Raw genomic sequence first — 57,399 nt, 5'->3', positions numbered from 1 at the left:
CCCCCTTGGTCGCCGCCACGTTCGAGATCAGCAGCGTTGCGGTGAAGAGCGCGACGATTGTCGGGTAATAACCCCGGCTGACGTGCGCAAATTTGGTTTCGTGGGTCGATTCGTCTTGCTGATCCTGAGCTGTCACGTCCGTCATCCAAGCACCACAAGGCGCTCGGATGCGAGTTGGCGACCGTCCAGTTGCGCAGAACACACCGAAGGCCCTGCGGTTTCACGTGGAACCGCAGGGCCTTCGGTGATGCAAACGAACTGATCAGGCAGCTACATGGCCGCCGGTCAGCACGCGGTATGCGTAGGTACTGGCGATCAGCGCGACGGGCGCCGTCACGAGAAGACCGATTCCGCACAGCAGTGCGCCGATGATGTTGATACCGATCAGAGCGAGCGCCAGCAGGATCAACGTTCCGACGTTCGACGAGGTCAACGCGTAGCTCGATTTGATGCCCGAAATCGCATCCTGATTCTTGTCCACGATGAAGGTCAGCGTGTAGTAGAGCAGGAACGCCGCGATGATGCCGGGAATGATGCACAGAACCAAACCGACATAGGTGGCGACGGCGACAAGGAAACCGCCGAGAACAACTGCACCGATGTTCGTGAATTGGAAGAAGGTGCCGAAAGCCGGCTTGATTCCGTCCAATTCGCTCAACGCTCCACGAAGGAATGCGGCTTGGATGATGTAGCCGACGATTGCGGTGACCAATCCACCCACGATCGACAGCGCGCTGAATTCGGTATTGGTGTAGTCGAAGCCGTTGAAAGCACCCTGGATGAGTCCGGCGATCAGAAAAGCGATGATCGAGATCCCGATCCAGACCAGTGCGTTGTCTTTGAACTTGTTCCAGCCGTAGGAAATTGCCGCACCCACAGAAAGCTGGGGGGCGCCGAAGCCTGCGCCGTAGTCATTCGGGGGCGGAGGCGGGAAGTTGCCACCACCGGGAGGAGGCGGGTACCCACCGGGAGGCGGGTAGTTTCCGCCGGGAGGGGGATAGCTTCCACCCTGCGGGGGTGGAGGGAAGTTGCCCTGTGGGGGCGGCGGGTAGCCGCCGGGCGGGGGATAACTTCCACCCTGCGGAGGACCCGCCGGTGGAGGATAACTCCCCGGAGGGGGTGTTCCCTGCTGGCCGTACGGATCCTGGGGTGGGAATTGCTTCCCGTCTTCTGGGTTCTGGTTCGGGTCTTGCCCACCGGTTGTCATATATGTCTACCTAACCCTTGACTACCTGAGTCCCACCAGCGAGCTCGTCATGCTTGCCCTGCTTGGTGGGGCTGTTGTTGATGGTGACCGCGATGACGATGTACGCAACGAGCGAGAGAAGTCCTCCGATGATCGGAATGATCGACAAGAGGTTGAATGCGTTGCGAATTGCGGACTGCTGCGGAGTGGGAAGGCCCGCGCCTCCCGGGGCCTTCACCGACAGCCCAAGGAGCTTCTTGCCTGGGGTCCAACCTTGTGTGACCTCGAACCCAACGAAATATGCGAATGTCAGAAGGGCAGTCAGCAGGCCTGTTATCCAGTATCCCGAGTCGACGAAGATGATCAGGAGCCCGACCACTAGGCCGAGAATGATGTAGTCGATAAGGCGAGCGCCGAATCGAATACCCAGTCCACCGGCTTCGGCGCCAGAGGGCAGTCGATTTCCTCCGCCGTACGCACCTTGGTCGTTGAACTGCGGAGGCGGCGGGAAGTTGCCGCCTTGCGGAGGCGGCGGGTATCCACCGGGCGGCGGGTAGTTGCCACCCTGAGGGGGCGGGAAGTTCCCGCCCTGTGGAGGAGGCGGGTAGCTACCGCCCTGCGGGGGGCCTGCGGGAGGTGGGTAACTTCCGGGAGGAGGTGTTCCCTGCTGGCCATATGGATCCTGGGGTGGGAATTGCTTCCCTCCTTCTGGATTCTGGTTGGGGTCGTACCCGCCGGTTGTCATGTGTTCCCCTCAGTCGTAAATATCGCGCTCGAGTGTGACAGTGGATATGACCCTACTGGGATCAAAGAGCGATGTGGATGACATCTGCTCACTTGGATTCGGAGGTCACCTGTGGTTTAGGCTGCGTTGTATGACGAGTTCTGGGGGCAACAACGACGATTCTTCGAGCGATTACCAGGCAAAACCTGGGTACGGAGAATTTCCGAGCCTGCCGCCCGAGGGGTACGGCGTGTCCCCGTCCGAAACGCAGTCTTCACCTGAAGTTCCCGGATATACCACTCCCAACGAGCAGTACCCGGGTTATCCGCCGCCGTCGTACAACCCAACCGGTAATACGCCTCAGCCGGATGGAATTGGTGAACCCAATCCATACCTGCCGCCGCAGAATTTCGGACCGCCGAATCAATATCAGCCGAATCAATATCAGCAACCCGGACAATACGGACAAGCTCAATACGGACAGCCCCAATACGGTCAACCGCCGAATGCGTACGGTCAACCGAACCAATTCGCTGGTGGATACATCCCGCCGATGCAGCCAGTCGGCACCAATGGTCTCGCAATTGCGTCGTTGGTGGTATCGCTTGCAGGCGGTTGCTTCTACAGTCTCGGCGGAATCATCGGAATCATTTTGGGAATTGTCGCGCTCAACCAGATCAAGCAGACAGGTCAAGAGGGACGCGGTCTTGCGATAGCCGGAATTGCGGTCGGAGCAACTTTCTTGGCCATTTTTGCCGTGATTCTCGTGGTCGCACTCATCGCGAGCGCATCGTCGTCGTACTGAAGTTTGGCGTCGTACTGAAGTGGCTGGCGCTCACACGGGAGTGACTATGGACGACGCAGGAAGCGGCTTCCCGAAGTAATAGCCCTGGCCCATGTCGCAGCCGGCCTGCAAGACGTTGGCTGCGTGTTCGGCAGTTTCGACGCCCTCGGCGATCGAATCAAGCCCGAGTTTCCGAGCGATGTCGGCGATTGACTCCATGACCATGAAGGCGCGGTCTCCAGCACGACCCGCTGCGCTGACGGCCCAGGTCAAGGATTGGTCGATCTTGAGAATGTCGAGCGGCAATTCCGACAACGCGGAGAAAGACGCGAAGCCCGCCCCGAAATCATCCAGCGCGATTCGAATTCCCTCGTTATGCAAGACGTGAAGGGTCTCGGCGGCATGCCGACCCACGACGCCGAGTTCGGTGACTTCCACGATGATTCTGCTCAGTGGGGTTTCTGAACTGTCCAGCGCTCCGAGGATCTCGTGAGCGGCGTGTGGGGTAGCGAGTTGGCGAGGTGAAAAGTTGACCGCGACCATCATGTGCTCAGGCCACGACGCTGTTTGGGCACAGATCATGTCCAGAGCCTGCAGCCCGATGGGAATGATGAGCCCAGAGGATTCGGCGGAGCGCATGAAATCTTGGGGTTCGATCAACCCTCGAAGCGGATGGCGCCACCGCAGAAGTGCTTCATAGCTGATAATTGCTGACGAGTTCAGATTGACCTGGGGTTGATACAACACCTCGAATTGATGGTCGTCGAGTGCCTCGCGAAGCTCGCGGACCATGCGTATTCCTTTTCGTCCTGAGTCGCCCGTGCCGCACGTGCGTGTCAGCGTGGATGCTGCAAGTGGGTACTGCGGTCGGATCCCAGGTTCAGATCCCGGGCGTAGTTTTGCAGGGACTACTCGCCCTGAATTTCCTTCGCCAGTCTTGACCGTACTTCACTAATCGAGAATTGCCAACGAATAGCTATTGCGGACGGCTTTGTCATATCGGACAATCGAGCTTTTGTCCCGACGAGGTGTCGATTGAAACTTCACTTACTTCGCCGGGAAAATCCACGGGGTTCGGGGGATCTTGCGAGAGTCGAATCGATCCGCCAATTGGGGTGGTGTGACAACTTCGCCGGGTTCAGCGAGACCGATGCTCGACGCGATCATTGTCAGGACCTGTTCGGCACTGCGTCCGGCCTCGAGTTGATCGGCCAGAGTCACTGCGCCGTCGCGCTTCGCGAGTCGTTTGCCTTCACTGTTCAACGCGAGAGGAACGTGGGCGTACGACGGCGGTTCGATGTCGAGCAGTTGAGCAAGGTGCGCCTGACGCGGCGCCGAGGTCAGGAGGTCGTCGCCGCGGACCACCTGATCGATGTTCTGTGCACCGTCGTCGACGACAACGGCGAGGTTGTAGGCGGGTACGCCGTCTCCGCGGAGCAGGACGACGTCGTCGACTTGCCCCGTCACCTCGCCGAACAGTTCGTCGTGCACGGTGAACGAATCGATGTCGGCCCGTAGCCTCAGCGCGGGGGATCGGCCGCTTGCCGATTTCTCGGCGCGTTCGGCCGCCGACAGGTTCCGGCAAGTGCCGGGATAGGCGCCATCGGGAGCATGGGGAGCGGACGGTGCCTGCAGGATCTCCTTGCGTGTGCAGAAGCAGGGATAGGTCAGGTGGCGCTCGCGTAGTAGCTCGATAGCGTTGTGGTACAAGGGAAGACGGTGCGATTGTAAGACGACTGGGCCGTCCCATGTGAGGCCGAGCCTGCGCAGATCGTCGAGTTGTCGCTCCATCGAGCCGGGTCGGACACGGTCGAGATCCTCGACGCGAATGAGGAAGTCGCGCCCGCTGGTGCGGGCGAACAGCCAGGCCAAGAGGGCGGTACGGAAGTTTCCCAGATGGAGATCGCCGGACGGGCTCGGCGCGAAGCGTCCTGCTCCTGCCACGTCAGCTGGCGAGCCCGACGGAGGCGAGCGGGTTCTCGGCGTCGTGCAGGGTGAGGCGGATCTGGGTTTCCAAAGCGTGATCGAGGTACTGCGGCGGATACATGGCGGGGCTTCCGAGTGCGTCGAGGGCCAATCCATTGACGGTTGAAAGTAGAAGTGCCGCTCTGGTTTCCGCTTCCGGAGTTCCGATCCCGATCAGAACTGTCGAGATGCCGGTGCGGATTGTGAACAGGGTTGTCCGGCGGATTTCGGAGAGTGACTCACTGGTTGCGGCGCGCACGGCAAACGCGGCGAGCACATGCGCCTCACGCGTGCGTTGCTCGTCGAGGGGCAGGAGTTGCGAGAGCGCCTGGAACAGGGCGGTATGCGGGTCCGCGTCGGCGGACGATTCGGCCAGTCTGGTCAACAATCGATCGACGAGTGTTCGCAGTGCGAATGCGAACATCTCGTCCTTGGTCGAGAAATGATGTTGCACTGCGCCGATCGAGACACCCGCCCGTTTTGCGACCTCGCGAACGCTGGCATTTTCCAGTCCGGATTCCGCGGCGACATCGAACAATGCCGCCGCAAGCAGGTCTGGACTCGTGGAGGATTTTCGGCGTTCCGGCATACCGCGACATTACATGTGTATGGAAGTAATGCCCACGTCAGGGGTACTTTTTCACGCCTTCCGGCCGAGGAAGGCAAGGAGTTTCGTCGCTTTGTCAGCGTTGTCCGGAACCTGTATTTCCGGGCCGCACACACCGCTCATGCGGATCGACTCGCCGAGGCCCGCGGCGATCTCCGACACCCACTCCACGTCCGTGTCACGCATCGTCGTATCGGTGCCGGTCGCGGCTGCGAGATCCCAACCGTGGATGACCAGATCGAAACACAAGAACCCCTCGACCGTGGCCCCGAGGTTGGTCCGGCCGAAGTGCCCGTCGTATTCGAGGGTGGACTTTGCCGGATCGTCCAGAATGGCCTGCATCGAATCTCGGACGGCCGCCCAGGCTGCCGACGGGTCGTCGTCGACCGACGGACCGGGTGCCAATTCCAGGCCGACTACCTTGACCATGTCTCGTTCGCTGTCGAGCACGTGTCTCACCACGTCGCGGGCGGTCCAGCCCTCGCAGGGGGAATCGTTGTCCCAGCGGTCGGCGGGTACGGCGTCGATCCGCGCCGTGAATCCGGCGGCCAGATCCCGATAACGCTGGGCGGGGGAGATCTCTGTTGAAGTCATGACAGCAATCCTTCTCCACCGCGGCGCGTCATGATTGATTATTTCGGACATTCACTCGATCTCCGGGGCTTCCGCCCAGATGTCCATCGGTACGACCCCGGCGCTCTTGCCTTCGTCATCGAGAAGTCGGCCCACCCTCTTCATCGATCGCAGCACCACTGACCTGTTCAGCACCACCAGGCCCGGTGCCTCTTGTGCGAGTTGTACTTCGGTAATGGGAGTTTCGCGAAGGGAGTGTGCGGCGATCGCGAGCAGTGTGTTGGCGCGTCCACCGGATATCCGCATGCACACTCGTGTTCCAGGCACTCGCTCCACCAGAGCACGAATCGTCGACCGGTCCGTGGGATCGACATATCCCCACACCCAGGTCACGAGGGGCCAGCCGGACAGCGGTAGAGACACGTCGCAGCGGAACACGATTTGGTTGCGCGACGTCAGTTCGGCAAGTCGCCGCCTGACCGTACTTTCGCTCAGGCCGGTACCGACCGTGAGCTCGGCAATCGAGGATCGACCGTCCTCGCCCAGCTTCAATATCAATTGGCGGTCGACCGCGTCGAAAGTCTTCCCGTGATGGCGCTGATCCGTCGGAGCATATTTGTAGCGCACAGGCCGGTCTGTCATCACCGCCCGCTGCGTGGCATCGAGTACCTGCAATTTCCAGTCGTCTCCGATCGCGAAGACCTCGGTGACGAGGTGTGCACGCGAACTGACGATCCCGGGCACCGACGCGAGTGAGCGAAGCAGGAAACGCGACAGGAAAGCCATGTCTCTGACCTCGACGAGAAGAGTCAAGTCGCCTGGGCCGCTTGTGTGTTCGACGCTCAGAACCTGCGGCCAGCGGGCAAGATGTTCCGCAATCGCCAAGGCGTTCGAAGTCGTACAGTCGACTTCCACGAAAGCCAGACACGATTCCGGACGGCCGTGGCCGGTTGCCCTCGCGGAGACCCAGGCGGTGCCGGAGTCCTGTAGCCGTTGCCAGCGGCGCGCGACGGTAACCGGATCAACTTTGAGCGCGTCACCAACCGTGCGCCACGACGCTCGCGGGTCGAGTTGCAGGCAATTGATCAGGGCGAGGTCGACGTCGTCGAGCACGGCGGAATCCTGCGTTTCTTCGATCATGTTGCAAGTATCATGCATCTTCATTGTGTCTGGGATCACTTCATTCATGCTCGAAGGGCAGAACGCGGTGGCAAGTGCCCACCGCGTTCGTGCTGTGAAAGGAGAACCCAGATGTCGTCCACCACGTTGTCCGCTGTTCCAACCGAGAGAAGTCTCGACTGGGTGCAGCGCCTCATCGGAATCGATACGACGAGTGCCGTGAGCAATCGACCGTTGATCGATCTCATCGCCGCGGAACTACGTCGCCACGGGGTCGAGCCGATACTCGTTTCCGACGACGAGGGTTCCAAGCTGAACTTGTTGGCAACATTCACGCCTCCTGACGGAAGCACTGCCGGTGGAGTGATGTTTTCCGGCCATACAGATGTAGTGCCGGTCGACGATCAAGACTGGAGCAGCCACCCTTTCACTCCCGAAATTCGCGACGGAAGTCTGTACGGACGCGGCACGTGCGACATGAAGTCGTTCATCGGGATCGTTGTCGCGGCGATCCCCGACATCGTTGCTCGGCCGCTGGCGAAGCCGATTCACTTTGCATTCTCCTACGACGAGGAAGTCGGCTGCATCGGTGCGGCCGGGTTGGTCGAGGAGGTTGTTTCCCGGAACCTGCGCCCTGATGTGTGCGTCGTCGGAGAGCCGTCGGAGATGCGGGTCATTCGCGCACACAAGTCGATGAACGTCATACGTGTTGATCTGCATGGTGTTTCGGCGCACTCGTCGCTTACTCCGCAAGGAGTCAACGCGATCGAATACGGCGCGGAGTTGATTCGATTCGTCAGAAGCGCGGCCGACGAGCTCCGTGCGTCCGGCCCGTACGACGACGCATTCGACGTGGCCTGGACGACGTGCTCGGTCAATCTCGTATCCGGCGGGATCGCAGTGAACACTGTCCCCGAGGATTGCTCCATCACTTTCGAATTCAGGAGCATCAGCTCAGCTGGCGCCGCAGATTTGCTCGAACGCTTTGCCGCCGAGGCGAATCGGATCGAAAACCTGATGCAGGAAGAAAACCCGTCAGCCTCCGTGGCGATGCACGTGTCGGCCTCGGTTCCTCCCCTGGAGACGGATGCGAATGCTTCGGCGGCCGCACTGGTCGAACAATGGGGTGGTCGACCCTCGGACGAAAAGGTCGCGTACGCCACCGAGGCCGGGATGTTCGCGAGTATCGGTGTCCCCACTGTTGTGTGTGGGCCGGGAAGCATCACTCAGGCGCATGCACCTGACGAGTACGTGACACTTGACCAATTGGCACAGTGCGAGCAGTTCGTTCGGAACGTCATCGCTCACGCCCGCGCCTGACCCACCCTCACCCCCTAAGGAAAACCATGTCCACGGCAACTACGCCAACCTCCGGAGCAGTCACCCCGGAACGCCTGGCCGCTGCTCGCAAGGCGGTGATCAGCAGTTCGCTCGGCGCTGCGCTCGAATGGTTCGACGTCATCGTCTACGCATCATTTGCAGTGGTCATCGCCCATAACTTCTTTCCCGGCGGCGACAACACTCTCGGCTTGATACTGACGTTCGCGACGTTCGCGATCTCATACGTCATCCGGCCGCTTGGCGGGATGGTTCTCGGAAGCTATGCCGACCGTCGCGGGCGCAAGAACGCCTTGACGTTGACGATGATGCTGATGATGATCGGCACGCTCATCATGGCCGTGGCGCCGACGACCTCGATGATCGGGCCGTGGGCCGGCGTCGTCATCCTGGTTTCGCGACTCATTCAAGGATTCTCCGCTGGCGGTGAATTTGGTACTGCTACAACCTTCCTCGTGGAAACTGCACCGCACAAGAAGGCGTTCTACTCTTCCTGGCAGGTTGCCAGCCAGGGTGCTTCGGTTTTCCTGGCATCGTTGTTCGGATACGTGCTCAATACCCATCTCTCGCATGAAGCGCTTTACTCGTGGGGCTGGCGCGTTCCGTTCTTCTTCGGCATCATCGTCGGGCCGGTCGGTCTCTACATCCGCGCCAAGCTCGATGAAACGGACGATTTCAAGACGAGCGTCCCGGAAAAGGCCCCGCTGAAGACGACGCTGACCAGGCATCTCGGCCGGGTGCTGACCGGCGCGGCAGTAGTCGGCGTCGCGACGATCTCGATCTACCTCATCTTGTACATGCCGACGTTTGCCGTGAAGAACCTCGGAGTATCCGCCTCTGCCGGCTACCTCGGCGGAATCGTCGCCGGACTGGTCACCTTGATCACCGTGCCGTTGATCGGTCATCTTGCAGACCGGGTCGGACCTGCGAGAGTTATGACCTGGGCCGCCGTTGCGGCAATCGTCCTGGCCTGGCCGCTCTTCAAACTGATGGTCGATCACCCCTCGACTCTGACGCTCGTCCTGGTTGTTTCGGCCCTGGGCGTCATCATGGCGTTTGCCTTCGGCCCCTTGCCTGCTTTGATGAGTTCGCTGTTCTCAGCGGAGATCCGGGCTACCGGGATGTCTTTGTCGTACAACCTCGGCGTGACCTTGCTCGGCGGAATCGCGCCGTTGGTCTTGACCTGGTTGATCAGTACAACAGGCTCGCTCGACGCTCCGAGCTACTACTACATGACGGTCGCAGTGCTCTCCCTCGGCGGACTGTGGTCTGCCAGGACGCTTTTCAGTCAGAAGTGACGGCGGGGGAGCGCGGTAGCGATCATGCAACCGCGTCTCCCTCTGCCAGCGCGACAACGGTTTCCGACCCGTGCCAGTCGGGGGCTTGGGTTCGCAGTAGAGCTGCCGGGGTCAGCGAAGAGAATCGGCGGCATTCACGCGTCAAGTGGGCCTGATCGCTGAATCCGCAGTGGGCTGCGGATTCAGCGAGGCCCAGTGCGGGTCGACTGCGGGCGAGCGCCATGAAACGCTGGAGGCGCAGGATCGAGCGCAGCGTTGCAGGGCCGTATCCGAAGGCGTCGTTGCATCGACGCTGGAGTTGGCGCGAAGTCAGTGCCGCCGCGTCGGCGAGAGTGCTGACATTCCACGAATGTTCGGACAGTGCGGTGCGGACGTGGTTGATCACCGGATCGTGACGGAAGCTCGAACTTGCCCAACTCCGGACAGCGCTTTCGAGGATGGAGACTTGTTCGTGGTCTTCGGAATTTTCCAAGCGGTTCAACAGTATTCGTTCCGTGCGTGCGTCGGTTACAGCGCTGAGGTCAGCGCGAGAATCTCGAAGCTCGGACGCCGAGGTTCGCAACATCGGCGATGCCGATCCAGGGCGGAATCGAACACCCACGGAGCGTGTTCCGGGCGGAAGAGTGAATGACCATGCAGCGGTTTCGGGGCCACAGACGCGTATGCCGACGCCACGTATCCACAGCACGTCCATGCAAGCATCGGGCACGAGTAGGTGTTCACCTTCTGCGCACGCCGTCCAGCCACACACCAGGATGTCGGAGAGATCCGGGGCGACCGATTGTGGTGTGTACCAACCCATGACAAGAGCCTATCGAGCGCCACCGACACGAAGGCGAGTTCATTCGACCGGGCCGAAGCGATATCCGAACCCCCGGATGGTTTTGATGTACTTCGGTTTCGCGGGATTGGATTCGAGTTTGGACCGCAAGCTGAGAATGGTCGCGTCGACCACACGTGTCTTTTCGTGGTCGGAACCCCAGACGTTTCGGATCAGATGATCACGCGAGTACACGCGCCCAGGCTCGGTCGACAGTTCCAGGAGTACCCGCCATTCGGTCCGGCTGAGGACGAGCAGCTTTCCGCCCATCGTCGCCGTCATCGCACGTCGATCGAGGAGCAGGTCACCGTGGCGTTGGTGTTTTCCGGCGGCGGGATGCGCGGTTTCACGAAGGATCGCGGTGACCCGAAGATCGAGCGCGTGAGAATCGATCGGGTTCAGTACGAAGTCCGAGACAGCGCCATGTGGTGCTTCGTCGATGTCCTCGTGTGTATCCACCAACATCATGATCGGCATCGAACTGCGCAAGCGGATCTGTCGTGCAATCTCGTAGCCGTCGATGTCCGGCAACAAGAGATCGATCACGGCGATATCGAAACTGTCGGTGTCCAGGTCGTCGAGTAGGCGGCGCCCGGTGCGGACGAGCTGTGTTTGATGACCAAAATGTACTAATTCGGCCCCGAGTGTCTGGGCAAGCTCCGAACGGTCGGTAGCTGCAAGTATCAAGCTCACGTGAAATCCTCCCCCCGAAGGTGTTACTAGTCGTAACAGCTTGCATTCTGGCAGATCATCCACCGCATGGCCACAACAAGGTGGCTGATCAAAAGTTGAGGGAACCTGGGGCGTTCGTCGCTAGACTTCTTTCATGGGCACTCTGTTCGCGTTGACGCTGCCAGGCTTGCTCGTGCTGCTGGTTCTGTTCGCGTTCGCCGAGACTCTCTGGAACCGGCTCACCGGTGGCCGCGCACTGCCGTGGACCAGGGGGCGCACGACTCGTCCGGTCTCGGCGGCGGGCTTCGAAGAGGTTGCTGCCCTGTTTCAGGGGTCCAAGCATCATGAATTCGAACAGCGGCAGAGCGCGTTGATGCATCGTGAGGACGGAACCGACGGTGACCCGCCGTGGGTATCCGTCGATCCGGAAGCTAACAAGGTCGTTCTCCGTCGACGGAGTTGACAGTCGCCAACAGTCGACGGAGTTGACAGTCGGGCTCAGGCCCAGTGGCTGGGGCGGGTCAGTGAATCGGGGAGTGTGGTAGCCGAATCGCCAACCGCCGCGTTGATCTGGAACTGAGTGAGAAAGATACTGCCGCGGAGTTTTGCGCCGCGAATATCGGTGCCGCGCAAGTCTGCACCGATCAGATCGGCTCGATCGAGTTCGCAGTCGCGGAGGTCTGCACCGATCAGATAACTCCCGCGAAAGTTGGCCCCACGTAGGTCGGAACCACGAAATTTGGCTCCGATGAGGTCTGCGCCGCGGTGGTCGAGTTTGCGACCCTTCTTGCCCGAGACAGGTGAGCGGACAAGGTCACTCGTCTGCAAGAGCAGTGTGTTGACTGTCGCTCGGTGTGCTGAGACGTCGACGGCTTGAATCTGCGAAGGCGTGCCGTTGGTCAGGCTTTCCGTCTCTGCGAGTGCAGCGTCGAGTTCCTTTCGTATCGAGTGGGTTTGCTTCAGCGAGCGGGCTTCGGCGAGATACCAGAGCAGTTCGTGCAACTGGCGTACGACAGGGAACGTTTCGAACATGTCTGACGCGGTCTCCGGGGCATCATGCCAGCTGATGCCGTCGTAGGTCTGCTGTGAAACCTTCTGTCCCGCACCGAAACAGTCGTAGACGGTGCAACCGGTGAAGCCCTTCTTTCGCAATCCGGTGTGAATGCCGCAGCGGAAATCCTGCTGCAGGTTCTTGCAGGGGTCGCCGGCATTCTTGTTGGTCGCGAAGTCGGAGGACTTGGAAAAGGGGAGTGCGACGCAGCACAGGCCGAAGCAACTGCTGCAATCCGCGAGCAGATTGGTCTGGCCGGCAATCACGCGTACTCCCGATTGTTGGGTTGGACGGAAAGTCTGGCTTCGAGTTCGTGAGTCTGTCAAACGAAATTGCGTGGTTCGGCAGCAAGAAGTCCAGCGACTCCGAGGTCGTATCCCGCGCAAATTGCGGGGTACCAATCCGGCAGACGTGATTCCGGACCACGCTCGTGAAGTAGGTCGAAAATCGGGTGGACGGCCCAGCTCGCTGCAACCAGTCGCCGTGCGGTACTCGGCTGCAGAACCAGTGCGCCGACGAAGACCACAAATGTTGCGGACACTGCACTCCATTCGCGAACGGGAATGGAGACGTCGACCAGGCGTCCCTGCCGAGCTTGTCCCTGCCGAGCCACGGGATAAACGGCCGCGGCGACCACGAGGCCGGCGGCGTAGGCAGGTGTTCGGCGGTGAGACATCCACTTTTTCACGGGGGCGTCGACAAGTGCACTCAGTATCAGGCCGGTACCTGCTGCGATGACCCGGCCAGTTGTCGAGGGACGCATTCGTCGACAGTATCGCTGCTCGGCGATGCTTCGTGGCAAAGAAAAAGTCCCCGACCAAGACTGGTCGGGGACTTCCCTGGCGGAGGATAGGGGATTTGAACCCCTGAGGGCGTTAACCCAACCCGCGTTCCAGGCGAGCGCCATAGGCCACTAGGCGAATCCTCCGTGGAGCAGCATACCCAATTGCAGGCGTGAAGCGTTAAACGGGTACCTGACCTGCGAAGAACCGGTGGATCTCAGGGTTTGCATCTCCACCCCGGTAGGTGGTGTGCAGCGGCCGACGAAAGCCGTCTACACTGTTCATTGGATCCCGCGCGGCGCGCATCCTGTGAACTCCCCCAGGGCCGGAAGGCAGCAAGGGTCAACGGGCTCTGCCGGGTGCGCGGGGTCCTCTATTTTTTCACATACCCGACCCCGCCTCGTCGGTGAAAGGCCGCTCCGGATGCCTATCCAAACCCAGATCGGGTTGATGAGCCATGAAGAACTCACCTCCGAGCATGAGAGCCAGAGCGCGAAGTACACGCAGCTCCAGGCGCAGAAGCTCGCACTCGATCTGACCCGCGGTAAGCCTTCCCCGGAACAACTCGACCTTTCCGCAGAGCTGCTGACGCTGCCCGGCGACGGTGACTTCCGTGACGGCAGCGGCACCGACTGCCGCAACTACGGCGGACTCACCGGTCTGCCGGAACTGCGCGCCATCTTCGGTGAGCTGCTGGGTATCCCCGTTGCGAACCTTCTCGCCGGCAACAACGCGAGCCTCGAGATCATGCACGACAACGTCGTGTTCTCACTGCTGCACGGCACTCCGGATTCGGCCCGGCCGTGGGCACAGGAAGAGAAGATCAAGTTTCTCTGCCCCGCACCGGGCTACGACCGCCACTTCGCGATCACCGAGTCCCTCGGCATCGAGATGATTGCGGTGCCGATGAACCACGACGGCCCGGATGTCGTCAAGATCGCCGAACTTGTTGCGTCAGATCCGCAGATCAAGGGCATGTGGGCGGTTCCGGTTTACGCGAACCCCACCGGCGCCGTGTACTCCGAAGAAATTGTCCGGACGCTCGCGTCGATGCCGACGGCCGCGCCGGACTTCCGCCTGTACTGGGACAACGCATATGCCGTGCATCCTCTCGTCGGCGAGACCGCACCTTCCTACGACATTCTCTCGATGGCAGCGGAGGCCGGACACCCCAACCGTCCGCTCGTGTTCGCGTCGACGTCCAAGATCACTTTCGCCGGCGCTGGTGTGAGCTTCTTCGGTAGCTCGGCGGAAAACCTTGCCTGGTACCAGAAGTTCCTGGGTAAGAAGAGCATCGGACCTGACAAGGTCAATCAGCTTCGCCACCTGCGTTTCTTCGGCAATGCCGACGGCGTTCGTGCGCACATGGAGAAGCATCGCGCGTTCCTCGCACCCAAGTTCGAGCTCGTACTGCGGATCCTCGAGGATCGTCTCGGTGCTTCGAAGGTCGCGTCCTGGACCGAGCCGAAGGGCGGATACTTCATCAGCCTCGACGTGGTCGACGGCACGGCCAAGCGCGTCATCGAACTGGCGAAGAACGCGGGTATCGCGCTCACCGCTGCCGGATCGGCTTTCCCGTACAGCACGGATCCGGACGACCGGAACATCCGGTTGGCCCCGAGCTTCCCGTCCACGGCTGAACTCGAAGTTGCCATGGACGGCGTGGCGACGTGTGTCCTGCTCGCAGCCACCGAATCGCGTCTCTCCGAGATCTGAGTTCTCTAAGCGGCGTGCCCGGTCGGTACTTTTCGGTCTCGTCTTGTACCGTTCGGAGCATCAATTCCCGACATAGGGTGTAAATCCCGGAGGTTGTAGTGACGGGCGCGATCAACGCTTCGGATGGACCCTCTTTCGAGGCGCACACCGCGAAATCAGAGTCGGTCATCGAAGCTGACATACCGCGACGCAGTCTCCGTGTCGGTGTTCTCGGATTCTCTGTGCTCGGTGTTCTGGCAGTCGCGTCCGTGCTGATGGTTCTTTTCGCCGTGCCGATGAATACGCGGTACTGGGGGATCTTCGAAAATTTCCTCGATCTCGACGTCTACCGCCACGGCGGCAGCGTTGTGGTTCAGGGCCTTCCGTTGTACGACGGGCCAGTCCTGGAAGGGATGATGTTCACGTACACCCCGTTTGCGGCTTTGCTGTTCACGGTGTGGGCGGTGCTCTCGTTCAAACAGGCGATTGTCGTGTGGACGGGTTTGAACATCGCTGCGTTGTTCGCAGTGATCGTGTTGTGCTGGAAGTACCTCGGTTATCGGCTCGACGTGAAGGCTTACGCCGTCAGTGCGTTGGCCACCACGATCTTTCTGTTCATGGAACCGATACGTACGACGCTCTGGCTCGGGCAGATCAACATCTTCCTGCTGCTCTTGATCGTGTGGGACCTCGGTCGGGACGAGAAGAGTCGGCTCCGAGGAATCGGGGCAGGCATCGCCGCCGGTGTGAAGCTCACTCCGGCCTTCTTCTGGGCGTACCTCTTCATCACTCGTCAATGGCGTGCGTTGGTGACGGCCGTCGTGACGTTCGCGGCGACCGTCGCGATTGGTTTCGTCGTGATCTACAACGATGCGTACAAGTACTGGACCGGCACTCTTGTCGACAGCGAACGCGTCGGACCGACGGATGCTCCGAGCAACCAGTCCGTGTCCGGTCTGATTGCTCAGCTCACTCACACTCCGACGCCGTCGCGGGTCCTGGTCCTCGTCTTCAGTGCGCTGGCAGTATGCCTCGGACTCGGTGCCGCGTGGATTGCTCACCGGCACGGCCAGAAATTGCTCGGCCTCACCATGACGGGGTTGACTGCGACCACTGTCTCGCCGTTCTCGTGGGGTCATCACTGGGTGTGGTTCGTCCCGCTGGTCGTCCTCGCCGCGCACTACGCGATGGTGTCGAAGAAGCGCTGGGCGTGGGTGGCGCCGTTCGTTTTCCTGCTCCCAGTCTTGAACTGGTCTCACACCTGGTGGGACCCGTCGGTCATTCCGGGTACGGATCGCTTTGTCGGAATGGGTCTGTTCATGTTCGTGCCACCCGAGTATCTGCGGATTCCGACCGTCGGCGTCTACCTCTGGGTCTTCACGCTTGCCGCGGTCTCGACGTTGGTTCTGTTCGGCTGGAAGAAGTGGAAGATTCCGGCTCCGGATGCGTCGGCGCCGGTCACAACTGCCGCCTGACGTGGCAGTATCGGACTCATGGCACTTCAACTGAACCTTGTCGGTGACCCCGAAGCTGATGCCCTCCTCGCCGAGGACCCGTTGGCGTTGTTGATCGGAATGCTTCTCGATCAACAGGTTCCGATGGAAACGGCCTTCCTCGGTCCGAAGAAGCTGGCGGATCGGCTCAGCGGTATCGACGTCAGGCGTATCGCCGACATGGACACCGACGAGTTCATCGCCATCTGTGCCGAGCCTCCGGCTGTGCACCGATTCCCCAAGTCGATGGGCGAGCGTATCCAGCTCATGTGCCAGTTCATCGTCGAGAACTACGACGGCGACACCGCGGCGATCTGGACTTCGGGAAATCCCGACGGCAAGGAAGTGCTGAAGCGGCTCAAAGCCCTACCCGGTTACGGGGATCAGAAAGCCCGGATCTTCCTGGCGTTGCTCGGAAAACAGATCGGCGTCGAGCCGAAAGGTTGGCGCCAAGCGGCCGGCGACTACGGGCTCGAGGGGTCGAGGCGCTCGATTGCAGACGTGGTCGACGAACAGTCTTTGCTCGAGGTCCGCGAGTTCAAGAAGGCCGCAAAGGCGGCAGCGAAGGCCGACAAGAAGTAGCCGCTTTCAGGATTTCCGGGACCCGCTGGCACGCACTACTTTCATCAGGTCGCCTGCGGGGCCCTCGAGCTGACGCGGCGGGCGCCACACTGCACGCAGGGATCGGTCGAGTTCCAAGCCTTCGACGGCTACGACCCGAAGTTCTCCCTGCTTCACCTGGTCCTCGACGGCCAGCGTGCTCAGTACCGCCGGGCCGACGCCACCGAGCACGCTGGTTCGAATCGCGGCCGAACTACCCAGTTCCAACAACGGTGCACCGCGCTCGTATTCGTGTAACGCCAGGTCGAGAGTCGTTCTGGTTCCCGATCCGGGCTCACGCACCAGCAGAGGTGTCGCTGCCAGTTCGGCGACGGTCAGCGGCTTTCGTCGACGCGCCCATGGATGATCCGGATGAACGACCACGACCAGCGAGTCACGCGCGACGGTGACGCTGGGCAGGCTCTTCGGAACGGTCGGTGACTCGACGAATCCGAGGTCACACATTCCTACTTCGACGGCTTCGAGTACGCGTGTCGAGTTGTAGACCTGAAGGTGGACGGTGACACCAGGATGCAGTGATCGAAAGACGCCGAGCCAGGCCGGGATCAGATGTTCGGCGACGGTCATGCTGGCACACACGGTCAATTCCGCGGATCGTTCGGTCCGCATCCCTTCGGCGACGTCGAGAAGCTGCCTCGAGTTGGCGAGGACGCGGCGCGCCCAGTGGACGATGACGGTCCCCTGCGGAGTCAAAGTCGCCCCCGTCGACCTTCGGTGTATGAGTGGCATCCCGAGCTGCCGCTCGAGGGCTTTGACGGCGCGGCTGGCATTCGGTTGTGCGATGTGAGCCAGACGGCTTGCAGCACTGAGGCTTCCGTGATCATCGATGCCGACGAGTAGCTCGAGTGTGGTGAGGTCGGGCCACCTTCTGGTCATGCAGACAGGCTATACCCAGCATCTATTCCATATCGATCTGATATGTCGTGATGGTAGAAATCGCCCTACCGGAGCGATGGTGGCTCAAGGACGCTGGATGAGTGAACCGTGATGTGAAGTCCGTGGCCGAGAAACCCGCAGTCGCCCCTTCGTCAGAAGTACGACGGTGGTCGAGCGTCGCTGCATTGATGCCCGGAGTTGCGTTGTGCGCCTTGGGGGCCACGGTCGCGCTGGTTGCCGGTCAGTTCACCTCCGCCGTGAGTCCGTTGCTGATTGCGATAGTGGCGGGTGCGGTGTTGGCGAATACCGTCTCTTTGCCGGCGAAATTCCAACCTGGCCTGGCATTCTCGGCGAAACGGCTACTTCGGGTGGGTATCGCTCTGCTCGGGCTGCAATTGATGTTCTCCGACATCGTCGGTTTGGGTTGGGGAGTGATCGCCGTTGTGGTGGCGATAGTGTTCCTCGGTATCGCCGGGACCATGTATGCCGGAAAGCTTCTGGGATTGAGTTGGTCGCAGAGGATTCTGATTGCCTGCGGCTTCTCGATCTGTGGCGCCGCCGCTGTGGCTGCTGCGGACGGTGTGGTGAATGCGCGAGAGGAAGAGTTGCTGACCGCTGTTGCGCTGGTGGTGATCTTCGGAACTCTGATGATTCCGACGATCCCCTTGCTGGCCGATGCTTTCGGTATGAACGAGATCGAGGCGGGCATGTGGGCCGGTGGGTCGATCCACGAAGTGGCACAAGTAGTGGCTGCCGGCAGCGCTCTCGGCGCCACCGCGTTGGGTGTCGCGACCGTGGTGAAACTTGCGCGCGTATTGATGTTGGCGCCGGTCATGGCGTTTCTGAGCATTCGGCAACGCACGATGGTCGACAACACCGCAACGAAGCGGCCCCCGCTGATTCCGTTGTTCGTCGTGGCATTCATCGGCTGCATGGGTTTGCGCTCCACCGGAATGTTGCCAAATGAGCTTCTCGGATTGGCGAAGACTGTGCAGACGGCGCTGTTGGCTGCTGCGATGTTCGCTCTCGGGCTGGGGGTGCGGCTGAGCGTCATTCGTGGAGTGGGCGCACGACCATTCGTTCTGGCCGCGATTTCCACCGTGTGGGTGGCGACGATCGCCTACGTCGGAGTCGTGCTGGTCAGCTGATCGAGCGTTGAGTCCGCCATGCGCTCGGGCTCGTCGAGAACTGAGTGCGAAACCAGCGCGAGAAACTACCCTGCGTCGAAAACCCCAGGTGGACCGCCACTTCGGTCAATGAATAGCGAGGGTTGGCGACAAATCGTTCCGCGAGGGTGCTTCGGACCGAATTGAGAACGGCCGTGAACGTATCTCCGGATTCGGCGAGATGACGGTGCAGTGTCCGCCGGTCGAACCCGAGGCTTCGTGCCACCTGCTCGACAGAGCAGCGGCCGGTCGGAAGCAGAACTTCGATCAATTCCTTGGTGCGGCTGAGGGTGTCGGAGGTTTCCGATGCGGGAAGTGAGTCGAGGAACTGGCGAGCGTACGGCCGGAGCAACTCGTCGGACAGTTGGTTTGCCGCATCCAGGTCGGCGGCGAAGAAAACGATTCCGGTGAATTCGTGATCGAATTCCACGGTGTCGCCGAGGATTCGTCGATGCGTGCTCGTATCTTTCGGGGCATTGTGTGTGAATCCCACGCTGACCGGATGCCATCGAGAACCCAGGAAACTTCGCAGGATCTGCAGCGTCGCGCCGACTGCGAGTTCGACGCTCTGTCTGGTGTCGACCGGTTCGCCGACCTCGAGCGAGATTCGCAGGGTGGCGAGTCCGTTGACCTCGTTCAATCGGATGCGCAATGACTCGTTGTACGTGTGCTCGTATCGCATCAATACGTCGAGCGCGCTCCTGACGTCTGGTTCTTCCCTGATGACCAAGCTGAGGGGACCGAGATTGGACAGTCGACGCAGGCCGGCGAGTAGAAGCCCGAAGTCTTCGTGTCCGGACTCCGCTGCCGATCGCTCCAGGAGCGATGCGATGGAGGCGGCCGGTACCCATTGGTCGGGGTTCGCCAGGCTTGCCGGGCTCAGGCCGACACTTCTCATGAGGGCCACAGCGTCCACGTCCACTGTTCGGCACAGGTCGACGTATCGGTTCAGTGACGCGTAGCGGGCGAGTGGCTTCATAGGGCCCCCTTTACTCGATGTCCCGAAATGTTGTGTTGTGTGTCTCGTCAAGTTAAGCATGTGAGCCGGATCTCACATAGTTTTGTTCACATCAGTTCGGCACGACCGCGAAGTCGAGCACCGACTTCTGGAAGTTGTTGCGTACGAATACAGCTCGACCGTAATCGAGTCGAGCCCGCCCACAGAATTGGAGAGCATTGATGGCAAACGCCATTCGGTTCCATGAGATCGGCACACCGTCCGTCATGCGTTGGGAAGAGATCGAGGTAGGACGACCCGGTGCCGGAGAGGTTCGGGTTCGTCATGAAGCGGTGGGGTTGAACTTCGCCGACACCTACTTTCGAAGTGGCCTCTATCCTGCGCAATTGCCTGCCGGGATGGGCGTTGAGGGCGCCGGTGTGGTCGAAGAGATTGGCGAGGGAGTAGTCGATTTTGCAGTGGGGGACCGTGTGACCTACACCGGCAGTCCGCTGGGTGCGTACGCCACCGAGCGGATCATGGCGTCGTCCGACCTGATCGCGCTACCCGACGGCATCACCTTCGACACCGCGGCCGCCATGACCATGCGAGGACTGACCGCCGCCTACCTTCTGCGTCGCATCTACCCGTTGAAAGCGGGAGACACCGTGTTGCTGCATGCTGCGGCGGGCGGGGTTGGACTGATCTTCACCCAGTGGGCAAAACTGTTGGGAATCAAAGTGATCGGAACGGTGTCGAGCGACGAGAAGGCGAGCGTTGCCCGAGCTCACGGGTGCGATGAAGTCGTCATCTACACCCGCGAGGACGTCGTAGCGCGTGTCAAGGAGATCACCGGGGGCGTCGGCGTGCCGGTTGTCTACGACAGTATCGGGCAATCCACGTTCGACATCTCTCTCGATTGCCTTGCCAGGCGCGGGCTGCTGGTGTGCTTCGGAACGGCGTCCGGGCCGACTCCGCCGATTCAGGCAATGCAGTTGGCCGTCAAGGGATCTCTCTTCCTCACACGTCCGGCACTTGCCGATTACATCGCAGATCCCGAGGAACGTGCCGAATTGGCGGGCGAACTGTTCTCACACGTCGAATCCGGGCGAATCAAGATCGAGATCAACCAGCGATACCCCCTCGAAGATGCGGTGCGTGCGCACCACGACATGGAGTCCGGTCGCAGTATCGGTTCCTCCGTCTTCTCCGTCTGAACCGAAACAGCACTTCCCAGAGGAATTGTCATGACCAACACCGCAACGTTGACAGAAAACCTTCCCTCGTCGACCAGCACGATCCACGTCGAGAAATTGACCTGTTCGATCGGGGCAGAGTTGTCCGGGGTGGATCTCGGCGAGGTCGCGCGAGATGCTGCACTCTTTGCCCAGATCAAGGCATTGCTGCTCGAACACAAGGTTCTGTTCTTTCGCGACCAGAACTTCTCCAGAGCCGAGCACGTAGAGCTTGCCCAGCGATTCGGTGAGCTCGAGGATCATCCGGCCCTGGGCAGCGACCCCGACCACCCGGGCCTGGTCCGCATCTACAAAGACCTGGACAGCCCGCCGGAGCATTTCGAGAATGCGTATCACTGCGACGCCACCTGGCGCGTGAACCCTCCCATGGGATGTGTATTGCGTTGTGTGGAAACACCTCCGGTCGGCGGCGACACGATTTGGGTGAACATGGCACTCGCCTACGAGAATCTGCCGGCGCGGGTCAAGGAGCAGATCAAGGACCTGCGTGCCAGGCACAGTATCGAGTCGACCTTCGGCGCTCGGATGCCGATCGATCAGCGGCACCAGCTGAAGGAACGCTTTCCCGACGCCGAACATCCCGTGGTACGAACACATCCGGAGACCGGCGAGAAGATTCTCTTCGTCAATTCGTTCGCCACACACCTCGTGAACTATCACACGCCCGAGAACGTCCGCTACGGAATCGATTACGCCCCCGGTGCCGGAAACCTGCTCACCTACCTGGCCAGTCAGGCCCAGATTCCCGAGTATCAGGTTCGGTGGCGCTGGACCGAGAACAGCGTCGCGATCTGGGACAACCGGTCGACACAGCATTACGCGGTGCAGGACTACTGGCCCGCGGTTCGAAAGATGGAGCGCGCCGGAATCATCGGCGACGCACCGTTCTGATCTCTCTTCCCAGCCCCGAGAATAATTCATTCACTCGATCGGAGTCACGCTATGCATTTCCACGACGATTCACTGTTCCCCGAAACCCAGGACAAGCTTGTCATCACCGTTGCTCCCTACGGACCGGAGTGGGAGCCGGACGATTTTGCAGAAGACCTCCCGTTGTCGATGGACGAGCACGTCCAGCAAGCCGTCGACTGCTTCAACGCCGGTGCCACCGTTCTCCACATCCACGTGCGTGAACTCGACGGCAAGGGCTCGAAGCGACTGTCGAAGTTCAACGAGCTTCTCGGCCGCTTGCGTGAGGCCGTTCCCGAGATGATTCTGCAGGTCGGCGGCTCGATTTCGTTTGCCCCGGAGGGCGAAGGCGCCGATGCGAAGTGGTTGTCCGACGACGTGCGTCACATGCTGGCGGAATTGGAGCCGGCTCCCGATCAGGTGACGATCGCGATCAACACCAGCCAGATGAACATCATGGAACTGATGACCGACGACGACATCGCGGGTACGTCGATGCAGCGTCCGGAATTGGCGGACACGTATCGGGAAATGACCGTGCCCGCCGGTCCGGAGTGGGTGGCAGAGCACCTGCGCCGGTTGCAGGCCGCCGGAATCCAGCCGCATTTCCAGTTGTCCAGTATCCCGCAGCTCGAAACGGTGGAGCGGTTGATCCGACGCGGCATCTACACCGGCCCGGTCAACCTCACATGGGTGGCAATCGGCGGCGGCTTCGACGGCCCCAACCCGTACAACATGATGAACTTCGTCCAGCGTGTTCCCGACGGTGCGTGCCTGACGCTGGAAACGCTGATGCGTAGCGTCCTGCCGGTGAACACGATGGCCATCGCGATGGGCTTGCACGCTCGTTGCGGCAACGAGGACACCATCTGGGGCCGCAAGGGCGAGAAGATGACGTCGGTGCAGCAGATCGAGCAGTTGGTGCGCATTGCAGGCGAATTGGGCCGCGAGGTGGCTACCGCGAAGGAAGCTCGGGACATCTACCGGATCGGCGAGACGTATGCCGACACCGACGAGACGTTGGCGAAGCTGGGTTACGCGCCCAACCGCCGGATCGGCCAGCTGGGATTCACGCAGCACGCCTGAGTTCGCACCCTCTCGTACAACAGTTCCGGGGGTACGAACCGCGACGGTTCGTACCCCCGAATCCCCCCGTCTACCTCGAGTACTTCTAGGAGAGTCATGGGACTGCAAGCTCCCGCCACGCCACGTGTGGACACCGCGCTCGGAATCGGCGGACGACGAAAGTTATACCCGTGGATCGTTTTCGCCCTGGCTTTCGGTCTTCTGCTCTCGGACTACATGTCGAGGCAGGTGCTCAGTGCAGTCTTCCCGATCCTGAAAGCGGACTGGGATCTCTCCGATTCGCACCTCGCCTCCCTGAGCAGCGTGGTGGCATTGATGGTCGGGCTGTTGACGTTCCCGTTGTCGCTGCTCGCGGACCGCTGGGGCCGCGTCAAGAGCTTGATCTTGATGGCGGTGTTGTGGAGTGTCGCGACGTTGCTGTGCGCAATCGCTCAGACCTACGAACAGATGTTGGGCGCCCGGTTCCTGGTCGGTGTCGGTGAAGCGGCGTACGGCAGCGTGGGTATCGCCGTGGTCCTCAGTGTGTTTGCGCCCCGCGTGCACGCAGCTCTTGCCGGTGCCTTCATGGCCGGTGGATCGTTCGGTTCGGTCATCGGTGTGGCAATCGGTGGGTTCATCGCAGTCCAGTTCAGTTGGCGGTGGTCTTTTGCCGCCATGGCGATCTTCGGTCTGATTCTGGTTGCGCTGTTCCGTGCCCTCGTCACCGAGAAGAAGCTCACCGCTTACGCCGTCGAGGCCGCGCCGGATGCCGCCGGGGAAGCGGTGAGAAACGACGGTTTTCGTGCGCCGGTGTCCTCGCTGTTCACCAATCCCGCCGTGTTGTTCGCCTACATCGGTGGTGGTCTCCAGATGTTCACCGCCGCTGTACTTCTGGCGTGGTTGCCGAGTTTCTTCAATCGCTACTACGATTTGGCCCCGGACAAGGCCGGCGTCACAGCTTCCGTATTCGTCCTCTTGGTCGGAAGTGGGATGGTGGTGTGCGGGTTCATCACAGATCGATTCAGCCGCGACGATTCGGCGCGGAAATGGACCACCGCAATCGTCTACTGCGCCATCTCGTTGGTGACGCTGAGTATCGGGCTCCGGTTGGATACGGGGACAGCGCAACTCGTGTTGCTCGGTATCGGTGCATTCTTCTCTGCCGGTTCGTCGGGGCCGACGGCAGCTATGGTCGCGAACCTTACCCATCACTCGATTCGAGCGTCGGCCATGGGAACGCTCACCGTTGCCAACAACCTTCTTGGGCTGGCGCTCGGTCCCTTCGTGGTCGGCATCCTCGCCGATCACCTGGGTCTTCTTGGCGCTCTACAGCTTTCGCCCTTCGTCTATGTCGTCGCGGCCCTCGCGTTGGTAGCCGGCAAGCGTGCCTATCCCGCCGGGATGAGGCGGCTGGCGACGTTGCAGAATCGGCCCGAGATCCCCGGCGCCACTGAAGTAGCAGAAGTTCGGAGTTCCTGATGGATGAATCACCCACGGTAGTAATAGTTCCCGGTCTGCGCGATCATGTCGAGGATCATTGGCAGACTCACCTCGCGCGCAGGCTCGACAACGTTCTGACGGTTCCTCCCCTCGAGACCGACAAGCTCAGTCGCGATGCCAGGGTTGCGGCATTGGACGAGGTGTTGACAAGTGTTTCCAGCCCGGTGGTCCTGGTCGCGCACAGCGCCGGAGTCATGACAGTTGCCCACTGGGCGAGGGCGCATCATCGAGATGTTGCCGGCGCACTTCTGGTCACGCCGGCGGATCTCGAACTTCCTCTACCCGAGTCCTATCCGTCTCTCGAGGAGCTCGATCGGAACGGGTGGCTACCGATACCGCGTCAGCGTCTGCCTTTTCCGAGCACGGTCGCGGCGAGTCGGAACGATCCGCTCGCCGGGTATCGCCGAGTTGTGGGTTTGGCTGAAGGATGGGGGAGTCGGTTGCTGGATCTGGGTGAGGTCGGACATCTCAATCCGGCGTCCGGATACGGGTATTGGCCGCGGGCGGAATCGTTGGTGCGGGAACTGCGCGAGTCGGTGTCGCGCGCTGCCTCGTCCCATGCCACGGATTCCGATGCGCAGGAGGAACACAGTCATGCTTGATCTTGCTGCTCTGCTGGAAGACTCGGCCCGGCGGTACCCGGAACGGGATGCGCTGGTTCTCGGGGAAGCGAGGCTGACGTATGCGCAGTTCGACGCCTACGCGAATCGCATCGCCCATCTGCTCGTCTCGCGGGGTGTCGAGCCAGGTGACAAGGTGGCGTTGTCCTGCCCGAACGTTCTCGAGTTCCCGATCGTCTACTACGGCATTCTCAAGGCCGGTGGCGTCGTCGTTCCTCTGAACATCCTGCTCAAGGGGCGCGAAATTGCCTATCACCTGGCTGATTCGGAAGCGAAGCTGTACTTCTGTTTCGAGGGAAGTCCCGAATTACCGATCGCCGAGTACGCCATCGCCGGGTTCGAGCAGAGCGAGACCTGTTCGGCCCTGATCGTGATCAGCACCGAGCCGGGTGCACCGTCGTCGATCCTCGGAGTCGAGACTCTAGGCGAAGCACTGGCATCCGTGTCCGGCACGGAAACGCCTGCAGCCGCGGTTGTTCGTGAACCGACGGACACCGCGGTCATTCTCTACACCAGCGGCACGACCGGAAAGCCCAAGGGCGCCGAACTCACTCACAGCAACATGGTCTTGAATGCACTGTCGACCAACCGGTTGTTCGAGAGCGTTCCGTCCATGCATGAGCGTTATCTCCTGACTTTGCCGTTGTTCCACTCGTTCGGCCAGACAGTGACCATGAATGCGGGAATCTGCGTCGGTGCCACTTTGGTGTTGATGCCGCGCTTCGATGCGACCGCGGCACTCGAGATCATGGAACGCGAAAAGATCTCGGTCTTCGCGGGCGTCCCGACCATGTATTGGGGACTGCTCGGCGTGCTGGACGAGGTAGTGAAATCCGGGGTGGATATCGAGACCGTTGCACAGAACATGCGGTGCGCGATCTCCGGTGGTGCAGCGCTTCCCGTCGAAATCTTGACACAGTTCAGGGAACGCTTCGGTGTTCAGATCCTCGAAGGGTACGGGTTGTCCGAGACCTCTCCGTTGGCCTTGTTCAGTGACCCGGAGAGCGACCCCCGGCCCGGTTCGATCGGCGTGCCGATCTGGGGCGTCGAAGCGCGGCTTGTCGATGACTCTTGGCGTACGATCACCGGCCCCGATGAAGTGGGAGAGTTGGCCATTCGCGGGCACAACGTCATGAAGGGCTATTTCAACCGACCCGAGGCGACGGCGGAAGTAATGTGCGACGGATGGTTTCGCACCGGGGATCTGGCACGGGTCGATACCGACGGAAATTACTACATCGTCGACCGCGCGAAGGACATGATCGTGCGGGGAGGATTCAACGTCTACCCGCGCGAAATCGAAGAGGTTCTGCTCACCCACCCAGCCGTCTCACTCGTCGCCGTCGTCGGGGTGCCGGACACGAGCCTCGGCGAAGAAGTTGTCGCGTTCGTGATCCGAGAGCCGAGTGAAGAGATCTCCGAATCGGATCTCGTGGAATGGTCGCGGGAACAGATGGCCGCCTACAAATATCCGCGCCGCATCGAGTTCGTGCCGTCGCTACCGATGACGGCAACCGGAAAGATTCTCAAACGTGAACTGAATCAAGCATTTTCGATTGTCTGAGGAGATCGATGACTGACGTTCGAGCAAGTGAAGCTTTTCCCGTGACCCAGGCTATGAAGGATTCGGGTGGCTGGAATCCGTTGTGGGACGGACTTTCGGAGCTGGATCCCGAGTGGACCGAGCTGTACATGAAGACAGCAATGCAGCCCTGGAACAGTGGGGTGCTGTCACCTCAGGTGATCCAGTTGCTGTGCATAGCCGTCGATGCGGCGAGCACGCACATGTACGCGCCCGGCGTACGACGCCATGTTCGCGCCGCGCTCGACATGGGAGTGACCCCGAAGGAGATTCTCGAGGTGCTGAAACTGACCACCGTCGTCGGGATTCACTCCTGCAATGTCGGCGTTCCGATCCTGATGGAGGAAATCGCGAACCGGTGATGGCGGTCAGTCCCGTTCGCGGTTCTCCCGTTCCTCACGCTGACGCTGGAGGAACGGGCTCGGGTTCTGTCCGCCGATCGGGCCGTGGCCGAGGACTCCGTGCTCGTAGGCGGACTCCGCGTGCAGGGCAACGTCGATTCCGCGGGCCTCGTCTTCACGCGAAATACGGAAGCCGAAGGTCTTGTCGATGAGCTTTCCGAGACCGTAGGTCACACCGAAGGCATAGAGCGCGACCACGACGACACCGACGAACTGCTTGCCCAGCTGCGCGAATCCACCGCCGAAGAACAAACCTTCCGGACCGCCCGTCATCACGGCCGTCGCGAGGAGTCCGATCAGCAACGAGCCGACGATTCCGCCGACGAGGTGCACGCCGACGACGTCGAGGGAGTCGTCGTAGCCGAGCTTGTGCTTCCATCCCACGGCGTACGAGCAGACGATGCCCGCGATCAGACCGATGACGAGCGCACCGAACATGTTCACCGTTCCGCACGACGGGGTGATCGCGACCAGACCGGCGACGACACCCGAAGCTGCGCCGAACGTCGTGGGGTGTCCGTCACGGTTCTGCTCGACGAACAGCCAGCCGAGTAGTCCGGTACAGCCGGCGACGAGTGTGTTGAGGAAGATCTGCGAGGCCATACCGTCGGCCGCAAGGGCCGACCCGGCGTTGAATCCGAACCAACCGAACCAGAGCAGACCGACGCCGAGCAGGACGAACGGCAGATTGTGCGGACGCATCGACTCGGCCTTGAAACCCATCCGCTGGCCGAGGACCAGTGCCAATGCCAGGCCTGACGCTCCGGACACGATTTCGACCACGAGGCCACCGGCGTAGTCGAGTGCGCCCATCTGGGCGAGCCATCCCTGCGGATTCCACACCCAGTGAGCGACGGGGACATAGACGAGCAAGGACCAGATGGGGACGAAGATCATCCAGGCGGAGAACTTCGCGCGGTCGGCGATCGCACCACTGATGAGTGCTGCAGTAAGGATTGCGAACGTCAATTGGAAGGTTGCGAACAACACTTCCGGGACATTCCCGTGCACGGTCGACGGGTCGATGCCCGCCATGCCGATGTGTTCGAGTCCGCCGATGATGCCACCGTGATCGTCGCCGAACACGAGGCTGTAGCCCACGAACAACCACGCGACCGTGACGAGTGCGATGGAGACGAAGCTCATCATGATCATGTTGAGTACGCCGGTCGAGCGGACCATGCCGCCGTAGAAGAGCGCGAGTCCTGGCGTCATCAGAAGTACGAGTGCAGTACTGACGAGCAACCAGGCAGTTGCTCCGGCATCGATGGTGGCGGGCACAGTTTTCTCCTCACGCATGCGGACCAGCCCGCGTGCACGGAACCCACGATGGGTGCGTGCGGTTTCCTCCGCACTGCGATTGTGTTGCGAACATGTTTCGGGAGAAGTCGGCGTTGCACCCGCACCGGATCACCTGTCGTGGGTCGCCGGTAGTCTTTGCGCGTGGCCCTGTACCGGAAGTATCGACCCGCGTCCTTCGCCGAGGTGGTGGGGCAGGAGCATGTCACCGCACCGCTCAGCACGGCCCTCGACACCGGACGCATCAACCATGCCTATCTGTTTTCCGGCCCGCGTGGCTGTGGAAAGACGTCGTCGGCGCGAATCCTGGCGCGTTCGCTGAACTGTGAGCAGGGACCGACGTCGACGCCGTGCGATGTATGCGACTCGTGCGTTTCGCTTGGCCCGGGCGGCACAGGCAACCTGGACGTGACGGAACTCGACGCCGCAAGTCACGGTGGCGTCGACGACACCCGAGAACTCCGAGACAAGGCGTTCCACGCCCCCGCCGCTTCTCGCTACCGCGTCTTCATCATCGACGAGGCACACATGGTGACGGCGGCGGGCTTCAACGCGCTGCTCAAGATCGTCGAAGAGCCGCCGGAGCACCTCATCTTCATCTTTGCGACGACGGAACCGGAAAAGGTTCTCCCGACCATCCGTTCGCGTACACACCACTACCCGTTCCGCCTGTTGGCGCCGTCGACCATGCGCGGACTCCTGGAAAAGATCTGCGCCCAGGAAGGCGTGCCGGTCGAGCCTGCTGTTTATCCCCTGGTCATCAAGGCTGGCGGTGGTTCGCCTCGCGACTCGTTGAGTGTCCTCGATCAGTTGCTCGCGGGAGCCGGCGAAGAAGGTGTCACGTATCCGCGGGCGCTCTCTCTTCTCGGAGTCACCGACGTCGCGCTCATCGACGAAGCAGTAGACGCCCTGTCTGCCAGTGACGGAGCCGCCTTGTTCGGCACTGTCGATCGGGTGATGGACGCCGGTCACGATCCACGCCGATTCGCGCTCGATCTCCTCGAACGTCTACGCGATCTCATTTTGATGCAGGCAGTCTCCGATGCCAGCGAACGAGGGTTGGTCGATGCGCCGGAGGCCGAGCTGGTCACGATGCGTGAACAGATTCAGCGAGTCGGCCCGGCCACGCTCACCCGTTTCGCCGAAACCGTCCACGCTGGTCTCAGTGAAATGCGTGGGGCGACGGCGCCGCGGCTGCTGCTCGAAGTGATGTGCGCGAGAATGCTGCTTCCTTCGGCCTCCGACACCGAGTCGGCTGTGTTGCAGCGGCTCGAGCGCCTGGAACAAGGTATTCCGGCTGCCGGAGTCGCGGCTGCCGCTGCCCCTCGCGCGGCAGCAACGCCGGCACCGACTGTGCCGCCGCTCGAACCGGAGATTGCTTCCAAGTTCCAACGGCCCTCCCAACGCAAGGCCGAGCCTGAGGCACGGCCGGAACCAGCCGCCCCGGCTCCGGCGGCGCCGCCGGTCGTCGAGGCTCCTGTCGTCGAACCTCCGGCAGCGGCAGCTCCCGTGGTCGAGCCTCCCACCGTCGAGATCGTGGAATCGCCGGTTGCGGAAGCTCCAGTGGTTGAAGCTCCTGTGGTTGAACCACCGGCTCCTGCTCCGGTCGAAGCGGAAGAGCTGATCGGGCTTGCCGAGCCGGAACCCGACTACGAGCCCGAGCCCGAGTACGAGGAGCCGGCGGCTGCGGAAGCTGCGCCGGTCTCGGCGGGCCCCACAGTCGAGACCCTCCGTGAATCGTGGAACACCTTGCGCAACAAGGTCGGTGAACGAAACAAGGTTCTTCCGGCCATGCTGTCCGCTGCGACGGTTCACGACGTGCGTGGACATGTTGTGGTCATCGCTCACGGCTCGCCGGTCCTGGGTGCTCGTGTGACGCAACCGCACAACGCGGCGGTCATCTGCGAGGTCCTTGCCGAGATGTTCGGTGGCACTTGGCAAGTCGAGTACCAAGAAGGTGCGCCCACAGCGCCGGCAGCATCGAGCGCACCCAAGGCGACAGAAGCTGCGAGCCGCCCGGCCGCTGCGCCCCGCTTCTCGCGCCCCAGTCAGGAGCGTGCAGCGCAGCAGCCCAAGGCCCCGCAGCCCCAGCGCGGAGATTCGGACGACATTCCGCCGCCTGAGGCCCCCGACTATCCGGAAGACCCTGGACCGGCCCCTGCTCCTGAGGTCGACTACGAGGCAACTCCTCCGCCTGCAACGCCGGAGGACGAGGACGAGATGTTCGCGGAGGCGGCTGAGCCCGCTGATCCGACTGCCAGACGTGATCCCGAGGACGTTGCAAAGGAACTCCTCAAGGACGTCCTCGGGGCACGCCGCCTCGAAAGCTGAGTTGCCGACTCGGTCCGTGCGCGTGAAACGGCTGTCGGAATGCCGCGGCACCACTGTGTGATCGAATTGTTATAAGTGCCGTTCCTTTTGTGTGCGCACGTGTCGAAAGGGCACCGACTCGGCCCGGCAAAGCTGAATTGTGTGTGGCCGGTTTGCTGGCACATTCGTTCGCTCAATTCCGGTGTAACGAAACATCGATTCGGACGATGGTCGCCGAAGAATATCTGGAATTTCTCGTTGTCTGATCGACATTCGCGTGCTGTTGCTAATTCTCGGTGTGTCACGAATGTTCAGATTGATAGTTGTCGGATGTTTGTTTTGCGGTGATCGACCAATTTGGGACATTCGGCGAATTGGCCACATATTCGGCATTGCGGCATTTCGGTGCGCACTCAACTGAGCATTTGCCGATCTCGAGAAAACGGTGGCCGTGAAACCCGTGTCCGGTACGGATGTTCAAACCACTGCTTGACCGGCGACGAAGCAAATAAGTAACTCCGAGTTACAGCTAACTCTCGATTGCTGTCAAATTGCTGATACATGTTCACGGAGCTGAACGACCTTTGTTATTTGTTTATGCCTTGAGGTGAATCTGCGTTTTACACACGGCTGAACGCGTGGTTAGTCTTCGGTCGATTGAGTCTCCCGTGGATGCGCGCGAAAATAGGAAGTGTAAGATGACTGAAGATTCAACTAATCCCGCGATCGCGATAGTCGGGATGAGCATGTGGTCTCCCGGTGCCCATGATCTGCAAGGATTTTGGGAGAACGTCCTCGCGCGACGGATGCAATTCCGAAAGTTTCCCGAGTCGCGGATGTCGCTCGACGACTACTGGAGCGCGAGCCCTGACGACGTCGACAAGACATACGCCGACCGCGGCGCGTTCATGGACGGTTTCGAATTCGACTGGGTCGGTCGCCGGATACCGGAGCGAACCTTCAAGTCGACAGATCTCACACACTGGTTGGCGCTGGAAACAGCACTCGGGGCTTTGACGGACGCGGGCTACAGCCGAGGATCGGTGCCAACTGGACGCAGCGCCGCAATCGTCGGCAACTCCCTCACCGGTGAAGAATCCCGGATGTGGTCGATGCGTTTGCGTTGGCCTTACGTCAAGCGCGCACTCGCTGTGGCAGCCGAAGCGCGCCAGTTGGACAGTTCCGTCGCCGATGCTCTCGCCGAGACGATGGAAGAGGTCTACAAAGGCCCGTTGGTGGAGCCGAGTGAAGACACTCTGGCCGGCATGTTGTCGAATACGATCGCCGGCCGTATCTGCAATTACCTCGACTTCAACGGCGGCGGGTACGTCGTGGACGGTGCGTGCGCGTCCGGAATGCTCGCGGTGGCGACTGCAGCCGAAAAGCTGGCGTCCGGCGCGGCCGACTTCGTATTGGCAGGTGGAGTCGACGTCAGCCTGGATCCTTTGGAACTGGTGGGATTCGCCCGTTTGGGTGCACTGACACGCGGCGACATGAACGTGTACGACGCAAGCCGAAGCGGATTCATCCCGGGTGAAGGTTGCGGATTCGTGGCCTTGAAACGACTCGAGGACGCCAGGGCGGACGGCGACTACGTGTACGCGACGATTCGCGGCTGGGGCATCTCCACCGATGGCAAGGGTGGAATTACCAAGCCCCGCGCCGAAACTCAGGCCGAAATGATCCGTCGCGCATACTCGGGAGCGGGATTCGCGGCCAGCGAGGTTGCCTTTGTCGAAGGACACGGAACTGGTACTCCCGTCGGGGACCCTGTCGAACTGGCCGGCGTCCAGCAGGCCGCGCAGACGGACGGACCAGTCGAGGCTCGTAGCATCGGCATGACCTCACTGAAGTCGCTGATCGGGCACACGAAGGCGGCGTCGGGCATCCTTGCGCTGATCAAGGCGACCATGGCCGTCAATCAACGAATCCTTCCGCCGCTCGCCGGTTGCACCGACCCGAACCCGGCGTTCGGAACCGAAGCACCGGCACTCTTTCCGCTTGTCAACGGCGAGATCAGAGATTCGTCGGAGAAGATGCGTGCCGGTGCGCAAGCCATGGGTTTCGGCGGTATCAACTGCCACGTCGCGATCGAATCGGCTGATGCACCGTCCAGCAAGCTGACACCCTCGCAAGACGTCCGCACGATGATGGCGTCGTATCAGGACACCGAGGTATTTGTACTCTCTGCAGATTCCGCGGTGGACTTGGCGACCCGAGCGCGGGATGTTGCAGATCTGGCGGTTCCGTTGAGTGTTGCCGAGCTGCTGGACTTTTCGGCGAAACTCTCGCGAGTGATCTCGCCGACCGCGCCCTTCCGTGCCGCAGTGGTGGCCGGACGTCCCGCGCAGTTGGCCGAACGCATGCGTCAGCTTGCCGTGATCTGCGAGAACTCCGCTCCAGCTTCCGGCCAGGTCAAGGTGGTGAGCAACGAGATCTCGATTTCGAACAGCGTCCGCCACGACATCGGATTCCTCTTCCCTGGACAGGGATCCCAACAACTCGAGATGGCTCGCGTGCTGATCGAGCGCTTCGAGTGGGCGCGCGAACTGGCGACCAAGGCGGACGGCTGGTTGGAGGGAGTTGGAGCGGAGGCGATCACGCCGCGGATTCTGCGGAACCCGGTCAAGAGCGCAGACGCTGCGGAATTGGCGAAGTGGAAGCGGGACCTCGCCCAGACACAGTTCACCCAGCCCGCCGTCGCCTTGGCGTCGCTGCTCTGGTTCGAGTACCTCCGCCGATTGGGTGTCACACCCAGTGCTGTCGCCGGCCACAGTCTCGGGGAGTTGACTGCGCTCTACGCGGCCGGAGCTTACGACCAGAAGACGCTGATCACCTTGGCTGCGGCGAAGGGTGCGGCCATGGCTGTCAGTGGTGGTGGAAACGGCGCAATGGCGAGCCTGACCTGCGACCGATCGACGGCTGAGGCGATCATCGCGGAGGCAAAGGGTTACGCGACCGTCGCGAATCTGAATACGCCCACGCAGAGTGTGGTTTCGGGTACCAAAGACGCGGTCGACGATGTGGTTGCCATCGCGAAGACCCGCGGAGTGTCGGCTCAGGCGCTTGCCGTGTCGAATGCTTTCCACTCCGAGATGATGAACGAGGCCGAACGGGAGCTGAAGTCCACTGCGCCCGTTGACGAGCAAGTTGATTCGTTGACTTGCCCCGTGTATTCCTGCGTCGAAGGGGAACGCGTACAGACGCCACTGGCACTTCGCGAACTGGTCACCAAACAGGTTGTCTCACCGGTTGACTGGGTCAAGACGGTAAGTGGGATCTCGCAGGAAGTGGACCTGCTCGTCGAGGTCGGACCCGGCCGTGTGCTGACCGGGCTCACCAAGGCGATCAATGGGACCGACGGCGTGCGCTGCTTCCCCGTTGCGTCCAAGTCCGGACGCGACGAGGACTTCAACGTCGCACTGGCCGCGATGTACGTACACGGCGCTCAGGTCCGCTGGAACGAACTTTTCGACGGCCGGTTCGTGCGCGAATTCGTTCCTGCCGATCAGAAGGTATTCATCGAGAACCTGGCCGAGGCGAAGCTGACGGTTACCTCTGCTCCCGAACCGCTCGCACTTGGTACGTCCGGCGGGGATCCGGCTGCGGCGCTGGCCGATTACCTGAGCCGACGCGGGACCTTCCTCGTCGACGTCATTCGCGCGGATGTAGGCAGTGGAGCGACTTCTCCGTCTTCTCCATCTGTTCCATCTGCTCCGACTTCGCGGGCAGTCACCAACGGCCACGAATCTGTAGCAGCGAAAGCTCCTTCGCCGGTTTCGGCTCCGGTAGTCGAAGAGCCGGCTGTCGCGGGCGCTGGGTCCGTGGAAAGTGAGCTGATCAGGATCCTCGCCGATACGACGGGATTCCCCGCCGAGTCGATCACGACGGATCTGCGTCTGCTCGATGATCTGAATCTCGACTCGATCAGTGCGGCAGAGGCTATTTCGAAGGTTGCACATCAGTTCGAGGTTGTCGACCTCGACCCTGCCGAGTTGGCCAACGCCACCATCGGAGAAGCAGCATCGCTGATCCTTGCGGCATCACCGCATCCCGGTTCTGCCGTTCCAGCAGCGAGTTCGGCGCAGTCGGACGTGTCGCGAATACTGCTCGAGGTAATCGCGGAGGACACCGGATTTCCGGTGGAGTCTCTCGACGTCGATCTCCACCTTCTGGACGACCTGAACATGGACTCGATCAAGGCCGCCGATGCAATCGCGACGGTGGCAACACGATTGGGTGTTCAGGGTGACCTGGATCCGGCCGAACTCGTCAACGTCAGCCTGGGTGAACTGATCGAAGTGCTCGATCGGTCCGCGAAGGAGAAGTCGGGGCAGCAGCAGCCGGCTGCGCGAGCGCTGCCGGCGAAGGCAAAGGGTATATCAGCCGACAGCTTCACCTGGGTTCGCGATTACACCCTGGAAAAGGTTCGGAGCGAGACAGCGTTGCACGGAGTCCGAGACCTCACGGACACGACGTTTGTCGTCATCGGTGACGACGCTGGTTTGGTCGGAAGGTTGGAATCCGAACTTCGAGGTCGTGGCGCTCAGGTCGACATTCGCACATTCTCCGACAGCACTACTGCGAATGCACACCACGTGGTTGCCGTAATGCCGGGCGTGACCGATGATTCCGTCACCGAAAGCGGCTTGCGCCGTGGGATCGAACACATGTACAAGATAGTTCCGGCGCAGCAAAGTGGAGGCGCGCGAACCACATTGGCAGTGGTTCAGTTCACCGATGTCGAGTTGAGCAATCCAGCGCCGGTGCCGAGTGTGGCGGCTTTCACCGCTTCGGTGCATCACGAGCGTCCCGAACTGGATGTGCGCGTCATAGGATTCGACGGCTCGACTGCGGACGCGGAGGTGGCAGCCACTGTCGTCTCCGAGTTGGATTCGGTTGCACCCTATGTGTTCGCGACTTACGACGCCGAGATGGGACGCACGGCACTGCAACCGCGGGTTCTCGCCTCCAACGACTACACCGTCCGCGAAAGCGGATTGGGAAGTTCGGATGTCGTGGTCGTGACCGGTGGCGCGAAAGGCATCATGGCCCAATGTGCTCTGGCCCTCGGTCGAAAGACCGGCGCCGAACTGGTGCTGATCGGAAGCTCTCAGCGACAAGCGGGCGACGAAATCGCCTCCACTCTTGCGGACTTCACGTCTGCCGGTTTGAGCGCTCACTACTATCGCTGCAACGTCACGGATGCCGCGGCGGTGGCCGGCGTCGTCGCCCAGATCGAGGTCGAGGTGGGGCCGATCACCGGGTTTGTCCACGGTGCGGGGGCAAATGTTCCGCGGCGGTTCGAGAGAGTCGACAGCGCTGCGGCTTTCAAGGAGGTTGCACCTAAGGTCCTGGGCGCAGCCAACTTCGTCGAAGCGCTCGCTGATCGTGACTTGAAGCTGTTCGTGGGCTTCTCTTCCATCATCGGATTCACGGGTATGCCCGGAAACAGTTGGTATGCATACGGAAACGAGCTTCTCGACGAAATGGTGGTGCGGTATGCCGCCAGGCACCCGAAGACTCGGACGTTCTCACTCGCGTACAGCGTGTGGGGAGAGACCGGAATGGGCGCCCGCATGGGCAGTGTCAACCACCTCGCGAAGATGGGTGTCATGCCGATTTCGACGGCTGCGGGAGTGGATCATTTCCTTCGCCTGGTCGACAGCGGACCCGAGGCGAGTCGTATCGTCGTGACCAGTCGACTCGGCGGTCTCGACACCTGGGCGCCTGCAGCACCGGCTCTGCCGGCGGTGTCGCGCTACATCGACCAAGTGGTGACATTCGAGCCTCAGGTAGAACTGGTGACCCGGACGACGTTGTCCACGTCGGCGGATCCCTTTGTCCTCGATCATGTCTGGAAGGGATCGGCGCTGCTTCCGACGGTGTTCGGGCTCGAGGCGATGTCGCAGGCGGCGGCGTATGTCACGGGACGCGTGACCCTGGGTCGCGTCCGCATCGACGACATCAAACTGGATCGACCGATCGTCGTCGACACGGTCGAGGGCACCAGAGTCGAGATCAAGGCAAGCGTCGTGGAGCAGGATCGTGATGCCGCAGGAACGCGGGTGCATGTCACGATCGGCACCGAACGGACCGGGTACGGGCGGCCCCATTTCTCGGCCGACTTCATCTTCGGGCTGGACGAATCACTGCCGGAGTTCGAGAAGGAGTTGCCGCGACCTGTGCTCGACATCGATCCGTTGGACGACCTCTACTCGTGGTTGCTGTTCCAGGAGGGCGATTTCCGCCGACTCGATGAGATCTCGAGCCTCGATTCCGAGCACATTCTCTTCAGTGCTATTTCGCGAGCCGACCGTAAGCAGCATCTCCTCGGTGATCCGTATTTCCTCGATTCCCTGCTCCAATCGGGCCAGATCATGGTTCCGCGGGAGATCTGCCTTCCGGTCAACATTGCGCGAATCGACATGTACGACGGACGATTCGAGGCTCGTTCGTTCACCGCGTACGCCTACGACAAGGTGCAGACAGAGACCCACATGCAAGCCGACGTGGCGGTGGTGAAGGACGGACGAGTGGTGATGCAGCTCGAGGGATATCGCTCCCAGATTCTCTCCCACGACGAAAGCCGTCCTACGGCTGAGGAAATCGCGGATCCGACTGCGCGCGACGCACAGATCATTCTCGACAAGCTCGCGCAACACAGCCGGGCGTTGGGAGTGAAGAGCCCGCGGGTTGTGGTCGCGCACACCCCGGGGATTCACGAGTTGACCAAGTCGGAACGCCACGAGCAGGAGAAACCGATCGCCGAGGCGGCCGTGAACATTCATCTCGATGAGGATGTGGTGATCAAATGAGTAATGCCTTTGCCATCGAATGGCAGGAAACCGGAAAGCCCGTCGTTGTCGGTGATATTCCGCCCTCTGTGGATGTCTCGCTCTCGCACGACGGCAGCAAGTCACTCAGTTCGGCCGGCGACTGGCCTCAGGGGTGTGACATCGAACCGATTCGCTCCCGAACCGTCGTGCAGTGGAAGGCGCTTCTGGGTTCGGCGCGGATTCCGCTGCTCGACGAGTTGATCGCAGGCGGCGAATCACTCGATCGTGCGGGAACCAGGCTGTGGGCGGCGGCCGAGGCGATCCGAAAGGCCACGGGGCAGATGTCGGTTTCTCTGGCGATGGGCGCCAGGGAGGAAGACGCAGTGACCTTCCGCGGCGGCGCAGAGGGAAGCGTGGTGGTTCTGACCTTTCCGGCTCTGTTGACGGACAACGAGGAGCGGATTCTCGCTTTCGTGACCGATGAGGCGGATGCCGAAGAGCGTGTTTCGGACGAGGCGGATGCCGAAGAGTCGGCGCAGGACCCGGCACCACAGTTCGACACCGGCCCGTTGTCGGCGAAGTCTCTCGCGCAGTTCGATCCGATGGCCTACGGCTCCGACGTGCATGTGGTGGCCCGGAGCGGCTATCCGGCGGTGTCGATCCGGTTCCCCGTCGGGTTCCGGGACGCGTGCAACGTCGGTGGATCAGTGGGGTTCGCGAGCTTCGCGCTGTGGTTGGGCGCTTTGCGAGAGAGGGGAACCGGACCGATCTCGAAGCAGATCGTGGAGGACATGGCGACGGGCCGTTGGGGCATGGTGACCAACAACTCCGAGGTGTTCATCGATGCGAACCTGTACACCGACGACATTGTCGAGGGGACGATCTGGATCACCGAGCTCACCGGTCCGGATCGGGCAACCACCAATCTGCATGTCGAATGGTGCCGGGTCGACGGCGAGACGCGCACTCACATCGGGTGGAGTGCGATGCAGACGACGTGGGTGGAAATCCTCTCCCACGGTGTGGTGGCGGCACGGCCGATGCCGCAGTACTTCCACGATTTCATCGAGCCGATGACGATTCCGACGGGGGCGAAGAACGTCGCTGTCCCCACACAACCGAAGGACGTCGATCGTGGTTCCTTGATCCGCTCGGCTCCGATGGTGCCGCGCAATCCGTACCTGCTCGAATCCGAGGTGTTCTCGACGACGATGCAGGACGGAAACGTCGTGGGCAACATCTACTTCGGTAACTATTACATCTGGCAGTCGAGGGTTCGGGACAAGTTCCTCGCCCGTTCTCAGCGTGAGGCCATGGCGGCCAGAGGCGCTCTCGGGGAACTGCGTTGTGTGCACACCAGAGTTGAGCATCTGCGCGAGGTCATGCCGTTCGACGACGTCCTGGTCACGATGTCCTTGACTGCCCTCTACGAGAGGGGGATCGACCTCGAGTTCGAGTACTTCAAGGTCAATCAGGACGGATCACGGGAGAAGCTCGCGATCGCTCGGCACAGAACTGTCTGGACGATGCCGGGCGCTCCGGGAGAACTGGAAATCTCTCCGCCGTCGAAACTTCCGCAGTCACTGATCGATTCGGTGCTGGAGGCGATCGACGGAAAGTAGACGGGGGATTTTCCGAGATCGAAGTGGAGAGACGGGTTGCGTTTTCCTTGCCGGAGAACGCAACCCGTTTCGATGGGGAGGGGTATGTATGGGTATCGGGGTTTCGAGAAGGTCGGTTCTGAAGGGGTCGGCAGTCGGCACGGTGGCGGTTGCATTGGGTGCAAAGGCAAGTGCTGTTCCAACCGGGAGCGCGGACATCGAGTCGCCGTTGATTTTTCATTCGCCGGAGTTCGAGCCGTTTTGTGACGAACTACCCTCGTTGTCGACGCTTTCCGGAAACGAGATCACGCTGACAGCGCAAGTGGGGCAACATGCCTTTCATCGGGATTTTCCATCGTCCCCGGCACTGTCGTACCGCAGCGGAGAGATCGGTGGCGGTTATCTGGGCCCGACCGTCGAGGCGCATTCCGGCGAGCCGATCATGTTGACGTTCGAGAACGATCTGACCGGACATCCGTTGGCAGCGGACATGGATATGACGCTGCACGGAATGCAGACCGACTTTCGTGCGAACCCGCCGACGTCGTTGCACTTGCACGGTGGAGTCACTTCACCTGAGAGCGACGGCCACCCGGAACTGCTGGTGATGCCGGGACAGGCTGCGATGCATCACTTTTCGCACGGTCAGGAAGCCGCCCACCTCTGGTATCACGATCACGCGATGGGCATCACCCGGCTCAACGTCTACGCCGGTCTGATCGGCAACTATCTGATCAGGGATGAATTCGACACCGGCAAACTGGGAAATCCGTTGGGGTTGCCGGCCGAGGAATTCGAGATCCCGTTGATCCTGCAGGAGAAGATCTTCACGCCGACAGGCGCCCAGAACGGCCGATCCACCATCTTGATCCCGGAAGGATCGTGGGAAGGCGGCGCGGTTGGCGACGTCGGCTTGGTCAACGGCAAGGTGTGGCCGGAACTGTCTGTGGCTCGGGGCCTTTACCGCTTCCGCATCGTCAATGCGTCGTCGGCAAGTGTGTGGAATCTTCACTTCTCGAACATGATGACGTTCTGGGTCATCGGCAACGACGCCGGAATGCTCGACGCACCCGTCGCGGTCAATGCCTTCCGCTGCGCACCGGGGGAGCGGTACGACCTCCTCGTCGATTTCACCGGACTGTCGGAGGGTTCGACGGTGGAGCTCCGCAACGACGAGGCGCCCCCGCTGCCCGCTGCTGTCATCGGTGAAGTGACTATGCCGCTGTTCTGCCGGTTCCGCGGCGACTCCAGGCGCGGATTCACCGGTGGTGTTCCGTCGCAACTGCGCGGTAGGCGCCGACAACGTGACGTTCTCGCCCCGTTGGAGCAGCCGACGGTAATTCGCACGGTGACAGTGAGCCAGCAACTGGAACTGCGGAATCCACCGGCTCAGATGACGCTGAACAACCTGACGTTCAGCACCACGGACGTCGAGAGGCCGCGGCAAGGCACCGTCGAGCAGTGGAACATCGTCAACACCACGCCGGACCCGCATCCGATACACCTGCACCTGGTGAATTTCCGGATTCTCGGCAGGACACCGATGCGGACGCTGGAGTACTTGATCCGCCATCCGCAGCCGGTGATCGGCAACAAGTGGACTCCGTCGCCCGACGGGTTCGAGGCGGGGCCGATGATCGCGCCGGCGCCGTGGGAAGCGGGGATGAAGGACACCGTCAGGGTGGACGGCGGCACTGTCACCCGGATCATCGTGCGATTCCCCACCGAGGATGAGCTGGGTTTCGATCCCGACGCGATGTTCGATCGTCTTCCGAGCGCTGTGATGACGGGCGGTGGGATGACGGGCGGTGATCAGGCGCATCAGGGAAACGGGCATCACGGCATGAGCAACCACGACGCGAGTAACACCGGTCGGCTCCAGGGATACGTGTGGCATTGCCATCTACTCGATCACGAAGATCACGACATGATGTTGCCGTATCGCATCGTGCCGTGAGTGCTTCCGGGGGCGCTCTCGAAATGAACCGAAGCGGGCAGGCGTTCGCGCGTCGGATCACCTCGGTCACCTAGCAGGATCGCTTCGGTCCTTCCCATGAATTTGGAACACGTTCTACAGTGAAAGGGCTGAGGTCTGTACCTCGGCCATGCGCCACCACCGAAGGCGGCGCGGACGATCTGCAGACCGGTTCGACGAATTACACGGAAGGAACACCTCACAGTGACCACAGAGGCATTCATTTATGAAGCCATCCGTACCCCGCGAGGCCGCGGCAAGAAGACCGGGTCGTTGCACTCGGTCAAGCCGATCTCGCTGGTCACGGGTCTGATCCAGGAACTGCGCGTGCGCTTTCCCGACCTCGACGAGGATCGGATCTCCGACCTCATCCTGGGCGTCGTCACCCCCGTTGGCGATCAGGGAATGGACATCGCCCGCGTTGCAGTCAACGATGCGGGACTGCCGGACACCGTCGGCGGCGTTCAGCTCAACCGTTTCTGCGCTTCCGGCCTCGAAGCCGTCAACATGGCAGCTCAGAAGGTTCGGTCCGGCTGGGACGAACTGGTGATCGCCGGTGGCGTCGAGTCGATGTCCCGCGTTCCGATGGGATCCGACGGTGGACCGTGGGCGCTCGACCCCGCCACCAACTACGACAACTACTTCGTGCCGCAGGGCGTCGGCGCAGACCTCATCGCCACCATCGAGGGCTTCTCGCGTGACGACGTCGATGCATACGCCGTGCGCTCGCAGGACCTCGCCGCCAAGGCGTGGACCGGCGGATACTTCGCCAAGTCGGTAGTGCCGGTCAAGGACATCAACGGCATCACCATCCTCGACAACGACGAGCACATGCGTCCGGGCACCACGGCCGAGAACCTTGCCGGCCTGGCTTCCGCGTTCGGTGTGATCGGTGAAATCGGCGGATTCGACGCCGTATCGCTGCAGAAGTACCACTGGGTCGAGAAGATCAACCACGTTCACCACGGCGGCAACAGCTCGGGAATCGTCGACGGCGCTGCCCTCGTGCTCGTCGGTAGCGAGCAGGCCGGCAAGGACATGGGTCTGACGCCGCGCGCTCGCGTCGTCGCCACCGCCACCAGCGGCGCCGACTCCACCATCATGCTCACCGGCCCGACGCCGGCGTCGAAGAAGGTTCTGGCAGCTGCCGGCCTGACGGTCGACGACATCGACCTCTTCGAGATCAACGAGGCATTCGCTTCCGTCGTCCTGAAGTTCCAGAAGGACCTGAACATCCCGGACGAGAAGCTCAACGTCAACGGTGGCGCGATCGCCATGGGTCACCCGCTCGGTGCAACCGGCGCGATGATCACCGGAACGATGGTCGACGAGCTCGAGCGTCGTGGCGGCAAGCGCGCCCTCATCACCCTGTGCATCGGCGGCGGTATGGGCGTTGCCACCATCATCGAGCGCGTCTGACGCGGCGTCCGTCCTTCCAACGAGGCTTACCAGGAGTCAAGCAAAGTGACTGATCAGAACATCATCAACTGGGACCAGGACGCCGACGGCATCGTCGTGCTCACCATCAACGATCCCAACCAGGGCGCAAACACCATGAACGACGCGTACATCGCGTCGATGAAGGCCACCGTCGACCGTCTGGTCGCCGAGAAGGACTCCATCACCGGTGCCGTCATCACCTCAGGCAAGAAGACCTTCTTCGCCGGTGGCGACCTCAAGAACATGATCAAGGTCGGCCCCGAGCAGGCCGAGGAGATCTACAACCACAGCGTCGAGATCAAGGCAGACCTGCGTCGCCTCGAAACTCTCGGCAAGCCGGTAGTCGCCGCCATCAACGGCGCGGCGCTCGGCGGCGGCCTCGAGATCGCTCTCGCGACCCACCACCGCATCGCGGCAGACGTCAAGGGCGTCAAGATCGGCCTGCCCGAGGTCACCCTCGGCCTGCTGCCCGGCGGCGGCGGCGTCGTGCGCACCGTGCGGATGCTCGGTCTGCAGAACGCGCTCATGGGCGTCCTGCTCCAGGGGCAGCAGCGTGGACCCGTTCAGGCCAAGGAAGTCGGCCTCATCGACGAGGTCGTCGGCTCGGTAGAAGAACTGGTTCCGGCTGCGAAGGCATGGATCAAGGCCAACCCCGAAGGCGGCGTTCAGCCGTGGGATGTCAAGGGCTACAAGATCCCTGGCGGAACCCCGTCCACCCCGGCATTCGCTGCCAACCTTCCGGCGTTCCCCGCGAACCTGCGTAAGCAGCTCAAGGGTGCTCCGATGCCGGCTCCGCGCGCCATCATGGCCGCAGCCGTCGAAGGCTCGCAGGTCGACATCGACAACGCGCTCCTCATCGAGGCTCGCTACTTCACCTCGCTGGTGACCGGCCGCGTCGCGAAGAACATGATTCAGGCGTTCTTCTTCGACCTGCAGTCGATCAACAGCGGCGGTTCACGTCCGGCAGGCATCGAGAAGTCCACCATCAAGAAGGTCGGCGTCCTCGGCGCGGGCATGATGGGCGCGGGCATCGCGTACGTCTCCGCGAAGGCCGGCTTCGACGTCGTCCTCAAGGACGTCAGCATCGAGGCTGCCAACAAGGGCAAGGCGTACGCCGAAGGCATTGAGGCCAAGGCACTCTCGCGCGGCAAGACCACGCAGGAGAAGTCCGACGCACTCCTCGCCAAGATCACCCCGACGGCTGACCCGGCAGATTTCGCCGGCGTCGACTTCGTCATCGAAGCGGTCTTCGAGAGCCAGGAACTCAAGCACAAGGTGTTCCAGGAGATCGAGGACATCGTCGATCCCAAGGCACTGCTGGGCTCGAACACCTCGACGCTGCCCATCACGGGTCTCGCCACCGGCGTGAAGCGTCAGGAAGACTTCATCGGCATCCACTTCTTCTCGCCCGTCGACAAGATGCCGCTGGTGGAGATCATCCGCGGTGAGAAGACTTCCGACGAGACTCTGGCTCGCGTGTTCGACTACGTCCAGGCGATCCGCAAGACGCCGATCGTGGTCAACGACTCGCGTGGCTTCTTCACCTCACGTGTCATCGGCACCTTCATCAACGAGGCCATCGGCATGCTCGCCGAGGGTGTCGAGCCTGCCACCATCGAGCAGGCCGGTATGCAGGCCGGTTACCCGGCTGCGCCGCTTCAGCTTTCGGATGAGCTCAACCTCACCCTCATGCAGAAGATCCGCAAGGAATCTGCCGACGCCGCCAAGGCCGAGGGCAAGGAACTGCCGGCAGATCCGGCCGGCGAGGTCATCAACACCCTCGTCGAGAAGTTCGATCGTAAGGGCAAGCTCGGTGGAGCCGGCTTCTACGATTACGCCGAGGGCAAGCGCACCGGCCTGTGGTCTGGACTCCGCGAGAACTTCAACTCCGGAACCTCCGACGCCCCGATCCAGGACCTCATCGACCGCATGCTGTTCATCGAGGCGATCGAGACGCAGAAGTGCTTCGACGAGAACGTCCTGATCACCACGGCGGACGCCAACATCGGCTCCATCATGGGCATCGGATTCCCGGCCTGGACCGGTGGCGTTCACCAGTTCATCGTCGGATACGAGGGCGGCACGGCCGGCTTCGTCGCTCGCGCAAAGGAACTCGCTGCGCAGTACGGCCCGCGGTTCACCCCGCCGGCTTCGCTAGGGGCATAGCCCCCGTGCGCGGTTAGGGAGTCTCAACACTTCCTAACCGCGCACAGCTTTATCCACAGATTGGTTTTCTCGGCGAAATCCTTCTGTATGTATTTGCAGGCTCGTCGTATGCCTTCACATACAGAAATCGATGCATTGCAGGCCATCGTCGATGCTCAGCACGGACTGGTCACTCACACCCAACTTCACACCATCGGATTTCCTCGCTCTCGCGTGAAACAACGAGTTGAGGTCGGACGCTGGCAAACTGTTCTTCGCGGCGTCTACTCCGTCACCACGGGCCCATTGACCAGGTATGCCGTACTCGAGGCCGCGCTCTTGTACGGCGGCGGGTCGTCGATGCTCAGCCATCACACCGCCGCTGAGGAATGGTCGATGCGTCGGCCGGATGGCACTGCACCCGTGCATATCACCGTTCCGTACGGGAAGTCTGCGATCTCTCAGGCCGCCACTTTCGTTCGTGGCCTCGGCGCCGACCGACATCCATCACCCCTGATCGGCACTGTCCTCCATCCCGGCGTTGTGGTCCACCGTTCGAGGGCTCATCGTCACATCGGCGTCGACGAGCAGATGCCGCGCACCGGCAAGGCTGATACAGCACTCGATCTGGCCGTCGCAGAACCGACTCCGCGCGAGGCCTATGTCAGCCTCATCACCACAGTCACCAACGGCCGCATCCGCTTGACGGACATCCGCCGACGCATGGAGGAGCGCTCACCCCGTAGATACCGGAAGGCCCTCGAAAGTGCGGTGAAGCTTTTGGCAGACGGGGTGCAATCGACTCTCGAATATCACTATGCGGTGGATGTGGAGCAGGCACACGGGTTGCCGTCGGCCAGACGCCAATCACCGGTTCGCGTCGACGGTCGCACACTGTACGAGGATTGTGATTACAGCGAAGTGGGTGTGCCGCTGATCGTGCGTCTCGACGGTCGGTGGGCGCATTCCATGGCCGAGGTGGCATTCCGTGATCGCCGTCGTGACAACGCGGCAGAGCTGGCAGGTCGTCCGCGGTTGGTCTACGGATTCGACGAGGTGATGAAGACCCCGTGCCAGGTTGCGCACGAGGTGGAGATGGTCTTGCGGCGGGGAGGTTGGGAGAGAAGAGGGGAGAACCCCTGCGGGGCCTGTGAGTGGTTAAGGAGTGCAGAGACTCCTTAACCACTCACAGGGAGCGGAGCTCCCTAGGCCTTCCACCACGGGCGAAGCGGCACATGCGCCTCGCCCTTGGGGCCGAGCTTGACGGCCAGAACCTGGTGCAGCTGAACGACATTGCGCTCGAACCCGAGTCGTGAGCCGGCCATGTACAGGCCCCAGACGCGTGCGGTTCCCTCGCCGACCTCGGCGACGCAGGCGTCCCAGTTGTCGACGAGGTTCTGGCACCATCCGGCGAGCGTCAGTGCGTAGTGCTCGCGCAGGTTTTCCTCGTGGCGCACCTCGAGACCGACGTTCTGGATCTCGGAGATGATGCGACCCGAACCGGTGAGCTCCCCGTCGGGGAAGACGTACCGGTCGATGAATCCGCCTGCCTTGGCACTGCTTCGGTTGTCCGGACGGGTGATGCAGTGGTTGAGCAGACGCCCACCCTCACGCAGCTTGCCCTTGAGGAACTCGAAGTACGCCGGGTAGTTTCCGACGCCGATGTGCTCGGTCAGGCCGATGGAGGACACTGCGTCGAATCCGGTCTCGGCCACGTCGCGGTAGTCGGAGAAACGGACCTGGGCGAGATCGGCGAGGCCCTCGTCCTCGATCGCCTTCTGTGCCCAATCCGCTTGCTCGCGTGAGAGAGTCACGCCGATCACCTTGACACCGCGTCGGGCCGCGTAGCGAACCATCGAGCCCCAGCCGCAACCGATGTCGAGAAGTCGATCACCCTTCTGGAGTCCGAGCTTCTCGAACACCAGGCGGTACTTGTTCTCCTGGGCTTCTTCGAGCGTCTGTTCCGCATTGTCGTAGGCGGCACAGGTGTACGTCATGGACGGGCCGAGGACGTACTCGTAGAAGGTGTTGGAGACGTCGTAATGGTGATGGATGACTTCGGCGTCACGAGTCTTGGAGTGACGCAGTCCTTCTGCGACGCGACGCCAGCGAGGAAGGTGTTCCTGTGGCGGCGGGGCGATGGGCCGCAACAGATCCCAGCCCAGTGAGCGGGTGATGCTGGCGAGTGTCAGTGCCGACGGGCGCTTGAGGTGGAGTTCGTCACCCATGATGCGCAGGATCTCGTACGGATCACCGGGGTGAACACCCTCGGCTTCGAGATCACCGGAGACGTACGCGCGGGCCATGCCGAGATCGCCGGGCGCCGTTGCGAGATAAGTGGTTCCGCGAGTCGACTTGAGGTGCAGTCCGTAGTCGGCATCTTCGGGACCGGCGGTGCTGCCGTCGTACGCGGTGAATCGAAGCGGCAGCATGCCGTCGGAAAGCGTCTCGAGAATCTCGGCAATAGAGAGCTTGTCCTGGCTTTTGGAGTCTTTGAACGTGGTCATTTACGTTGCACCGCCTTAGAGAATAGATCCAATAAACGGGATTTCGGGTCGTAGCGTTCCTTGAGTCCGATGTACCGGTCGCCGCCGTAGTACAGCTCCTCGAAGTCTTCCTTCGAGTAGTAGGAGTCGGAGTAGAGCGATTTGTGTCCGTCGAAATCGCTGACCTTTTCTTCGATCAGTCGATTTGCTGCCCCCTCGCGCTCGCCGGGAACGATCGGCACCGAAGACCAGAAGCCGATGTTGACGTAGGTGCGCTTGGGTTCGAGGGGGTAGAGGGGCCACGGCCGAGAAGCTGAGGCAGCGGCCGGGCTGGGCTCACGAAGACGCAACGGGCACAACCACAGTGGTTCGATCGGAATTTCCTCGAGGAACCAAGAGACGAAGTCCGCGGTTCGTTCGATGGGTACCTCGACGTCCTGGACGACGCGTTCGCGCGGGGGCTTGCCCTTGCGCTTTTCGAGGCGATCTCCGATGTCGTACTTGTGGTCGAGGGCGATCAGCTTCCAGTAGAAGCTGCTGCGCAGGTACTGCTTGGGCCAGAAGCGTCGAATCTTCGGGTTCTGTGCACCGAAAGCCCGTGAGCACCAGAACCAGTCGGTGTCCCAGCGCCACAGGTAGTCCCGAATGGTCAAGCGATCCGTCTTGGGCTGTGTGAGTGACGGATGCTGGATCGACCGGTAGAAGATGTCCTGGTCGGTGTAATCGCTGACCGGGCCTTCCTCGTCGGTTTGTACGCCGAGTGTGAGGTAGCTCTCGGAATCGGTGAAGACCACCCCGTCGAGATAGTCGACGGCGATCCCGTCGTACTCGCGCTCGTTGACGATGCGATCCATCGTTTCTTCGAGCTTCTTCAACGAATCGAAACGCACGTGTCGCAGGGCGACGTACTTCTTGACGGGTTCGAGTGCGATCTTCAATCGCGTCGAATAGCCAAGTGTGCCGTAGGAATTGGGGAAACCGAAGAACAGTTCGGCGTGTTCGCCGTCCGGCGTAGCGGTGATGATCTCGCCGCTCCCGGTCAGTACGTCGATTTCGAGCACCGACTCGTGTGGCAGGCCGTTGCGGAACGAGGTGGACTCGATGCCCAGGCCCGTCACCGCACCGCCCAGGGTGATGGTCTTGAGTTGAGGTACGACCAGTGGCGCCAGACCGTAGGGCAGCGTCGCGTCGACGAGGTCTTCGTAGGTGCACATGCCGGCGACGTCGGCTGTGTGCGCCTGCGCATCGACGGCGATGACACCTGCCAGACCGCTGACGTCGAGGCCGGGGGCCGACGTCTTGGCGCGAGCGCGGAACAGATTGGATGTCTTCTTTGCCAGGCGTACAGAAGCATCGGCGGGAATGGCGCGGTATGACGCGAGTAGGCGTTCGACGCCTTCTCTGTGCTGCTCGAACCCCATTTCACGCGCAGCATCGGAACCCGGGCCTTGCTTTGTCCGGATTCGATCTAACTTCTGAACTACCCCATTGAACGAGAGAGTCACACCCTGACGCTATCGGTAGTTGCGTGTGCAAGCTATCCGGAGGGGTATTAATGCCCGAATTTGATCGAGTTGTTGCAATCGAACTCGGTAAATGCTCCGAGTGGTGAACCAGCTCACACGGAATGGGTAGATGGTCGAGATACCCGGGCGCAGCAGGCAGTATGGAAAGGAATATCTGCGCAGTTCGAGGTGCGGATTCGGGTAGTCATTCGCGGTATCGAGCCGCGTTGGTCGAGCAAGGAGACGTAGGGCATATGGGTCAGGTCAATGCAATGAGTTCGATAGTCGTCACAGCAGCACCCGACAAGGTGCTCGCGGCGCTCGCGGACTACGAGACGGTTCGCCCGCGGATCCTGTCCGAGCAGTACCTCGACTACAAGGTCGTCGAAGGCGGCCAGGGTGACGGCACCGTCGCGCAGTGGACGCTGAAGGCGACGGAAAAGCGCTCGCGCAACGTCAAGGCCACCGTTACGGTCGACGGCAACGTCATCACCGAGAAGGACGCGAACTCCAGCCTCGTCACCACCTGGACCGTTGCCCCCAACGGCACCGGAACGACGGTGACGACGCTCACCCAGTGGCAGGGTGCCACCGGTATCGGCGGATTCTTCGAGCGCACGTTCGCCCCGAAGGGTCTGCAGCGCATCCAGGCCCAGGTCCTGGACAACCTCAAGCGCGAACTCGTCTAACTGATCCTGCATCACCGAGATGGCGTCGTACCTTCACCGGTACGGCGCCTTCTTTCATGGGCCGGTAATGATCCGCCCCAATTCGGTGAGTGCGGGGTTTCCGCTTTCCCAGTAGTCGCTGTGAACTCCGAACCCAGGCTGCCCGGGTGATCCGGCGAATATCTGCGCGCCGAATTCCGGATCCGACGGGTCGAACCCGTGGACTCCGAGGATCTTGGGGATCAATTGGACCGGATCCCAGAAGGCCGTCGTCGAATGAACATGGCGCGCCACCTCGTCCGAGTCGACGCCGTCCAGGCTCAGTTCGTTCACGCTCTCGACATCGACGCCCGGGCTTGCGACAAAAACCAGTTCGTCGACGTCGAGAGAAGCGCCACGGGTAGTCGCAGCACCGACGACGGTGCTGCCGTAGGAATGACCGATCACCACGTTGTGCGACGGCTGACCGTCATGCGAGGTTCGTAACCCGTCCTGGAAGCTGTCCAGCCTCGGTGCCGCGGAGTTGGCGTGCTGATCCGAGGCTGCATCGGGAATGCCTGGGGGAGCGTCGTATCCGGACCACAGGATCACTGATGTGGCTTCCGTTGGCGCCGCCCTCACCGCCGAGTCGTACATGGCCTTGGTTCGTTGCAGATCTCCGCCGACGCCCGACAGCCCGGAGCCGGTTCCGGGAACCAGTGTTGCGACGTTGTCGGCGGCATCGGGATTACCGACTGCCACTACGGCGTGCCCATCCGTGACCGAGAGAAGGAACGTGTCCGGTCGCAGTTCGCCGCGCACGGCCGTGTATCCGGCAGCTACCGTTCGATCCGGCAACTGCTCGAGCGCAGAGAGGTACCGCCGGTTGTAGTAGTCCCGGTCTAGAGCGGGAAGGCCGTCGCGGCTACCGATGGACGGATCCCACCTCGCCAACGCGTCTTTCTCGTTGGGAGTGAGCGATTCCCACAGTCGGTGTAGCTCCGTTGGTGTCCCGGGGAGTGTCGACCTCCCATCGATGATGTCGACGACAGTGCGGTTGAGGCGATCAGTCTGATTGCCAAGGAGTGATCCGATCTCCCGGAATGCCTCACCCAGAGCAGTCGCGGCCCGGTTTTCTTCATCGTCGAGTGCCGTCAATGCAGTGGAGATCCTCTGCTGAAAAATCTCTGCAGCCGTGGCGTTTTCGGAATCTTGCATGACGTCGGCCAGATTCCACGGCTGCTTCGTCTCAGGCGCCGATACAGCTCCACTGTCTGACACCGTCAAGCCGTGTTCGAGAGTCGCCTCTTCGACCAGGTCCAGAACTGATTTTCGCGCTGCACCGATCGTATTGGCTGCTCTGCCATATAGATCCGCAACTATGCGAACAGCAATCGACAGCCGCGACGAGGAAAGCGAGATGCCAGACCACTGCACTGCCGCCGCGCTCGACGCTTGTCCCTGCCAGAATTCGCGGACGCCGTCGATGCTGCGTCCGGCGTCATTGCCGAGAGCTTCGATCTGCCGGTCGATGTCGATCAGTTCCGAAGCGCTCGTGCGCAATTTCTCCGGTGACCACGTTCGAAGCTGAGAGATGGTGGACTGCATCAGTAGGTTCCGCGCAGTTCGGACACCACTTCGCCCTCGGCAGCGTCGTACAGACGTGCTGCGGCAGCGGTTCCCGACGCCATGAGTCCCAATTGCGTAGCCAGGTACCGGTACGCGTCGGCGATGACTCCGGCATTCCCAGTCGACACAGCCGCGACAGCGGACGAGGTCAGGGCCGCCGCGGCTTCGAAAATCGGGCCGGCGGAATCGATCCCCGAGATCTGATCCGCAATTCGAGACAGATCAGCTGAAAGTTGCTGCAGAGCAGCGAAATCTACCTGAAGTATCGGCCCCATGGCAGAACCGTATCCAGGTGAGCTGGCTAGCGGGACGGTGCCGAGTTTCCTGTGGACAATCGGGATTTCTCCACAGTAGCGAGGTCAGGGGGTTGTCAGGAAGGCGGTGACTCCGCTGGTGACGGCGGTTGCGTACTCCTGCTGACCGTCCGGGCTCGTCATGCGCGCTGCCTCGTCGGCATTTCGCATGTTGCCGAGTTCGACCAGAATCGACGGCCGCTGCGACAGATTGAGACCCGTCAGATCGGCGCGTGGCGCCAACCCGTCGTCACCGATGTAGGTCGACGGGGTGAGCCCGGCGGTGACGAGTGAGTCGCGCATGGTTTCGGCAAAGGCGACGGACGGGCCGGCCTGCACCGTATTCAGCGGGGGCGCGGAGTAGCAGACGTGGAAGCCCTCGGCCCCGGCCGCTGCGCCGTCCGCGTGAATGCTCACCACTACGTCGGCGCCGGAGGAATTGGCGGCTTCGGCACGTGCGTCGACGCATGATCCGACGCTGACGTCATCGGGTCGACTCAGGACGACAGTTGCGCCTTGGCCTTCGAGCTCGCTCTTGACCAGGCTCGCGACTTCCCAGTTGAAGGTGTGCTCGGGGAACCCGGCATCGGTGTTGGTGCCGGTGGTCTGGCAGTTCTTGGTGCCGCCGCGGCCCGTGGGGACCTGGGTGTTGATGCTGTCGTCGTTCGCCCCGCTGTGCCCGGGATCAAGGAAGACGACCTTGCCGGTGAGCGCAGCGGGGACGTCAGCGGCCACAGTGCTGAGCGGAGACACCTCGACCGAAGTCGTGGCCTCGGCAGTCTCGGTCGGAATCGTGCACGCAGCGCTCAGAAGCCCAGCCCCGACCACGGCGATCAGGGCAGTGGAGCGGAACACACGTGATGCCATGTTTGACCTACCTGACGGTTTTACGGTGTCTGACTGGTTCCGGCGCACCCGCTCACGGTAGCGCGCACCGACTACGCTGGTGGGGATAACTCTGTAGAAAGGACCGCTCGTGCAACCAGGTGGAGCACCCGACATGTCTGCTCTGTTGGCTCAGGCTCAGCAGATGCAGCAGCAATTGATGGCGGCGCAGCAGGAAATGGCTCAGGCCGAAGTGACCGGTCAGGCCGGTGGCGGACTGGTTGTCGCCACGGTCAAGGGCACCGGCGAGGTTGTCGGTCTGCAGATCGATCCCAAGGTCGTCGACCCTGAAGACGTCGAGACGCTGCAGGATCTGGTGATCGGCGCGATCGAGGACGCTTCGCGCAAAGCACAGGAAGTCGCTGCTGAGAAGCTCGGCCCGTTGGCCGGCGGACTCGGCGGAGGCCTTCCCGGTCTCCCCGGCTTCTAGAAACGAGAACGCGTGTACGAAGGTCCGGTTCAGGATCTGATCGACGAACTCGGGAAGCTTCCCGGAGTCGGGCCGAAGAGCGCTCAACGCATCGCTTTTCACCTGCTCTCCGTGGAGCCTCCCGAGATCGACCGTTTGAAAAATGCATTGCAGCGCATCCGTGACGGCGTTCAGTTCTGCACGGTGTGCGGAACTGTGTCCGATCAGGAGAAGTGCCGCATCTGCGCCGACGCACGTCGCGATCGCACGGTGATCTGCGTCGTGGAGGAACCGAAGGACGTCCAGGCCGTCGAACGCACCCGTGAGTTCAAGGGTCGCTACCACGTGCTCGGCGGTGCGCTCAATCCGCTCTCGGGGATCGGGCCGGACCAGTTGCGTATCCGGGAGTTGTTGGCTCGCATCGCAAATCAGGAGGACGGCGTCGACGTGTCCGAGGTCATCATCGCCACCGACCCCAACACGGAGGGTGAGGCGACAGCTACCTATCTCGTTCGCATGATGCGAGACATTCCGGGGCTGACGGTGTCTCGGTTGGCTTCGGGTCTTCCGATGGGTGGCGATCTCGAATTCGCAGACGAGTTGACGCTGGGTCGGGCATTGTCCGGCCGTCGTGAATTGTCGCGGAACGCTTGATGAGCGGCACGGAGCAAGGTCAGCAGGTGCGTCGTACGTCCGAGCAGACGCGTGCGCAGATCATCGCGTCGGCCGGGAAAGCATTCGCGACTCGGCCGTACCGCGAAATCACGCTCAAGGACATCGCCGAAGACGCAGGCGTCAGCGCACCTCTGATCATCAAGTACTTCGGTTCCAAAGAGCAGTTGTACGACGAGTTGGTCGACTTCCGGGCAGCAGCGGTCACGGTCTTCGACGCCCCGAACGACTCGCTCGGCGAGCGCATGGTCTCGCTGTTCACCAAGCCGTTGGAGTCGTACAAGCCGCTGTCCATGAGCTTGTTGTTCATGAGCGGCGTCAGTGAAGAGAGCAACCGCAAGCTGCGCGAGAACTATTCGACGCAGATGATCGACACCCTCGCCGCTCGCCTGTCCGGCCCCGACGCGAGATTGCGCGCGGAACTGGCGATGTCGATGGTGGTCGGAGTGGCGATCATGCGCCGACGGATGATGGCCGGCCACGCCACCGGCACCCAGGACGAAGTGGTTGCGCTGTACGCACCACTTGTCCAAAAGCTGCTCGACGGGTGAGCGGCATCACAATTCTTGCTTGGTAAATATCCGTTCACCTAATGTAGGTGAACGGATATTTACCTAGTGGGAACAGGCGGTGTGGGGTGACGACGCTCGACCGTCCGCCGGGCACGCCTGCAGCCACCACCCCCGACGCGAGTCTCGCGCAGTCGCGCTCCCGCTTTCTCTTCCCCATCGTTGTCGCCGCCGCCGTGTTCCAGGCTGTTCTGCAGACGGTCATCGTTCCACTGCTGCCGGAGTTGCCGCACTTCACCGGCGCTGGACGCACGGCCGTGTCCTGGCTGGTGACCGTAACGCTGCTGGTCGGCGCCGTCGTCACTCCCATTTTTGGCCGGCTCGCCGACATGTTCGGCAAGAAGAAGATGCTTCTGGTTGCCTTCTCGATGATGACTCTCGGCTCGATGTTGTGTGCGCTGTCGTCGGACATCGCTGTCCTCATCTTCGCGAGAGCGTTGCAGGGAGCCGGGTCGGCGGTCATCCCCATCGGAATCTCCATGCTGCGTGACGAATTGCCACGCAACAAGGTCAATGGCGCAGTGGCGATGATGAGTTCGACGCTCGGCGTCGGAACCGCTTTGGGCATACCGTTTTCTGCGATGATCGCGCAGTACTCGAACTGGCACGTCCTGTTCTGGGTAACCACCGCCATCGGACTGTCCGTGACTCTTGCTGCGGTGCTGTTCATTCGAGAGTCCGAGCCGAATCCGTCGGGAAGATTCGACGGCGTCGGGGCTGTCGGTCTGAGCGCCGCGATGATCGCTCTGCTCGTGCCGATCACTCAGGGGTCGAGTTGGGGATGGACCAGCGGAGCGGTGATCTCCATGCTGGCCGCGTCGGCGGTGCTGTTCACGCTCTGGGTAATTCAACAGCGGCGCAACGTCAATCCGCTGGTCGACGTCCGTGCTCTCGTGAAGCGTGCGGTGTTGATCCCGCATCTGGCGGCTCTGCTGGTCGGGTTCGCATTTTTCGGGAACACACTGATCACTACACAACTCCTCCAGGGGATGAAGGGGCCGGGCGCCGGGTATGGCCTGTCGATCATCGCAGCAGCGCTCTGCCAGATTCCGGCGAGTATCGCGATGGTGCTGTTCTCATCGGTTGCGGTGCGGATCACCGACCGCTTCGGTTCACGGACCGCGATGTTGACCGGTGCCGTGTTCCTCGCCGGCGGGTACGGGATTCACGCCGTTGCCGGTAAGCCGCTGTGGGGAGTGGTTGCAGCACTGGGCATCACAGCAGTCGGGACCGCCATCGTCTACAGCACGCTCTCGCTGCTGATTCTGGTTGCCGTGCCTCGACAGCGACTGGCGGCAGCCAACGGGGTGAACTCACTTCTGCGGACGTCCGGAAGCACGATCTGCAGCGCGACGGTGGCAACGATCCTCGCCGCGTTCGTGATCAGCGGTTCGGAACATTCCACGTCGTGGACCGGATTCTCCGTCGCCTACCTGGTGTGCGCGGGCTGCGCCGTGGTCGTGTTCGCAGTGTCGATCCTGTTGCCGCAGGGGCGAACCCCGAAACATCTGGACCTGCCGGATCTCGTCAGGCGACCCTGAATCCCGAGAGGAAGAGTGTGATCATCAGATCCGCGAACTCTTCGGTGGTGTATTTCTGGCGGTCCGGCCAATGCGTGGTCGACCACAGGGTGTCTCGTACCGATCGATAGAAAATCTCCGGGGCCACGTCTTTGCGGAAGATTCCCTGATCGACGCCTTCGGCGATCGCTTTCATCCAGTGCTCGCGGACTTGGCGGGAAGGCCCGTCGACGGATTGCAGGAGATCGTTGTCGCGTAGATACGCCCGATCGTTCTGGTAGATCGCCGTCGGGTGCGGGTGCAGTTCGATGACGACCAGGGTCTCGCGGATCAGGCCGCGTAGGACGTCCTCGGGGTCGTTCGCCGTCTTCTCCACCTGATCGAAGCGGAGTTGAATGTCGGTGATGAAGCCGCGCATGAGCTCGGCGACTATCGCATTCTTCGACTTGAAGTAGTGGTAGAGGCTGCCCGAGAACACACCAGCGGCGTCGCCGATCTCGCGAACGGTCGTGGTGGCGACACCCTTCCTGGCGAACAGCTCGGCTGAGCTCTCCAGGATCTTCTCCCGACGATCTGGTGATGCCACTGAAATCTCCACTGGTTGTCGGTCCTGCTCAGGGCAGGGTTTCGCGGGTGCCGGGCTGCCGGCGTCGAACGTAGCGCAATCCTGCCTGATGGCTCCGGCTCGAACCAATTCGTCGGTGAGATCGCGTGTTTCCACTTCCGGATTCCTATGCTAACTTCAAAATCAAGCGCTTGCTCAACTTTCGTTCACGGAGGATTTCAGTGCAGAGCCTGCAGACGCAGTTTCCGAATTTCATCGGCGCAGAGGCTGAACCACCCCGCGTCGCCCGCTACGCCGTCAACGAGGCGATGATCCGCAACTGGGTCGAGGCACACGACGACCGCAACTCGATCTACGTCGACGCCGACGCTGCTCGCAGCACTGGCCGTCGAGACGTCGTCTGCCCACCCGCCATGATCTCGACCTGGGTGATGGCGGGCTACCGCCGCTATCGGCAGGTCCAACAACTTCGCGCCGACGGAGCCTCCGAGGATTTCGCCTATTCACGACTACTCGGGCTGTTGGACGAGGCCGGCTACACGTCCGTAGTCGCGACCAACGTCGAGCAGGAGTATTTCGCGGAGTTGAGTCCCGGAGACCACGTCACCGCATATTTCACCATCGAAGCGATCTCACCGTTCAAACAGACGGCTCTCGGTCACGGGTGCTTCATCACTCTGTTCAAGAAGTACGTGGACCAGGACGGAAAGACGCTGGTCGAAGAGCGCTTTCGACTGCTCAGATTCAAACCAGATACCCAGACAGATACCAAGCCCGAAGCCCAGGAGGTAATCGCATGAGCGAGACTGGCTCCCGCCACACCGCGGTGCCGAGACTCACCGTCACCGACGACAACGATTTCTTCTTCTCCGCGGCCAAAGAGGGTCGCCTCGAGATCCAACGGTGTGCGGATTGCAAGACACTGCGCCACCCGCCAGCGCCCGCCTGCCCGGAATGCCGCTCGTTCAGTTGGGACACAGTCGAATCCACGCGGCGATGCACGTTGCACAGCTTCACGGTCATTCACCACCCGAAGGATCCTGCCTTCGAGTACCCGCTCGCCGTCGGACTCGTCGATCTCGAAGAAGGGACGCGTCTGGTTGCCGACATCGCGGGCATCGATCACGAGGAACTCGAATTCGGTATGGAACTCGAAGTGGCGTTCTCCGAGCACGCCCACGGGGAGATGCTGCCGCAACTGAGGCGACGGGGATCGGCGCAATGACGAATCTTTTTGATTACGAGGTAGGTTCGGCCCTTCCCAGCCTCGAACTGCTGTTGGACCGAACGCTCATCGTCGCCACGGCGATCGCTTCTCAGGATTTCGAGGACGTGCATCACGATCCGGGCAAGGCGCAGGATCGCGGAACTCCCGACATCTTCATGAGCATCAACACCACCAACGGGCTCATCGACCGCTACATCACCGACTGGTCAGGCCCGGGATCGCGAATCGTCAAAACATCACTACGGCTTGGTGTTCCGAACTTTCCCGGAGACGCCATGACATTGACCGGCAAGGTGATCGACTCCGACGGCCGGGCGCTCACCGTGACGGTTCTCGGCAAGAACGCTCGCGGAACGCACGTGACAGCCGACGTGACTCTCGAACCGGCGGAAAGGGTAATCG

51 protein-coding genes, 1 tRNA gene and 1 other RNA gene (2 of these 53 cut by a window edge) are annotated in these 57,399 nt (G+C 61.6%); 31 read left to right on the top strand and 22 right to left on the bottom strand.

The features are described 5' to 3' along the window. The 3 genes from EEB12_RS13410 to EEB12_RS31140 form a co-directional block, all read right to left on the bottom strand. Positions 1-145 carry the start of a queuosine precursor transporter gene (locus EEB12_RS13410; RefSeq protein ID WP_019746509.1) on the bottom strand. 590 nt of this gene lie to the left of the window's left edge, so 145 of the gene's 735 nt are visible here — the first part of the coding sequence; it begins with the start codon at positions 143-145; its stop codon lies off the left edge, out of view. 117 nt (positions 146-262) lie between these two features. Next, entirely contained in the window at positions 263-1,207 is a 945-nt protein-coding gene (locus EEB12_RS13405; protein WP_229757068.1) for a hypothetical protein, read from the bottom strand. Between the two features lie 10 nt (positions 1,208-1,217). Next, positions 1,218-1,931, bottom strand: a complete 714-nt coding sequence (locus EEB12_RS31140) for an RDD family protein (RefSeq protein ID WP_029254274.1) — start codon at positions 1,929-1,931, stop codon at positions 1,218-1,220. 130 nt (positions 1,932-2,061) lie between these two features. Between EEB12_RS31140 and EEB12_RS31135 the strand changes: the two genes are divergently transcribed. Further along, the gene (locus EEB12_RS31135) at positions 2,062-2,715 is read left to right on the top strand and encodes a DUF4190 domain-containing protein (RefSeq protein ID WP_019746512.1); all 654 of its coding nucleotides are present in this window, start codon (positions 2,062-2,064) and stop codon (positions 2,713-2,715) included. Positions 2,716-2,745: 30 nt separating this feature from the next. On the opposite strand, the gene EEB12_RS13390 is transcribed toward EEB12_RS31135, so the two are convergent. The 5 genes from EEB12_RS13390 to EEB12_RS13370 all read right to left on the bottom strand — a co-directional run bounded on the left by EEB12_RS13390 (position 2,746) and on the right by EEB12_RS13370 (position 6,979). After that, a complete protein-coding gene (locus EEB12_RS13390) occupies positions 2,746-3,486 on the bottom strand; it encodes an EAL domain-containing protein (RefSeq protein ID WP_019746513.1) in 741 nt (246 codons plus the stop codon). Positions 3,487-3,741: 255 nt separating this feature from the next. Further along, positions 3,742-4,638, bottom strand: a complete 897-nt coding sequence (gluQRS, locus tag EEB12_RS13385; RefSeq protein WP_141487936.1) for a tRNA glutamyl-Q(34) synthetase GluQRS — start codon at positions 4,636-4,638, stop codon at positions 3,742-3,744. A 1-nt stretch (position 4,639) separates the two neighbouring features. After that, positions 4,640-5,248, bottom strand: coding sequence for a TetR/AcrR family transcriptional regulator (locus tag EEB12_RS13380; protein WP_019746515.1), 609 nt, complete (start codon positions 5,246-5,248; stop codon positions 4,640-4,642). A 51-nt stretch (positions 5,249-5,299) separates the two neighbouring features. Beyond that, positions 5,300-5,860: a TIGR03086 family metal-binding protein gene (locus EEB12_RS13375; protein ID WP_020968193.1), complete on the bottom strand. Its 561-nt coding sequence runs from the start codon at positions 5,858-5,860 to the stop codon at positions 5,300-5,302. Between the two features lie 51 nt (positions 5,861-5,911). Continuing rightward, positions 5,912-6,979 carry an Lrp/AsnC family transcriptional regulator gene (locus tag EEB12_RS13370; RefSeq protein WP_228117863.1) on the bottom strand — a complete coding sequence of 356 codons (1,068 nt, stop codon included), beginning with the start codon at positions 6,977-6,979 and terminating at the stop codon, positions 5,912-5,914. A 111-nt stretch (positions 6,980-7,090) separates the two neighbouring features. Here EEB12_RS13370 and argE point away from each other — a divergent pair, with 111 nt between their 5' ends. Together argE and EEB12_RS13360 are read left to right on the top strand one after the other, a co-directional pair. Then, a complete protein-coding gene (gene argE / locus EEB12_RS13365) occupies positions 7,091-8,278 on the top strand; it encodes an acetylornithine deacetylase (RefSeq protein ID WP_019746518.1) in 1,188 nt (395 codons plus the stop codon). Between the two features lie 26 nt (positions 8,279-8,304). After that, entirely contained in the window at positions 8,305-9,594 is a 1,290-nt protein-coding gene (locus EEB12_RS13360) for an MFS transporter (protein ID WP_141487935.1), read from the top strand. 22 nt (positions 9,595-9,616) lie between these two features. On the opposite strand, the gene EEB12_RS13355 is transcribed toward EEB12_RS13360, so the two are convergent. Continuing rightward, complete coding sequence (locus EEB12_RS13355) at positions 9,617-10,396, bottom strand: helix-turn-helix domain-containing protein (RefSeq protein ID WP_141487934.1); 780 nt, start codon at positions 10,394-10,396, stop codon at positions 9,617-9,619. A gap of 39 nt (positions 10,397-10,435) precedes the next feature. Then, on the bottom strand, positions 10,436-11,107 hold the full coding sequence (locus EEB12_RS13350) for a response regulator transcription factor (RefSeq protein ID WP_019746521.1): 672 nt from the start codon (positions 11,105-11,107) through the stop codon (positions 10,436-10,438). 133 nt (positions 11,108-11,240) lie between these two features. On the opposite strand from EEB12_RS13350, the gene EEB12_RS13345 reads away from it, so the two are divergent. Then, entirely contained in the window at positions 11,241-11,549 is a 309-nt protein-coding gene (locus EEB12_RS13345) for a DUF6191 domain-containing protein (RefSeq protein WP_007731580.1), read from the top strand. Positions 11,550-11,584: 35 nt separating this feature from the next. Here the strand turns inward: EEB12_RS13345 and EEB12_RS13340 are convergent, their stop codons facing one another. The 3 genes from EEB12_RS13340 to EEB12_RS13330 all read right to left on the bottom strand — a co-directional run bounded on the left by EEB12_RS13340 (position 11,585) and on the right by EEB12_RS13330 (position 13,065). Next, complete coding sequence (locus EEB12_RS13340; protein ID WP_019746522.1) at positions 11,585-12,403, bottom strand: pentapeptide repeat-containing protein; 819 nt, start codon at positions 12,401-12,403, stop codon at positions 11,585-11,587. A 56-nt stretch (positions 12,404-12,459) separates the two neighbouring features. Continuing rightward, positions 12,460-12,900: a hypothetical protein gene (locus tag EEB12_RS13335; RefSeq protein WP_019746523.1), complete on the bottom strand. Its 441-nt coding sequence runs from the start codon at positions 12,898-12,900 to the stop codon at positions 12,460-12,462. 77 nt (positions 12,901-12,977) lie between these two features. Next, positions 12,978-13,065: transfer RNA gene (locus EEB12_RS13330), tRNA-Ser, on the bottom strand. A gap of 136 nt (positions 13,066-13,201) precedes the next feature. Between EEB12_RS13330 and ffs the strand changes: the two genes are divergently transcribed. The 4 genes from ffs (at position 13,202) to EEB12_RS13310 (ending at position 16,689) form a co-directional block, all read left to right on the top strand. Next, an RNA gene (gene ffs / locus EEB12_RS13325) (signal recognition particle sRNA small type) lies at positions 13,202-13,301 on the top strand. Between the two features lie 41 nt (positions 13,302-13,342). After that, on the top strand, positions 13,343-14,635 hold the full coding sequence (locus EEB12_RS13320; protein WP_019746524.1) for an aminotransferase class I/II-fold pyridoxal phosphate-dependent enzyme: 1,293 nt from the start codon (positions 13,343-13,345) through the stop codon (positions 14,633-14,635). A gap of 98 nt (positions 14,636-14,733) precedes the next feature. Continuing rightward, positions 14,734-16,089: a glycosyltransferase 87 family protein gene (locus EEB12_RS13315; protein ID WP_020968199.1), complete on the top strand. Its 1,356-nt coding sequence runs from the start codon at positions 14,734-14,736 to the stop codon at positions 16,087-16,089. Positions 16,090-16,107: 18 nt separating this feature from the next. Continuing rightward, positions 16,108-16,689 carry an HhH-GPD-type base excision DNA repair protein gene (locus tag EEB12_RS13310; RefSeq protein WP_019746526.1) on the top strand — a complete coding sequence of 194 codons (582 nt, stop codon included), beginning with the start codon at positions 16,108-16,110 and terminating at the stop codon, positions 16,687-16,689. Positions 16,690-16,695: 6 nt separating this feature from the next. Here the strand turns inward: EEB12_RS13310 and EEB12_RS13305 are convergent, their stop codons facing one another. Beyond that, a complete protein-coding gene (locus EEB12_RS13305; RefSeq protein ID WP_020905889.1) occupies positions 16,696-17,604 on the bottom strand; it encodes a LysR family transcriptional regulator in 909 nt (302 codons plus the stop codon). 101 nt (positions 17,605-17,705) lie between these two features. Here EEB12_RS13305 and EEB12_RS13300 point away from each other — a divergent pair, with 101 nt between their 5' ends. Continuing rightward, positions 17,706-18,752 (top strand): YeiH family protein, encoded by a 1,047-nt coding sequence (locus EEB12_RS13300; protein WP_024487913.1) that lies wholly within the window; start codon positions 17,706-17,708, stop codon positions 18,750-18,752. Here the strand turns inward: EEB12_RS13300 and EEB12_RS13295 are convergent. Beyond that, positions 18,745-19,749, bottom strand: a complete 1,005-nt coding sequence (locus tag EEB12_RS13295) for an AraC family transcriptional regulator (protein ID WP_021342611.1) — start codon at positions 19,747-19,749, stop codon at positions 18,745-18,747. The two genes, EEB12_RS13300 and EEB12_RS13295, sit on opposite strands and share 8 nt — an antisense overlap. Positions 19,750-19,949: 200 nt before the next feature. On the opposite strand from EEB12_RS13295, the gene EEB12_RS13290 reads away from it, so the two are divergent. From EEB12_RS13290 to EEB12_RS13260, 7 genes are all read left to right on the top strand, one after another. After that, the gene (locus tag EEB12_RS13290) at positions 19,950-20,924 is read left to right on the top strand and encodes a quinone oxidoreductase family protein (protein WP_141487933.1); all 975 of its coding nucleotides are present in this window, start codon (positions 19,950-19,952) and stop codon (positions 20,922-20,924) included. Between the two features lie 30 nt (positions 20,925-20,954). Further along, entirely contained in the window at positions 20,955-21,854 is a 900-nt protein-coding gene (locus EEB12_RS13285) for a TauD/TfdA dioxygenase family protein (RefSeq protein ID WP_141487932.1), read from the top strand. A gap of 51 nt (positions 21,855-21,905) precedes the next feature. Continuing rightward, positions 21,906-22,958, top strand: coding sequence for a 3-keto-5-aminohexanoate cleavage protein (locus tag EEB12_RS13280; RefSeq protein WP_003943988.1), 1,053 nt, complete (start codon positions 21,906-21,908; stop codon positions 22,956-22,958). A 96-nt stretch (positions 22,959-23,054) separates the two neighbouring features. Next, positions 23,055-24,416 carry an MFS transporter gene (locus EEB12_RS13275; protein WP_097387989.1) on the top strand — a complete coding sequence of 454 codons (1,362 nt, stop codon included), beginning with the start codon at positions 23,055-23,057 and terminating at the stop codon, positions 24,414-24,416. Then, on the top strand, positions 24,416-25,039 hold the full coding sequence (locus tag EEB12_RS13270) for an RBBP9/YdeN family alpha/beta hydrolase (RefSeq protein ID WP_141487931.1): 624 nt from the start codon (positions 24,416-24,418) through the stop codon (positions 25,037-25,039). The genes EEB12_RS13275 and EEB12_RS13270 overlap by 1 nt, the downstream gene beginning before the upstream one ends. After that, positions 25,032-26,621, top strand: coding sequence for a long-chain-fatty-acid--CoA ligase (locus EEB12_RS13265; protein WP_141487930.1), 1,590 nt, complete (start codon positions 25,032-25,034; stop codon positions 26,619-26,621). Before EEB12_RS13270 ends, EEB12_RS13265 begins: the two co-directional genes overlap by 8 nt. Positions 26,622-26,629: 8 nt before the next feature. Then, positions 26,630-27,001: a carboxymuconolactone decarboxylase family protein gene (locus tag EEB12_RS13260; RefSeq protein ID WP_141487929.1), complete on the top strand. Its 372-nt coding sequence runs from the start codon at positions 26,630-26,632 to the stop codon at positions 26,999-27,001. A gap of 6 nt (positions 27,002-27,007) precedes the next feature. Here the strand turns inward: EEB12_RS13260 and EEB12_RS13255 are convergent, their stop codons facing one another. Then, on the bottom strand, positions 27,008-28,321 hold the full coding sequence (locus EEB12_RS13255) for an ammonium transporter (protein ID WP_003943791.1): 1,314 nt from the start codon (positions 28,319-28,321) through the stop codon (positions 27,008-27,010). A gap of 162 nt (positions 28,322-28,483) precedes the next feature. On the opposite strand from EEB12_RS13255, the gene EEB12_RS13250 reads away from it, so the two are divergent. The 7 genes from EEB12_RS13250 to EEB12_RS13220 all read left to right on the top strand — a co-directional run bounded on the left by EEB12_RS13250 (position 28,484) and on the right by EEB12_RS13220 (position 45,771). Further along, a complete protein-coding gene (locus EEB12_RS13250; protein ID WP_141487928.1) occupies positions 28,484-30,670 on the top strand; it encodes a DNA polymerase III subunit gamma and tau in 2,187 nt (728 codons plus the stop codon). Positions 30,671-31,347: 677 nt separating this feature from the next. Continuing rightward, complete coding sequence (locus EEB12_RS13245; RefSeq protein ID WP_141487927.1) at positions 31,348-37,467, top strand: type I polyketide synthase; 6,120 nt, start codon at positions 31,348-31,350, stop codon at positions 37,465-37,467. Then, positions 37,464-39,050 carry a hypothetical protein gene (locus EEB12_RS13240; RefSeq protein ID WP_141487926.1) on the top strand — a complete coding sequence of 529 codons (1,587 nt, stop codon included), beginning with the start codon at positions 37,464-37,466 and terminating at the stop codon, positions 39,048-39,050. The genes EEB12_RS13245 and EEB12_RS13240 overlap by 4 nt, the downstream gene beginning before the upstream one ends. An 88-nt stretch (positions 39,051-39,138) precedes the next feature. Further along, the gene (locus EEB12_RS13235; protein WP_141487925.1) at positions 39,139-40,986 is read left to right on the top strand and encodes a multicopper oxidase domain-containing protein; all 1,848 of its coding nucleotides are present in this window, start codon (positions 39,139-39,141) and stop codon (positions 40,984-40,986) included. 222 nt (positions 40,987-41,208) lie between these two features. Continuing rightward, positions 41,209-42,423: an acetyl-CoA C-acetyltransferase gene (locus EEB12_RS13230; protein WP_003943886.1), complete on the top strand. Its 1,215-nt coding sequence runs from the start codon at positions 41,209-41,211 to the stop codon at positions 42,421-42,423. 45 nt (positions 42,424-42,468) lie between these two features. After that, positions 42,469-44,610: a 3-hydroxyacyl-CoA dehydrogenase NAD-binding domain-containing protein gene (locus EEB12_RS13225; protein WP_141487924.1), complete on the top strand. Its 2,142-nt coding sequence runs from the start codon at positions 42,469-42,471 to the stop codon at positions 44,608-44,610. Between the two features lie 108 nt (positions 44,611-44,718). Next, on the top strand, positions 44,719-45,771 hold the full coding sequence (locus EEB12_RS13220; protein WP_258537479.1) for a hypothetical protein: 1,053 nt from the start codon (positions 44,719-44,721) through the stop codon (positions 45,769-45,771). A 23-nt stretch (positions 45,772-45,794) separates the two neighbouring features. Here the strand turns inward: EEB12_RS13220 and EEB12_RS13215 are convergent, their stop codons facing one another. Together EEB12_RS13215 and EEB12_RS13210 are read right to left on the bottom strand one after the other, a co-directional pair. Then, the gene (locus tag EEB12_RS13215; protein WP_003943932.1) at positions 45,795-47,096 is read right to left on the bottom strand and encodes a class I SAM-dependent methyltransferase; all 1,302 of its coding nucleotides are present in this window, start codon (positions 47,094-47,096) and stop codon (positions 45,795-45,797) included. Further along, positions 47,093-48,496 (bottom strand): FAD-binding oxidoreductase, encoded by a 1,404-nt coding sequence (locus tag EEB12_RS13210; RefSeq protein ID WP_141488676.1) that lies wholly within the window; start codon positions 48,494-48,496, stop codon positions 47,093-47,095. The genes EEB12_RS13215 and EEB12_RS13210 overlap by 4 nt, the downstream gene beginning before the upstream one ends. Before the next feature lie 338 nt (positions 48,497-48,834). On the opposite strand from EEB12_RS13210, the gene EEB12_RS13200 reads away from it, so the two are divergent. Then, positions 48,835-49,269, top strand: a complete 435-nt coding sequence (locus tag EEB12_RS13200; protein ID WP_019746544.1) for an SRPBCC family protein — start codon at positions 48,835-48,837, stop codon at positions 49,267-49,269. Between the two features lie 54 nt (positions 49,270-49,323). Here EEB12_RS13200 and EEB12_RS13195 read toward each other — a convergent pair whose 3' ends face one another. The 3 genes from EEB12_RS13195 to EEB12_RS13185 form a co-directional block, all read right to left on the bottom strand. Then, on the bottom strand, positions 49,324-50,835 hold the full coding sequence (locus EEB12_RS13195) for an alpha/beta hydrolase (protein WP_141487922.1): 1,512 nt from the start codon (positions 50,833-50,835) through the stop codon (positions 49,324-49,326). Further along, complete coding sequence (locus EEB12_RS13190; RefSeq protein ID WP_097387981.1) at positions 50,835-51,131, bottom strand: hypothetical protein; 297 nt, start codon at positions 51,129-51,131, stop codon at positions 50,835-50,837. The genes EEB12_RS13195 and EEB12_RS13190 overlap by 1 nt, the downstream gene beginning before the upstream one ends. 84 nt (positions 51,132-51,215) lie before the next feature. Then, a complete protein-coding gene (locus EEB12_RS13185; RefSeq protein ID WP_047888073.1) occupies positions 51,216-52,016 on the bottom strand; it encodes an Rv3717 family N-acetylmuramoyl-L-alanine amidase in 801 nt (266 codons plus the stop codon). Positions 52,017-52,125: 109 nt separating this feature from the next. Between EEB12_RS13185 and EEB12_RS13180 the strand changes: the two genes are divergently transcribed. The 4 genes from EEB12_RS13180 (at position 52,126) to EEB12_RS13165 (ending at position 55,225) form a co-directional block, all read left to right on the top strand. Beyond that, on the top strand, positions 52,126-52,464 hold the full coding sequence (locus tag EEB12_RS13180; RefSeq protein WP_003943929.1) for a YbaB/EbfC family nucleoid-associated protein: 339 nt from the start codon (positions 52,126-52,128) through the stop codon (positions 52,462-52,464). Positions 52,465-52,476: 12 nt separating this feature from the next. Beyond that, entirely contained in the window at positions 52,477-53,097 is a 621-nt protein-coding gene (gene recR, locus EEB12_RS13175; protein WP_003943917.1) for a recombination mediator RecR, read from the top strand. Beyond that, on the top strand, positions 53,097-53,666 hold the full coding sequence (locus EEB12_RS13170; protein ID WP_007731538.1) for a TetR/AcrR family transcriptional regulator: 570 nt from the start codon (positions 53,097-53,099) through the stop codon (positions 53,664-53,666). The genes recR and EEB12_RS13170 overlap by 1 nt, the downstream gene beginning before the upstream one ends. An 86-nt stretch (positions 53,667-53,752) precedes the next feature. Further along, positions 53,753-55,225 carry an MFS transporter gene (locus tag EEB12_RS13165; RefSeq protein WP_141487921.1) on the top strand — a complete coding sequence of 491 codons (1,473 nt, stop codon included), beginning with the start codon at positions 53,753-53,755 and terminating at the stop codon, positions 55,223-55,225. On the opposite strand, the gene EEB12_RS13160 is transcribed toward EEB12_RS13165, so the two are convergent. Beyond that, a complete protein-coding gene (locus EEB12_RS13160; RefSeq protein ID WP_020968216.1) occupies positions 55,212-55,925 on the bottom strand; it encodes a TetR/AcrR family transcriptional regulator in 714 nt (237 codons plus the stop codon). The genes EEB12_RS13165 and EEB12_RS13160 overlap by 14 nt on opposite strands. 65 nt (positions 55,926-55,990) lie before the next feature. On the opposite strand from EEB12_RS13160, the gene EEB12_RS13155 reads away from it, so the two are divergent. The 3 genes in view from EEB12_RS13155 to EEB12_RS13145 are tightly spaced (each overlapping or abutting the next) and all read left to right on the top strand, a layout consistent with a single transcriptional unit that may run on beyond the window. After that, positions 55,991-56,569 (top strand): MaoC family dehydratase N-terminal domain-containing protein, encoded by a 579-nt coding sequence (locus EEB12_RS13155; RefSeq protein ID WP_029254297.1) that lies wholly within the window; start codon positions 55,991-55,993, stop codon positions 56,567-56,569. Continuing rightward, positions 56,566-56,994 carry a Zn-ribbon domain-containing OB-fold protein gene (locus tag EEB12_RS13150; protein WP_003943933.1) on the top strand — a complete coding sequence of 143 codons (429 nt, stop codon included), beginning with the start codon at positions 56,566-56,568 and terminating at the stop codon, positions 56,992-56,994. The genes EEB12_RS13155 and EEB12_RS13150 overlap by 4 nt, the downstream gene beginning before the upstream one ends. Next, positions 56,991-57,399, top strand: partial view of a beta-hydroxyacyl-ACP dehydratase gene (locus EEB12_RS13145; RefSeq protein WP_019746551.1) — the 5' portion only. 5 nt of this gene lie beyond the right edge of the window; the window shows 409 of its 414 coding nt (coding positions 1-409); the start codon lies at positions 56,991-56,993; its stop codon lies beyond the right edge, outside the window. The genes EEB12_RS13150 and EEB12_RS13145 overlap by 4 nt, the downstream gene beginning before the upstream one ends.

Origin of the sequence: Rhodococcus sp. WS1 (assembly GCF_003797745.1) — a bacterium.
In the GTDB taxonomy this organism is placed as follows: Bacteria; Actinomycetota; Actinomycetes; order Mycobacteriales; family Mycobacteriaceae; genus Rhodococcus_F; species Rhodococcus_F erythropolis.
Note: the sequence above shows the minus strand (reverse complement) of the source record. Positions and strands in the feature narration are given on the sequence as shown.

What these genes read in the sequence shown, in the direction of transcription:
- EEB12_RS13195 (WP_141487922.1), bottom strand. Translation starts at nt 50,835, where the DNA reads ATGCAGTCCACCATCTCTCAGCTTCGAACGTGGTCACCGGAGAAATTG.
- argE (WP_019746518.1), top strand. Translation starts at nt 7,091, where the DNA reads ATGTCGTCCACCACGTTGTCCGCTGTTCCAACCGAGAGAAGTCTCGAC.
- EEB12_RS13370 (WP_228117863.1), bottom strand. Translation starts at nt 6,979, where the DNA reads ATGATCGAAGAAACGCAGGATTCCGCCGTGCTCGACGACGTCGACCTC.
- EEB12_RS13320 (WP_019746524.1), top strand. Translation starts at nt 13,343, where the DNA reads ATGCCTATCCAAACCCAGATCGGGTTGATGAGCCATGAAGAACTCACC.
- EEB12_RS31140 (WP_029254274.1), bottom strand. Translation starts at nt 1,931, where the DNA reads ATGACAACCGGCGGGTACGACCCCAACCAGAATCCAGAAGGAGGGAAG.
- EEB12_RS13200 (WP_019746544.1), top strand. Translation starts at nt 48,835, where the DNA reads ATGGGTCAGGTCAATGCAATGAGTTCGATAGTCGTCACAGCAGCACCC.
- EEB12_RS13150 (WP_003943933.1), top strand. Translation starts at nt 56,566, where the DNA reads ATGAGCGAGACTGGCTCCCGCCACACCGCGGTGCCGAGACTCACCGTC.
- EEB12_RS13295 (WP_021342611.1), bottom strand. Translation starts at nt 19,749, where the DNA reads ATGAAGCCACTCGCCCGCTACGCGTCACTGAACCGATACGTCGACCTG.
- EEB12_RS13270 (WP_141487931.1), top strand. Translation starts at nt 24,416, where the DNA reads ATGGATGAATCACCCACGGTAGTAATAGTTCCCGGTCTGCGCGATCAT.
- EEB12_RS13275 (WP_097387989.1), top strand. Translation starts at nt 23,055, where the DNA reads ATGGGACTGCAAGCTCCCGCCACGCCACGTGTGGACACCGCGCTCGGA.
- EEB12_RS13220 (WP_258537479.1), top strand. Translation starts at nt 44,719, where the DNA reads ATGCCTTCACATACAGAAATCGATGCATTGCAGGCCATCGTCGATGCT.
- EEB12_RS13355 (WP_141487934.1), bottom strand. Translation starts at nt 10,396, where the DNA reads ATGGGTTGGTACACACCACAATCGGTCGCCCCGGATCTCTCCGACATC.
- EEB12_RS13310 (WP_019746526.1), top strand. Translation starts at nt 16,108, where the DNA reads ATGGCACTTCAACTGAACCTTGTCGGTGACCCCGAAGCTGATGCCCTC.
- EEB12_RS13380 (WP_019746515.1), bottom strand. Translation starts at nt 5,248, where the DNA reads ATGCCGGAACGCCGAAAATCCTCCACGAGTCCAGACCTGCTTGCGGCG.
- EEB12_RS13290 (WP_141487933.1), top strand. Translation starts at nt 19,950, where the DNA reads ATGGCAAACGCCATTCGGTTCCATGAGATCGGCACACCGTCCGTCATG.
- EEB12_RS13265 (WP_141487930.1), top strand. Translation starts at nt 25,032, where the DNA reads ATGCTTGATCTTGCTGCTCTGCTGGAAGACTCGGCCCGGCGGTACCCG.
- EEB12_RS13280 (WP_003943988.1), top strand. Translation starts at nt 21,906, where the DNA reads ATGCATTTCCACGACGATTCACTGTTCCCCGAAACCCAGGACAAGCTT.
- EEB12_RS31135 (WP_019746512.1), top strand. Translation starts at nt 2,062, where the DNA reads ATGACGAGTTCTGGGGGCAACAACGACGATTCTTCGAGCGATTACCAG.
- EEB12_RS13235 (WP_141487925.1), top strand. Translation starts at nt 39,139, where the DNA reads ATGGGTATCGGGGTTTCGAGAAGGTCGGTTCTGAAGGGGTCGGCAGTC.
- EEB12_RS13240 (WP_141487926.1), top strand. Translation starts at nt 37,464, where the DNA reads ATGAGTAATGCCTTTGCCATCGAATGGCAGGAAACCGGAAAGCCCGTC.
- EEB12_RS13210 (WP_141488676.1), bottom strand. Translation starts at nt 48,496, where the DNA reads ATGGGGTTCGAGCAGCACAGAGAAGGCGTCGAACGCCTACTCGCGTCA.
- EEB12_RS13185 (WP_047888073.1), bottom strand. Translation starts at nt 52,016, where the DNA reads ATGGCATCACGTGTGTTCCGCTCCACTGCCCTGATCGCCGTGGTCGGG.
- EEB12_RS13375 (WP_020968193.1), bottom strand. Translation starts at nt 5,860, where the DNA reads ATGACTTCAACAGAGATCTCCCCCGCCCAGCGTTATCGGGATCTGGCC.
- EEB12_RS13345 (WP_007731580.1), top strand. Translation starts at nt 11,241, where the DNA reads ATGGGCACTCTGTTCGCGTTGACGCTGCCAGGCTTGCTCGTGCTGCTG.
- EEB12_RS13215 (WP_003943932.1), bottom strand. Translation starts at nt 47,096, where the DNA reads ATGACCACGTTCAAAGACTCCAAAAGCCAGGACAAGCTCTCTATTGCC.
- EEB12_RS13390 (WP_019746513.1), bottom strand. Translation starts at nt 3,486, where the DNA reads ATGGTCCGCGAGCTTCGCGAGGCACTCGACGACCATCAATTCGAGGTG.
- EEB12_RS13405 (WP_229757068.1), bottom strand. Translation starts at nt 1,207, where the DNA reads ATGACAACCGGTGGGCAAGACCCGAACCAGAACCCAGAAGACGGGAAG.
- EEB12_RS13360 (WP_141487935.1), top strand. Translation starts at nt 8,305, where the DNA reads ATGTCCACGGCAACTACGCCAACCTCCGGAGCAGTCACCCCGGAACGC.
- EEB12_RS13190 (WP_097387981.1), bottom strand. Translation starts at nt 51,131, where the DNA reads ATGGGGCCGATACTTCAGGTAGATTTCGCTGCTCTGCAGCAACTTTCA.
- EEB12_RS13245 (WP_141487927.1), top strand. Translation starts at nt 31,348, where the DNA reads ATGACTGAAGATTCAACTAATCCCGCGATCGCGATAGTCGGGATGAGC.
- EEB12_RS13335 (WP_019746523.1), bottom strand. Translation starts at nt 12,900, where the DNA reads ATGCGTCCCTCGACAACTGGCCGGGTCATCGCAGCAGGTACCGGCCTG.
- EEB12_RS13305 (WP_020905889.1), bottom strand. Translation starts at nt 17,604, where the DNA reads ATGACCAGAAGGTGGCCCGACCTCACCACACTCGAGCTACTCGTCGGC.
- EEB12_RS13170 (WP_007731538.1), top strand. Translation starts at nt 53,097, where the DNA reads ATGAGCGGCACGGAGCAAGGTCAGCAGGTGCGTCGTACGTCCGAGCAG.
- EEB12_RS13260 (WP_141487929.1), top strand. Translation starts at nt 26,630, where the DNA reads ATGACTGACGTTCGAGCAAGTGAAGCTTTTCCCGTGACCCAGGCTATG.
- EEB12_RS13285 (WP_141487932.1), top strand. Translation starts at nt 20,955, where the DNA reads ATGACCAACACCGCAACGTTGACAGAAAACCTTCCCTCGTCGACCAGC.